Annotated in this window: 51 protein-coding genes, 2 pseudogenes and 1 riboswitch (1 of these 54 running past the window's edge); of the genes and pseudogenes, 27 read left to right on the forward strand and 26 right to left on the reverse strand. The window is 69.0% G+C overall.

Features of this window, described 5'->3' with window-relative positions:
• The 3 genes in view from RZ1_RS12385 to RZ1_RS31665 are tightly spaced (at most 32 nt apart) and all read right to left on the reverse strand, a layout consistent with a single transcriptional unit that may run on beyond the window.
• On the reverse strand, window positions 1-291 hold the beginning of the coding sequence (locus tag RZ1_RS12385) for a magnesium transporter CorA family protein (RefSeq protein WP_072812357.1). It extends 729 nt beyond the left edge of the window; only the first 291 of its 1020 coding nucleotides appear in the window; it begins with the start codon at window positions 289-291; its stop codon lies off the left edge, out of view.
• Window positions 292-323: 32 nt separating this feature from the next.
• Entirely contained in the window at window positions 324-2861 is a 2538-nt protein-coding gene (locus RZ1_RS12390; protein WP_280522822.1) for a winged helix-turn-helix domain-containing protein, read from the reverse strand.
• The gene (locus RZ1_RS31665) at window positions 2747-3853 is read right to left on the reverse strand and encodes a serine/threonine-protein kinase (RefSeq protein WP_280522823.1); all 1107 of its coding nucleotides are present in this window, start codon (window positions 3851-3853) and stop codon (window positions 2747-2749) included. The genes RZ1_RS12390 and RZ1_RS31665 overlap by 115 nt, the downstream gene beginning before the upstream one ends.
• Window positions 3854-3995: 142 nt before the next feature.
• Between RZ1_RS31665 and RZ1_RS31285 the strand changes: the two genes are divergently transcribed.
• The 6 genes from RZ1_RS31285 (at window position 3996) to RZ1_RS12420 (ending at window position 11149) form a co-directional block, all read left to right on the forward strand.
• On the forward strand, window positions 3996-4358 hold the full coding sequence (locus tag RZ1_RS31285; RefSeq protein ID WP_072812246.1) for a hypothetical protein: 363 nt from the start codon (window positions 3996-3998) through the stop codon (window positions 4356-4358).
• A complete protein-coding gene (locus RZ1_RS12400) occupies window positions 4352-5485 on the forward strand; it encodes a class I SAM-dependent methyltransferase (RefSeq protein WP_072812248.1) in 1134 nt (377 codons plus the stop codon). Before RZ1_RS31285 ends, RZ1_RS12400 begins: the two co-directional genes overlap by 7 nt.
• A gap of 108 nt (window positions 5486-5593) precedes the next feature.
• Window positions 5594-6445, forward strand: coding sequence for a Bax inhibitor-1/YccA family protein (locus tag RZ1_RS12405; RefSeq protein ID WP_174565196.1), 852 nt, complete (start codon window positions 5594-5596; stop codon window positions 6443-6445).
• A gap of 151 nt (window positions 6446-6596) precedes the next feature.
• Window positions 6597-7982, forward strand: coding sequence for a cystathionine beta-synthase (locus tag RZ1_RS12410; RefSeq protein WP_072812252.1), 1386 nt, complete (start codon window positions 6597-6599; stop codon window positions 7980-7982).
• A 76-nt stretch (window positions 7983-8058) separates the two neighbouring features.
• Window positions 8059-9210: a cystathionine gamma-synthase gene (locus RZ1_RS12415; protein ID WP_072812254.1), complete on the forward strand. Its 1152-nt coding sequence runs from the start codon at window positions 8059-8061 to the stop codon at window positions 9208-9210.
• Window positions 9211-9274: 64 nt separating this feature from the next.
• Window positions 9275-11149 carry an SEC-C domain-containing protein gene (locus RZ1_RS12420; RefSeq protein ID WP_072812256.1) on the forward strand — a complete coding sequence of 625 codons (1875 nt, stop codon included), beginning with the start codon at window positions 9275-9277 and terminating at the stop codon, window positions 11147-11149.
• Between the two features lie 16 nt (window positions 11150-11165).
• On the opposite strand, the gene RZ1_RS12425 is transcribed toward RZ1_RS12420, so the two are convergent.
• The 4 genes from RZ1_RS12425 to RZ1_RS12440 are packed head-to-tail and all read right to left on the reverse strand — an operon-like array spanning window position 11166 to window position 15050.
• The gene (locus RZ1_RS12425) at window positions 11166-11762 is read right to left on the reverse strand and encodes a DUF305 domain-containing protein (RefSeq protein ID WP_072812258.1); all 597 of its coding nucleotides are present in this window, start codon (window positions 11760-11762) and stop codon (window positions 11166-11168) included.
• Window positions 11759-13291, reverse strand: coding sequence for an LVIVD repeat-containing protein (locus RZ1_RS12430; RefSeq protein WP_072812260.1), 1533 nt, complete (start codon window positions 13289-13291; stop codon window positions 11759-11761). The genes RZ1_RS12425 and RZ1_RS12430 overlap by 4 nt, the downstream gene beginning before the upstream one ends.
• Window positions 13288-14163, reverse strand: a complete 876-nt coding sequence (locus RZ1_RS12435) for an alpha/beta fold hydrolase (protein WP_072812262.1) — start codon at window positions 14161-14163, stop codon at window positions 13288-13290. The genes RZ1_RS12430 and RZ1_RS12435 overlap by 4 nt, the downstream gene beginning before the upstream one ends.
• Window positions 14160-15050 (reverse strand): oxygenase MpaB family protein, encoded by an 891-nt coding sequence (locus RZ1_RS12440; protein ID WP_072812264.1) that lies wholly within the window; start codon window positions 15048-15050, stop codon window positions 14160-14162. Before RZ1_RS12440 ends, RZ1_RS12435 begins: the two co-directional genes overlap by 4 nt.
• 44 nt (window positions 15051-15094) lie before the next feature.
• Here RZ1_RS12440 and RZ1_RS12445 point away from each other — a divergent pair, with 44 nt between their 5' ends.
• Complete coding sequence (locus RZ1_RS12445) at window positions 15095-15733, forward strand: TetR/AcrR family transcriptional regulator (RefSeq protein WP_072812265.1); 639 nt, start codon at window positions 15095-15097, stop codon at window positions 15731-15733.
• Between the two features lie 132 nt (window positions 15734-15865).
• Window positions 15866-16363, forward strand: a complete 498-nt coding sequence (locus RZ1_RS12450) for a GNAT family N-acetyltransferase (RefSeq protein ID WP_072812267.1) — start codon at window positions 15866-15868, stop codon at window positions 16361-16363.
• On the opposite strand, the pseudogene RZ1_RS12455 reads toward RZ1_RS12450, so the two are convergent.
• Window positions 16364-16820: pseudogene (locus tag RZ1_RS12455) on the reverse strand (transposase); the annotation flags it as partial.
• A complete protein-coding gene (locus RZ1_RS29985; RefSeq protein WP_372481624.1) occupies window positions 16762-16929 on the reverse strand; it encodes a hypothetical protein in 168 nt (55 codons plus the stop codon). The gene RZ1_RS29985 and the pseudogene RZ1_RS12455, both read right to left, overlap by 59 nt.
• A 211-nt stretch (window positions 16930-17140) precedes the next feature.
• Window positions 17141-17292: riboswitch (cobalamin riboswitch) on the forward strand.
• A 117-nt stretch (window positions 17293-17409) separates the two neighbouring features.
• On the opposite strand from RZ1_RS29985, the gene RZ1_RS12460 reads away from it, so the two are divergent.
• The 4 genes from RZ1_RS12460 to RZ1_RS12475 all read left to right on the forward strand — a co-directional run bounded on the left by RZ1_RS12460 (window position 17410) and on the right by RZ1_RS12475 (window position 21095).
• Entirely contained in the window at window positions 17410-18423 is a 1014-nt protein-coding gene (locus RZ1_RS12460; RefSeq protein WP_072812268.1) for an ABC transporter substrate-binding protein, read from the forward strand.
• Window positions 18424-18518: 95 nt separating this feature from the next.
• A complete protein-coding gene (locus tag RZ1_RS12465) occupies window positions 18519-19535 on the forward strand; it encodes a FecCD family ABC transporter permease (RefSeq protein ID WP_139281820.1) in 1017 nt (338 codons plus the stop codon).
• Window positions 19532-20311, forward strand: a complete 780-nt coding sequence (locus tag RZ1_RS12470) for an ABC transporter ATP-binding protein (RefSeq protein ID WP_072812359.1) — start codon at window positions 19532-19534, stop codon at window positions 20309-20311. The genes RZ1_RS12465 and RZ1_RS12470 overlap by 4 nt, the downstream gene beginning before the upstream one ends.
• Window positions 20304-21095, forward strand: a complete 792-nt coding sequence (locus tag RZ1_RS12475) for a (2Fe-2S)-binding protein (RefSeq protein WP_072812271.1) — start codon at window positions 20304-20306, stop codon at window positions 21093-21095. Before RZ1_RS12470 ends, RZ1_RS12475 begins: the two co-directional genes overlap by 8 nt.
• Before the next feature lie 132 nt (window positions 21096-21227).
• On the opposite strand, the pseudogene RZ1_RS12480 reads toward RZ1_RS12475, so the two are convergent.
• Window positions 21228-21827 (reverse strand): annotated as a pseudogene (locus RZ1_RS12480) (IS110 family transposase); the annotation flags it as partial.
• 378 nt (window positions 21828-22205) lie between these two features.
• On the opposite strand from RZ1_RS12480, the gene RZ1_RS12485 reads away from it, so the two are divergent.
• Window positions 22206-23564, forward strand: a complete 1359-nt coding sequence (locus RZ1_RS12485) for a C40 family peptidase (RefSeq protein ID WP_072812273.1) — start codon at window positions 22206-22208, stop codon at window positions 23562-23564.
• Between the two features lie 63 nt (window positions 23565-23627).
• On the opposite strand, the gene greA is transcribed toward RZ1_RS12485, so the two are convergent.
• Window positions 23628-24122, reverse strand: coding sequence for a transcription elongation factor GreA (gene greA, locus RZ1_RS12490; protein WP_072812274.1), 495 nt, complete (start codon window positions 24120-24122; stop codon window positions 23628-23630).
• Between the two features lie 222 nt (window positions 24123-24344).
• Window positions 24345-24779 (reverse strand): DUF4307 domain-containing protein, encoded by a 435-nt coding sequence (locus RZ1_RS12495; RefSeq protein WP_072812361.1) that lies wholly within the window; start codon window positions 24777-24779, stop codon window positions 24345-24347.
• 152 nt (window positions 24780-24931) lie between these two features.
• Here RZ1_RS12495 and mca point away from each other — a divergent pair, with 152 nt between their 5' ends.
• From mca to RZ1_RS12510, 3 genes are read left to right on the forward strand one after another with little or no spacing between them, the layout of a single operon-like run.
• Complete coding sequence (mca, locus tag RZ1_RS12500; RefSeq protein WP_174565197.1) at window positions 24932-25810, forward strand: mycothiol conjugate amidase Mca; 879 nt, start codon at window positions 24932-24934, stop codon at window positions 25808-25810.
• The gene (locus tag RZ1_RS12505) at window positions 25807-26115 is read left to right on the forward strand and encodes a hypothetical protein (protein WP_174565198.1); all 309 of its coding nucleotides are present in this window, start codon (window positions 25807-25809) and stop codon (window positions 26113-26115) included. The genes mca and RZ1_RS12505 overlap by 4 nt, the downstream gene beginning before the upstream one ends.
• 49 nt (window positions 26116-26164) lie before the next feature.
• Complete coding sequence (locus tag RZ1_RS12510) at window positions 26165-28162, forward strand: thioredoxin domain-containing protein (protein WP_072812276.1); 1998 nt, start codon at window positions 26165-26167, stop codon at window positions 28160-28162.
• Window positions 28163-28166: 4 nt separating this feature from the next.
• Here RZ1_RS12510 and RZ1_RS12515 read toward each other — a convergent pair whose 3' ends face one another.
• Entirely contained in the window at window positions 28167-28829 is a 663-nt protein-coding gene (locus RZ1_RS12515; RefSeq protein ID WP_072812278.1) for a TetR/AcrR family transcriptional regulator, read from the reverse strand.
• Between the two features lie 195 nt (window positions 28830-29024).
• Here RZ1_RS12515 and RZ1_RS12520 point away from each other — a divergent pair, with 195 nt between their 5' ends.
• A complete protein-coding gene (locus RZ1_RS12520; RefSeq protein ID WP_072812280.1) occupies window positions 29025-31109 on the forward strand; it encodes an ABC transporter permease in 2085 nt (694 codons plus the stop codon).
• Window positions 31110-31207: 98 nt separating this feature from the next.
• Here the strand turns inward: RZ1_RS12520 and trhA are convergent, their stop codons facing one another.
• Window positions 31208-31876 carry a PAQR family membrane homeostasis protein TrhA gene (trhA, locus tag RZ1_RS12525; protein ID WP_072812281.1) on the reverse strand — a complete coding sequence of 223 codons (669 nt, stop codon included), beginning with the start codon at window positions 31874-31876 and terminating at the stop codon, window positions 31208-31210.
• Between the two features lie 164 nt (window positions 31877-32040).
• Here trhA and RZ1_RS12530 point away from each other — a divergent pair, with 164 nt between their 5' ends.
• On the forward strand, window positions 32041-32808 hold the full coding sequence (locus RZ1_RS12530; RefSeq protein WP_072812282.1) for an isoprenyl transferase: 768 nt from the start codon (window positions 32041-32043) through the stop codon (window positions 32806-32808).
• 66 nt (window positions 32809-32874) lie between these two features.
• Here RZ1_RS12530 and coaA read toward each other — a convergent pair whose 3' ends face one another.
• Window positions 32875-33807: a type I pantothenate kinase gene (gene coaA, locus RZ1_RS12535; protein ID WP_072812284.1), complete on the reverse strand. Its 933-nt coding sequence runs from the start codon at window positions 33805-33807 to the stop codon at window positions 32875-32877.
• Between the two features lie 175 nt (window positions 33808-33982).
• Here coaA and RZ1_RS12540 point away from each other — a divergent pair, with 175 nt between their 5' ends.
• The 3 genes from RZ1_RS12540 to phoH2 all read left to right on the forward strand — a co-directional run bounded on the left by RZ1_RS12540 (window position 33983) and on the right by phoH2 (window position 38177).
• Window positions 33983-35173 carry a DUF885 domain-containing protein gene (locus tag RZ1_RS12540; RefSeq protein WP_072812286.1) on the forward strand — a complete coding sequence of 397 codons (1191 nt, stop codon included), beginning with the start codon at window positions 33983-33985 and terminating at the stop codon, window positions 35171-35173.
• A 94-nt stretch (window positions 35174-35267) separates the two neighbouring features.
• Window positions 35268-36563, forward strand: coding sequence for a serine hydroxymethyltransferase (gene glyA / locus RZ1_RS12545; protein ID WP_072812288.1), 1296 nt, complete (start codon window positions 35268-35270; stop codon window positions 36561-36563).
• 246 nt (window positions 36564-36809) lie between these two features.
• Window positions 36810-38177, forward strand: coding sequence for an RNA 5'-3' helicase PhoH2 (gene phoH2, locus RZ1_RS12550; RefSeq protein ID WP_174565199.1), 1368 nt, complete (start codon window positions 36810-36812; stop codon window positions 38175-38177).
• Between the two features lie 75 nt (window positions 38178-38252).
• Here the strand turns inward: phoH2 and RZ1_RS12555 are convergent, their stop codons facing one another.
• From RZ1_RS12555 to RZ1_RS12565, 3 genes are read right to left on the reverse strand one after another with little or no spacing between them, the layout of a single operon-like run.
• Window positions 38253-38651 (reverse strand): carboxymuconolactone decarboxylase family protein, encoded by a 399-nt coding sequence (locus RZ1_RS12555; protein WP_068158571.1) that lies wholly within the window; start codon window positions 38649-38651, stop codon window positions 38253-38255.
• A gap of 49 nt (window positions 38652-38700) precedes the next feature.
• Window positions 38701-39132, reverse strand: coding sequence for a limonene-1,2-epoxide hydrolase family protein (locus RZ1_RS12560; RefSeq protein WP_072812292.1), 432 nt, complete (start codon window positions 39130-39132; stop codon window positions 38701-38703).
• Entirely contained in the window at window positions 39129-40733 is a 1605-nt protein-coding gene (locus RZ1_RS12565) for a serine hydrolase (protein ID WP_072812294.1), read from the reverse strand. The genes RZ1_RS12560 and RZ1_RS12565 overlap by 4 nt, the downstream gene beginning before the upstream one ends.
• 299 nt (window positions 40734-41032) lie before the next feature.
• Here RZ1_RS12565 and RZ1_RS12570 point away from each other — a divergent pair, with 299 nt between their 5' ends.
• On the forward strand, window positions 41033-42685 hold the full coding sequence (locus RZ1_RS12570; RefSeq protein ID WP_238071976.1) for a hypothetical protein: 1653 nt from the start codon (window positions 41033-41035) through the stop codon (window positions 42683-42685).
• A 54-nt stretch (window positions 42686-42739) separates the two neighbouring features.
• The gene (locus tag RZ1_RS12575; RefSeq protein WP_072812298.1) at window positions 42740-42931 is read left to right on the forward strand and encodes a hypothetical protein; all 192 of its coding nucleotides are present in this window, start codon (window positions 42740-42742) and stop codon (window positions 42929-42931) included.
• A gap of 28 nt (window positions 42932-42959) precedes the next feature.
• On the opposite strand, the gene RZ1_RS12580 is transcribed toward RZ1_RS12575, so the two are convergent.
• Complete coding sequence (locus tag RZ1_RS12580) at window positions 42960-44369, reverse strand: class II fumarate hydratase (protein WP_072812300.1); 1410 nt, start codon at window positions 44367-44369, stop codon at window positions 42960-42962.
• A gap of 94 nt (window positions 44370-44463) precedes the next feature.
• On the reverse strand, window positions 44464-45498 hold the full coding sequence (gene glpX / locus RZ1_RS12585) for a class II fructose-bisphosphatase (RefSeq protein ID WP_072812301.1): 1035 nt from the start codon (window positions 45496-45498) through the stop codon (window positions 44464-44466).
• Window positions 45499-45683: 185 nt separating this feature from the next.
• Here glpX and RZ1_RS12590 point away from each other — a divergent pair, with 185 nt between their 5' ends.
• On the forward strand, window positions 45684-46253 hold the full coding sequence (locus tag RZ1_RS12590; protein WP_072812303.1) for a DUF4245 domain-containing protein: 570 nt from the start codon (window positions 45684-45686) through the stop codon (window positions 46251-46253).
• A gap of 19 nt (window positions 46254-46272) precedes the next feature.
• Here RZ1_RS12590 and RZ1_RS12595 read toward each other — a convergent pair whose 3' ends face one another.
• Genes RZ1_RS12595 through RZ1_RS12605 form a run of 3 tightly spaced genes read right to left on the reverse strand, consistent with a single transcriptional unit; the run spans window position 46273 to window position 48411 of the window.
• Window positions 46273-46503 carry an exodeoxyribonuclease VII small subunit gene (locus RZ1_RS12595; RefSeq protein ID WP_072812305.1) on the reverse strand — a complete coding sequence of 77 codons (231 nt, stop codon included), beginning with the start codon at window positions 46501-46503 and terminating at the stop codon, window positions 46273-46275.
• 37 nt (window positions 46504-46540) lie between these two features.
• On the reverse strand, window positions 46541-47788 hold the full coding sequence (gene xseA, locus RZ1_RS12600) for an exodeoxyribonuclease VII large subunit (RefSeq protein ID WP_072812306.1): 1248 nt from the start codon (window positions 47786-47788) through the stop codon (window positions 46541-46543).
• Complete coding sequence (locus RZ1_RS12605; protein ID WP_072812308.1) at window positions 47785-48411, reverse strand: lipid droplet-associated protein; 627 nt, start codon at window positions 48409-48411, stop codon at window positions 47785-47787. The genes xseA and RZ1_RS12605 overlap by 4 nt, the downstream gene beginning before the upstream one ends.
• Before the next feature lie 102 nt (window positions 48412-48513).
• Between RZ1_RS12605 and RZ1_RS12610 the strand changes: the two genes are divergently transcribed.
• A complete protein-coding gene (locus RZ1_RS12610) occupies window positions 48514-49518 on the forward strand; it encodes a 4-hydroxy-3-methylbut-2-enyl diphosphate reductase (RefSeq protein ID WP_072812310.1) in 1005 nt (334 codons plus the stop codon).
• A gap of 8 nt (window positions 49519-49526) precedes the next feature.
• Here the strand turns inward: RZ1_RS12610 and RZ1_RS12615 are convergent, their stop codons facing one another.
• Both RZ1_RS12615 and RZ1_RS12620 read right to left on the reverse strand, forming a co-directional pair.
• Complete coding sequence (locus RZ1_RS12615) at window positions 49527-50462, reverse strand: DUF6542 domain-containing protein (RefSeq protein ID WP_072812311.1); 936 nt, start codon at window positions 50460-50462, stop codon at window positions 49527-49529.
• 22 nt (window positions 50463-50484) lie between these two features.
• On the reverse strand, window positions 50485-51648 hold the full coding sequence (locus RZ1_RS12620) for a DNA recombination protein RmuC (protein ID WP_072812313.1): 1164 nt from the start codon (window positions 51646-51648) through the stop codon (window positions 50485-50487).
• A gap of 88 nt (window positions 51649-51736) precedes the next feature.
• Between RZ1_RS12620 and RZ1_RS12625 the strand changes: the two genes are divergently transcribed.
• Together RZ1_RS12625 and RZ1_RS12630 are read left to right on the forward strand one after the other, a co-directional pair.
• The gene (locus RZ1_RS12625; RefSeq protein ID WP_072812364.1) at window positions 51737-52924 is read left to right on the forward strand and encodes an exonuclease SbcCD subunit D; all 1188 of its coding nucleotides are present in this window, start codon (window positions 51737-51739) and stop codon (window positions 52922-52924) included.
• Entirely contained in the window at window positions 52921-55896 is a 2976-nt protein-coding gene (locus RZ1_RS12630) for an AAA family ATPase (protein WP_072812314.1), read from the forward strand. The genes RZ1_RS12625 and RZ1_RS12630 overlap by 4 nt, the downstream gene beginning before the upstream one ends.
• Window positions 55897-55911: 15 nt before the next feature.
• Here RZ1_RS12630 and RZ1_RS12635 read toward each other — a convergent pair whose 3' ends face one another.
• Window positions 55912-57105 carry an AI-2E family transporter gene (locus tag RZ1_RS12635; RefSeq protein WP_072812315.1) on the reverse strand — a complete coding sequence of 398 codons (1194 nt, stop codon included), beginning with the start codon at window positions 57103-57105 and terminating at the stop codon, window positions 55912-55914.
• Window positions 57106-57169: the final 64 nt, after the last annotated feature.

A 57169-nucleotide genomic window follows, 5' to 3' on the forward strand; every position in this document is an offset into this window, starting at 1 on the left:
GCCGGACTCGAGCCTGGTCGCGTACACCGTGATGAACGTGTGCGTCGCATACCGGGTCGCCTTGGTGCGTTCGCCGTGCGCGACGGAATCCTCGACGGCATGCGGGTCGAGACCCAGTTCCTCGGCGAGTGCCAGCAGCAGCTCGTGGTCGGGTTCCCGCAGGTCGACCCACACCAGCGCGGTGTCGTCCGCGAGATGGTCGGAGACGTCGGCGAGGGGATAGTTCTCGGCGACGAGCCGCCCGCCGCGCCACAACCGCGTGCGGACCCCGTCGATTTGTGCGGATGTCACAGGTCGCAGTGTGCCCGACCCGGACGCCGAACTCACAACGCCGTGTCGGTGATCTCGGAACCCGCGAGCCGCAGCACCTCGTCGACGAACGCTTCGTCGACGGTGGGCCAGTCGGATCGCCACCGATTCTCGCGCAGTCGCGTGTGCAGAAGCCCCAGCACCGCGATCGTGTTCCTTCCGCCGTCGACGAGATAGCGCAACATGCCGCGTTCACCGCAGATGTGAACCATCCCGGCGAGCCGTTGCTCCGCCTCCTCGGTCCGCCCGGCGGCGAACAGGCACCCGACGAGCAGACGGGTGACCATGAGCTCCGCGCGCGGCCGGTTCTGGGTACGGACCCGCCGGTGCCACCGATGCGCCCATTCGCAGGCGCGATCCAGCGACTCGGGATCGCCGCGGTCCGAGAGCAGACGAATGGAGGTGGCGTCCTCGATCTGGGTGGTCACCTCCACGACACCGTTGGGAAAGACGGTGTCGTCGTCCGGCATCGGATGGGAGGGTGGAGCCGGGGTCGGCAGCCCCAGACGCATCCGTTCGTTGTCGATCCGCGCGCGCAGCCGCGGCAGATCGTGATCGGCTGCAGCCTTCGCGCCTTCGTCGAGCAATGCCGTCGCCGCCGCGCGGTCTCCGCGCACCGCCTTCAGTCGGGCCGCGGTGACGAAGCGCGCGATCATGAAATCGGGGGTGCCGCCCTCGGCCCCCAGATGCCGGCTCTCGTCGAGCAGTTCCTCCGCCTCGGCGATCCGGCCCTGCTCGTACAGCAACTCGCCGAGCATCGACGAGGCGAGACGCGCCGAGTGGCAGTGCGGTCCGCCGTCACGGCGAGCGGTGCGCACCGCCGCACGGAAGATGCTTTCGGCGGCGACGAGGTCGAGTTGCTCGCTCGCGGCGATACCGGCCAGGCACCGTCCGTACACCGCGGCGAACGTGCCCTTCGTCAGCTTGTGGAATCGCTCCGCCTCCTCCTGCCGTCGGCGGGCACCGGCGAAATCGAATCGGAACAGATCACAGTAGGTCCCGAAATCCGCTGCGGCCGAGGGCACCCACGGCGGTAGTGCGTCCGGATCGTCCAGGCACTCCCGGATCAATTCCTCGATGCGATCGGGCCGATCCACGTGCATCGCGGTCGCGGCCTCGAGTACATCCGCCTCGATCCGGAAATGTTCGAGGTCGGACTCGGGAAGATTGCTGTGAGTCAAGGCTTTCCGCGCATCATCGAGTGCGCGTTTCGCCTGCGGGAGCCGTTGCAGCGGCACGTTTCCCCACCCCAGGTTCAACTGCAGCCGAGGGCTCTTCGTCACTGCCCGCGGCGGCAGCTTGTCGAGCAGCGCCAGGAGTGTTCTCAGGTGCGAGCGTTCGGCGAGATACAGTCCACCCTCGGTGACCAGATCCACGGCCAGTTGCTCGTCGTCGGCGGCCAGGGCGTGGTCGACGGCCTCGCTGAGCATGCGGTGCCTCGCGAACCACCGTGCGGCCGTGCAGTGCAGATCGGGGATGCGATCGGGATGGTCGCGTTCGAGGCGGCGGCGCAGGAATTCCCGGAACAGATGGTGGTAGCCGAACCAGATCCGCTCGTCGTCGAGGTGCCGCAGGAAAAGGTCGCATTCCTCGGCTTCCTCGAGCATCGCCTGCCCGCGCTTGGTGTCGGCGAGCGCGGAGGCGAGACTGCCGCTGATCCGTTCGGGGATCGAGGTGGCCAGCAGGAATTCGTACATCTCCGGTTCCAGGGTGGCGAGGACGTTGTCGGCGAGGAACTCGCCGATCGCGTGGTGCCTGCCCGACAAGTGCTCGATGAGACCGGCCGGATCGTCGCTGTCGCGCAGCGACAACGACGCCAGCTGCAGCGCGGCCGCCCATCCGTCCGTGGTGCGGGTGAGACCGTCCACGTCGTCGTGGTCGAGACGCAGACCGCTGACGTCCCGGAGGAACGAATCGGATTCGGTGAGGTCGAAACGCAGCTGGTCCGAATCGATCTCGACCAGCTCGTCGCGAACCCGCATGCGACTCAACGGAAGTCCAGTCCTGCTGCGGCTCGTCACCACGATCTGCAGGTGGTGGCATCCACGGTCGAGGAGGAAATCCAGGGCTGCAATCGTTTCCGGCGACGTCACCAGATGCCAGTCGTCGATGACCAAGGCCGTGCGCATGTCCTGCCGGTGCAGCTCGTCGATGAGCGCACTGAGGACATACCGTTCGGGGTCGTCGTCCCCGTGGGTTTCGAGGATCTCCGTCAGCTGCCGGGCCAGCGCGGGACGCACCTGGCGCAGCGCTTCGATGACGTGGGTGAGGAACCACACGAGCTTGTTGTCGTCGTGGTCGACGGCCAGCCACGCGACCGGGACCCCCTCGCCGGTGAGCACGTCACGCCATTGCGCCGCCAGCGTGGACTTCCCGAACCCGGCGGGGGCGTGAATGGCGGTGAGCCGGCGGCGCTCTCCGGCCCGCAGCAGATCGATCAGCCGGGTGCGCGGCACGAGCTGACGAGTGGTCGCCGGGGGACGGAACCGGGTGGCCGGCGTCGTGGACGGTGCCGTGCCCGTTGCGGCGTACCGCTGTGAGCCGGTGGACATCGTTCCGGTGGGAGGCCCCCGGTCGGGTGCGCGGCGGATCCGCTCAGAGGTTGTCTCGCCTCGTCGGGACGGCTCGGCAGCGCCATCTCGTCGACGTCGAGCGAATGTGCCTCCTCGACCTGCCGCAGCAGGTCGCCGAACGCGAACGCGGTCGGCGGCCGCTCGGCCGGATCGGTGGCCATGCCCTGCTCGATCGCCGCGCACACGTCGTCGGGGATGCCCTCACCCCGCAGGTCCGGGATCGGCTCGGTGGTGATGCGCACGAACTGCGCGACCACCCGTTCGCCCTCGCGGCGTTCGAACGCCGCGTGCCCGGTGAGCGCACAGAACAGCGTCGCGGACAGCGCGTACACGTCTGCGGTCGCGGCGGGTGGTTTGCCCTCGATGATCTCCGGTGCGGTGAACGCCGGGGACCCGGTGATCTGCCGTGACGTGGTGCGGAATCCGCCCGCGACCCGCGCGATCCCGAAATCGGTGAGCTGTGGTTCGCCGTACTCGGTGATGAGGATGTTCGCGGGTTTGACGTCGCGGTGCAGAATCCCGGCCCGGTGGGCCGTTTCGAGGGCACCGGCGAGCTTGACGCCGATCCGCAGCACGTCCCGCCACGGCAGGGGCCCGTGCCGGCGGATTCGGGCTTCGAGGGAGTCGTGCGGGTGATAGTGCATCACCAGATAGGGCTGGCCCCCCGGCGACGATCCGGCTTGCAGCACCGTCACGATGTGCGGATGCCCGGACAGGCGGCCCATCGCGCGTTGCTCGCGCAGGAACCGTTCGAGGTTCTCCGGTTCGAGGGTGGAACCGAGGACTTTCACCGCGACCGTGCGGTCGAGTTCCTCCTGCCGGCAGCGGTAGACGACTCCGAAACCACCGCGGCCGATCTCCTCGGGATCTGTGAATCCGGCCGCCTCCAGATCGCGAACGGCAGCGTCCTCGTCGTTGGTGACGTCGAGGATCGGTGCTCGTTGCGTCTCGAGAGGATTCTGTTCCACCATCGGTGCAAACCACCTCGTCGTCCGGTTTCTCCAGGATAGTCGGGTGCGGCACCGCCCGGCGCTGATCGATCGCGCAGATTCGTTTACCGTGTTGCCGCCGGGACTACCGGAAAACGACACTGCGATCAGAAGTGGGACACAGATGAAGAAGACTCTCGCGGCGCTGTTGGGTGCAGGGGCTGTCCTGCTTGCGGCGGCGTGCGGATCCTCCGACGAGGGATCCGACTCGGCCGGCGACGCCACAACGGCCACCAGCGCAGCCGCCTCCGGCGACTCCGCGGCCACCGGCTCCACAGGAGTCGAGCTCGGCCAGAGCTACGACGAGATCTGCAACGCGATGCTCCCGTACTTCGACCAGCTCGAAGGATGGGGCCAGAACCGCGACGAGGCCGCCAAGGCCGTCGCCGATGCCCAGCAGATGCTGCCGGGCTGGGCCGACCTCGACGAGGACCAGAAGGCCGACACGCTCCGCGCCATCGAGAACGCCGGCAAGGGCGAGTGCTGATCGACTGCCAGGAGCTGTTCACCAGGTTGCGGCGCCTCCCCGACGTGGAGGCGCCCAACCTGGTCGCCGTGGATGCCGCCGACCGGCTGCTCCTCGACGAAGCCGACGCCGCACTCGCCGCGGCCCCGGCCGGCACCGTCGTGATCGTCGACGACCAGTACGGTGCCCTCACCCTCGGTGCTGCCGTACGGCACGACAGCACCGGACTGCGGGTCCACCAGGATTCGGTGGTGGGGGAGCGAGCCCTCGCCGGAAACGCCGACCGGGAGGGTCTCACCGACCGCTACACCCGGTACGATCTCGATGCCGCCCTGATGACGGGCGCAAGGGTGGTGCTGCTGCGGCTGCCGCGGTCGCTGAGTGCGCTCGACGAGATCGCCGAGACGATCGCCCGGCACGCCGACCCCGGCGTGGTCGTCTTCGCCGGTGGTCGCGACAAGCACATCTCCCGTGCCATGAACGACGTGCTGGGGCGTTCCTTCGCGGACGTGCACGCCTCCCGGGGCAGGCAGAAGTCGCGGGTGCTCACCGCCCGCAGCCCCATGCCCGGCCCGTCCACCTATCCGGTGACCGACACCCTCCCCGACCTCGGGCTGGCGGTCGTCGCACACGGTGCCGCTTTCGCCGGTCCGCGTCTGGACATCGGCACCCGGTTCCTGCTGGAGTTCCTGCCGCGCACGCGCCGGGACGCGGCGGTGGCGGTCGACCTGGGCTGCGGCACCGGCATCCTCGCGGTGTCCCTGGCCCGGCAGAACCCGGACCTGCGGATCGTCGCGACCGACCAGTCCGCGGCCGCGGTCGCGTCCGCGGCCGCGACCGCCGCCGCGAACGGTGTCGCCGACCGCGTCGAGGTGCTGCGCGACGATGCCGCCTCGACGCTGCCGGACAACTCCGTCGACCTGGTGGTGTGCAATCCGCCGTTCCACATCGGTGCCGCGGTCCACACCGGTGCGGCGGAGAAGATGTTCGACGCGGCCGCTCGGATCCTGCGTGACGGCGGCGAACTGTGGACGGTGTACAACTCGCATCTCAACTACCGCGGAACGTTGAAGCGGGTCGTCGGAAAGACCGACGTCGCGGGACGGAACCCCAAGTTCACGGTGACCAGGTCCGTGCGAACCCGGTAGAGTCCGGTTCGTCCGGTCTCCAAGTGCGCGATGTCGGAGACTGCGGGAACTCCCGCGGCTCGCGGCGCGTTGACCGGACAGAACCGACCACCAGAAGGGATGTGCACGGTGCGCACCACCAGTAACCCGGTGTTCCGCAACCTGCCCAAGCAAGAGGGCGGCGGATACGCCACGTTCGGCTCTGCGACGGCAGGCGCCGCGCAGGTCACCCAGCAATTCGGTCAGCCGCAGTACACGCAGCAGGATCCGTGGGCCCGCCCCGCGACCACCCGCGCGATGACCATCGACGACGTGGTCACCAAGACCGGCATCACGCTCGGTGTGCTCACTGTCTCGGCGCTGATCTCGTACTTCCTCGTCAACTCCAACGTGAGCCTGGCCGCGCCGTTCGTCATCGGTGGCGGTCTGATCGGCCTGGTGCTGGTCCTCGTCGCGACCTTCGGCCGCAAGATGGACAACCCGGCGATCGTCCTCGCCTACGCGGTCGCCGAGGGCTTCTTCCTCGGTGCGCTGTCGTTCATGTTCACCGATATCACCTTCGGTGGCGCCGGCGGCGCCACACTCATCGCGCAGGCAGTGCTCGGCACGTTCGGCGTGTTCTTCGGCATGCTCGTCGTGTACCGGACCGGCGCGATCCGGGTCACCCCGCGCCTGACCCGCATGATCGTCGGCGCGCTCATCGGTGTGCTGGTCCTGGCGCTGGGCAACCTCGTCGCCGGCTTCTTCGTCGACGGCGGCCTGGGCCTGCGCGACGGTGGAACCGTCGCGATCATCTTCAGCCTCGTGTGCATCGGCATCGCCGCGTTCAGCTTCCTGCTGGACTTCGACGCCGCCGACCAGCTGATCCGCGCCCAGGCGCCGGAGAAGGCCGCGTGGGGCGTCGCGTTCGGTCTCACCGTCACCCTGGTGTGGCTGTACGTCGAGATCCTGCGACTGCTCAGCTACTTCCAGAGCGACTAGTCACTGCCCGAACCCCCGACTGCCCGTGCGCGTTTTTGGTAGTTCCCACTACCGAAAACGCGCACGGGCAGCGGTGTTTCTGTCGTGTTTCTGCCGGGCCGGCGAGACGGTCGGCGGGCCGGACCACATCGTGAAATGAGAACATGGACCCATGCGCATCGCGGATACCGTCGTCGACCTGATCGGCAACACCCCCCTCGTCAAACTCAACTCGGTCGTGAAGCCGGGTTCGGCGCTCGTCGCGGCGAAAGTCGAGTACCTCAACCCGGGCGGTAGCTCGAAGGACCGCATCGCGGTCAAGATGATCGACGCCGCCGAGGCGTCCGGCGCGCTCGAGCCCGGAGGCACCATCGTCGAGCCGACCTCCGGAAACACCGGCATCGGCCTGGCCCTCGTCGCGCAGCAGCGCGGCTACAAGTGTGTGTTCGTCTGCCCCGACAAGGTGAGCGAGGACAAGCGCAACACCCTCAAGGCGTACGGCGCCGAGGTCGTCGTGTGCCCCACGGCGGTTCCGCCGGAGCACCCCGACAGCTACTACAGCGTCTCCGACCGCCTCGCCCGTGAACTGCCCGGCGGCTGGAAGCCCGACCAGTACTCCAACCCCGGCGGCCCGGAGAGCCACTACGAAACCACCGGCCCCGAGATCTGGCGCGACACCGACGGCAAGGTCACGCACTTCGTCGCCGGCGTCGGCACCGGTGGCACCATCACCGGCACCGGCCGCTACCTCAAGGAGGTGTCCGGCGGGAAGGTCAAGGTCATCGGCGCCGACCCCGAGGGCTCGGTGTACTCGGGCGGTACCGGCCGCCCCTACCTCGTCGAAGGAGTCGGCGAGGACTTCTGGCCCAGCGCGTACGACCCGTCGATCCCCGACGAGATCATCGCCGTGTCCGACGCCGACTCGTTCGAGATGACCCGGCGCCTCGCCCGCGAGGAAGGCCTGCTCGTCGGCGGCTCGTGCGGCATGGCGGTCGTCGCCGCCCTCGAGGTCGCCGAGCGGGAAGGCCCCGACGCGGTCGTCGTGGTGCTGCTCCCGGACGGTGGCCGCGGCTACCTGTCGAAGATCTTCAACGACAAGTGGATGGCGTCCTACGGCTTCCTGCGTTCGCCGCTCGACGGCAAGCCCGACGACTCCACCGTCGGGGACGTTCTGCGCGGCAAGTCCGGCGACCTGCCCGACCTTGTGCACACCCACCCGTCGGAAACCGTGCGCGACGCCATCGAGATCCTCCGCGAGTACGGGGTGTCGCAGATGCCCGTCGTCGGCGCGGAGCCGCCGATCACCGCCGGTGAGGTCGCCGGGTCGGTCAGCGAACGCGAACTGCTCAGCGCCGTGTTCGAAGGTCGTGCACAGCTCGCCGACCCGGTCGCCGAGCACATGAGCCCGGCGCTGCCGCTGATCGGCGTCGGCGAGTCGATCGGCGCCGCAACCAAGGCGTTCGGAGACACCGACGCCCTCATGGTCGTCGACGACGGAAAGCCCGTCGGCGTGATCACCCGTCACGACCTGCTCGGATTCATCAGCGCAGGCTCCTGACCAACCGACCCCCGGTCCGGTGACGTGCTCGACGTCACCGGACCGCGGCGTATCCGGTGCCGATAGGCTGGACCGCATGAGTGAGCAGCACAGCCACGGATTCTCCACCCGAGCCGTCCACGCCGGATACGAGCCCGACCCGCAGACCGGCGCGGTCAACGTGCCGATCTACGCGAGCTCGACGTTCGCGCAGGACGGCGTCGGCAACATGCGCAACGGATTCGAGTACGCCCGCACCGGCAACCCGACGCGACGGCCGCTCGAAGCGAACCTCGCAGCGCTCGAAAACGGAACCTACGGGCGCGCGTTCGGTTCCGGCATGGCCGCGACCGACTGTGTCCTGCGGTCGGTGCTGCGCCCCGGCGACCATCTGGTGATCCCGAACGACGCGTACGGCGGCACGTTCCGCCTCATCGACAAGGTCTTCACCCAGTGGGGCATCGAGTACACGCCGGTCGCGGTCAACGACGTCGACGAGGTGCGCGCGGCGATCCGTCCGGAAACCAAGCTCGTGTGGATCGAGACGCCGACGAACCCGCTGCTCAACATCGGCGACATCGCCGCGATCGCCGAGGTCGCGCATGCCGGTGACGCAAAGCTGGTGGTGGACAACACGTTCGCTTCGCCCTACCTGCAGCAGCCGCTGACGCTCGGCGCCGACATCGTGCTGCACTCGACGACGAAATACATCGGCGGCCACTCCGATGTGGTCGGTGGCGCGCTGGTGACGAACGACGAGGAACTCGACACCGCGTTCGCGTTCCTGCAGAACGGTGCCGGTGCCGTCCCCGGACCGTTCGACGCGTACCTGACGCTGCGCGGGATCAAGACGCTCGCGCTGCGCATGGAACGGCACAGCGACAATGCCGAGCAGATCGTCGACCTGCTGTCCGGGCACAAGGCAGTGAGCCGGGTGCTCTACCCGGGGCTCGAATCGCACCCCGGTCACGCGTTCGCAGCCAAGCAGATGCGCCGGTTCGGCGGCATGATCTCGCTGCGTCTGGCCGGTGGCCGCGAGGCTGCGCTGGACTTCTGCAAGCGCACCGAGATCTTCACGCTCGCCGAGTCCCTCGGCGGTGTCGAATCGCTCATCGAGCATCCGGGTGCGATGACGCACGCCTCGACCGCCGGCTCGGCGCTCGAGGTTCCGGACGACCTGGTCCGCCTGTCGGTGGGCATCGAGGACGCCGCCGACCTGCTCGCCGACATCGAGCAGGCGCTGGGATAGACGGCATGCTCCGCCGGTCGGTTGCGTCCTGCACCCGGCCGGCGGACCCGTACGATCGACAGCTGTGAGCACAGACTTCGACGCCCTCGCCGATGCCGCCCTCGACGTGCTCCACCGGCACGGTCCGCTGACCGACGACGACCTCGCCGCGCATCTCGCCGACGCGGGATTCGGCGACGTAGACGAACTGGTGGACACGATCGTCGACCTCGACCACCCGTACCTCGACCTGCTTCCGGACGGGCGCAACGTCGCCGTCGACACGATGCTCGAGGGACGGGTGTTCACCCATCGGCTCTCGGCTGCGGAGATCGCGGCGGACGCGGTCGGGGTCGACGAGATCGCCCCCGCGCTGATCCCGGCATCCGGCGATCCGGAGCACGACGGATTCGAGATCGTCGGCAACGACCCGGAAGACGAGCTGCTCGCCGAGCGGGGCCTGTCCGACGGCGAGCTTCCCGACTTCGAGATCGTGCTGTTGCCGCCCGGATCGCTCGCCGGCTGGTCGGCCGGTGACGTGGTGGCGTTCGGCGTCACCGAGGGCCGGGTGCGATGGCACCGCGTCGACGGGGAGCTTGCCGCCGGGCCGGACCTGGCCGCCCTCGTTGCCTCCGACGCCGAGTTTCCGATCGTGCTCGAGGATTTGATCCTGAACCTCGCGGCGGACGACCCGGCGGCATTCGCCGAACCGGTCGTTCCGCTGAACGAGTGGATCACCGCCGCCGGCTTCGAGCGGTGGCGGGACGTCATCGCACCGGGTGGCTTCGATTTCGCCGAGTACTCGCGCGACCGCAGGTTCGCCGCCTACGCAGACGAGCTCGAACTCGACCGGGAATCCGTTCCGGATGTCCTGACGTTCGTCGCGCTCGTCGAATCCTTCGAGGACGGTGTCGAACTCGACGCGCGGTTCGTCGACTACGGTGCCGCTCTGTATCAGGGGCTGTCCGATCCGTATGTCGCGTCCGTCGCGATGGGGGAGATCCTTCGACGCGAGCTCGCGCCGTCGTCGCTCGCTCAGGCAGCAGAGGTGTTGCTGTCCTTCGGATCCCGCCGTATCGCTGCGCCCGCGCACTGGTTCGCGGGGCGGGCCGCCGAGTTCGACGGCCGGATCCAGGACGCCGAGCGCCGGTACGAGCAGGCTGTGGCCGTGGACACCGAATTCGCACCCGCACTCGTCACCCTCGCGCGCTACGCGTCCGACCGCGGTGACGCCGTGCGCGGCCTCACCCTCCTCGACCGTGTCGAGGGTGGGGACGAGGAACCCCTGTACGAGGTGCTCCAGTTCTTCCGGCCTGTCGATCGCCCCGACCTCGGACGCAACGACCGCTGCTGGTGCGGTTCGGGACGGAAGTACAAGGTGTGCCACCTCGGCAAGGCGGACCACCCGCTGACCGAACGCGCCGCGTGGCTGTATCAGAAGGCCGCGATGCACACCGATCTTCCCGAATGGTCCGCGCTGCTGTTCGTGCTCGCCGATGTTCGCACCGCACACGGCGACACCGGCGACGCGGCGTTCTACGAGGCGCTCACCGATCCGCTGGTCACCGATACCGCGCTGTTCGAGTTCGGGGCGTTCGCCCAGTTCGTCGAGCAACGCGGGTATCTGCTGCCCGAGGACGAACTCGACCTGGCCAGGCAGTGGCTGACGGTGAAGCGCTCGCTGTTCGAGATCGAGCAGGTGCAGCCTGGGGAGTCGGTGACCGTGCGGGACCTGCGCACCGGCGAGTCCTACGAGATCCGAGACCGGTCAGCGAGTCGCCGCGTGCGGACCGGCGCCCTGCTGTGCACCCGCGTCGTCCCGGTCGAAGACACCTGGCAGATCGTCGGTGGCGCCGAACCGGTCGCCGAGTCGCAGCGGTCCGCGCTGCTCGAACTGCTCGACGATCCGGACCTCGATCCGAGGGTCCTCCTGGACCGGTTGTCGGGTGGGAGCGACTGACACCGGTACGGCAGAGTCACGGATAGGGCAGGACGGAGGCGCCCCGCGCGTCCAGCGACACGGCCATCAGCGAAATCTCCTGTCGCTGTTCGTCGACGATCGCGGTCGCGCGGGCACGTACGGCCGGTACCGCGGTCGTGTGCGCCGCATCCGCCGCCATGTCTATCCCGCCCTGATGATGGCGAATCATCAACTGCAGGAACAGGATTTCGCGCTCGGTGCCGACGGCGTCGTGGAGGCGCGTCAGTTCCTCGTTCGTCGCGATGCCCGGCATGCCGAGATGGTCGTGCCCGGGCGGCTGGGCGGGTGCGCCCGCGAGTTCCAGCCAGCCGGTGAGGATTCCGATCTCCTGCCACTGCGACGCACGGATCTGCGCGGCGAGTGCCCGTACATCCGGCGCGGCGTCCCGGCCGAGCATGTCGGTCATGGTGATCGCCTGTTGATGGTGCATCGACACTTCCTGCGCGAACGCGATGTCGCTGTCGGCGAGTGCCCCCGTCGTGGCCGCGGTGCCGGTGTCGTGGTCGGACGAGATCCGTCCGACCACGACACCGAGCGTCAGGCACAGCGCGGCCACGACGAGCACCAGCGTGGTGCGAGGTGTGGTGCTCATCGCGGCGGATACACCGCGGGATCGAGCTGCAGCGCCATGAATCCGTTGTCCATGCACGTGACGTACAGCTTGTCGCCGTGGAACTCCGGCGGTGACAGACACCAGTCGGCGGACAGGTCGCCGCCGACGAGCCGGCTGCGGTCGTTGACGATTCCGCCGGTTCCGGTCTCGCCCTGCAGGATCGCGCGGGCAACGGCCAGCGTGCCGATGATCGGGGGTGCCGCGATCGATCCGAGCGTTGCGTGCAGCGAATTGGGCAGCTTCAGGTTCTTCCCGGTCTGTGCTGGTGGGTTGAAGTACGCGATCTCCCGGAACCGGTCGGGGTCGGTCACGTCGAACACGCGGATGCCGGACTGGATCCAGCCGCACGCCATCGCGCGCGGATTCTCGGGACGGTCGACGGTGCAGTAGTGCGCGTCGTAACCGAACGCGCCGTTCGCTGCGCTGCTCGCCGCCCACCGGTCCATGTTCTCCGGCAGGTTGATCGCGAGTTTCGCGCTGGTGCGCCAGCGCGGGGTGGCCGGTTCGGTGACATCGAACAGTTTCACGCCGCCAGAGCCGCCCTCGTCGACGGTGAAGATATGCGGCACACCGTCGTAGGTGACGTATACGCTGTGCTGGCTGAGCAGGCCGTCGGTCCAGATCTTCGACCCCAGGTGCGGCAGCGGGTGACCGATCACGGTGCGCGGCGGCCGATTCTGCACCGCCGAGATGTCGAGGATCGTCATCCCGGCCAGGTTCGACAGGAACATGGTGTTGCCGTCCGGTGTGAATCCCATGCCGTGCGCGGCGACGCCGGTGAGGCCGCCCCACACGACCATCGGCTGCGTGGGATCGGTGAGATCGACCGCGCTGACCCAGCCCGGTGCGATCCCGGACGCCCAGTAGGTGTTGCCGTCGGGGGAGAAGGCGCCCTCGTGGGTGGTGATGGGCACCGGCATGTTCGGCAGCGAACCGGTGGTCGTGTTCAGCAACCGCGGATGCGCGCAGTCCTCGGAGATGTCGTACACCGAGATGTAGCCGGCGCTTTCGATCAGCCCGACCCCGGTGCCGACGAGCAGTCCGCGCCCCTCGTGCACCTTCAGCGATTCCCAGGTGCCTCCCACCATCGCAGGTTCGGTGAGCACCGCCGTGCGCACCGGATGCGCCGGGTCGCTGACGTCGAGGACCTGCACGCCGGCGTCCTCGCCGAGCAGGTTGGTGGGGAATGTCGACGCGAGGTACGCGCAGTCGCCGTAGGTGGGGCTGATCGGCCCGGCACCCTGACCCTGGTACTGCCCGATCAAGTCGATGTTGCAGGTGTAGCCGTCGGTGCTGCGACCGGAGGTACGGTCCGCGAGCGGGACCTCGCCCTGGATCCCTGTTTCCACCAGGTCGCCGGGCCGGCAGGACGCCGGGTCGACGGCGGTGGGCCATATCCCGGTGAACTCGTCGAATCCCGCCGGTGGTGCCGCCGAGGCCACGGCGGATCCGGCGAGGAGGACGGCCGTGGTGGAGAACGTGATCGCCACCCTGGCTGCGCGGGTCATCGGTTCTCCTCCAGCAGGTTCCGGAGCACCGCGGTGACCTCGTCGGGTCGTTCGAGCGGTCCGCAGTGGCCCGAGTCGAGTTCGTGCAGCCCCAGCGGGTGCTGCAGTCGTGCGGCGATCGCCTGCGATCGCGCCGGTGGGGCGATCCGGTCGTGGCGGCCCGCGATCACCACGGCTGGAACCGGGACGTGGGCCGGGTCGATGTCGGCCCGCATGTTCACCAGCAGTGCTCCGTAGCCGCCGCGCCCGCGTGCCGAGGTCGCCGCGAGGATCGCGTCGACCTCGTGTCCGATCGACGGGTCCGCGGCCGCGCCGACCGCGACGTGGGCGAGCAGTTGGCGGCGCAGCGGCAGACGCCGCGGCAGCGGGACACGTGCTGCGGGCACGACCAACTGGGCCAGCCGGCGGCGCAGCGCGAGCGTGCGCTCGGGACCGCGGAGAAACCGCACGTGGTCGAGGATGTCGCCGGGGGTCGTGTTCACGAGCGCGACCGCCGACACACGGGTGGTCGTGTCTGCCCGGTACTTCTGCGCCCAGCTCATCACCGCGATGCCGCCCATCGAATGCCCGGCGACGACGGCCCGCTGCCCGTCCGGGGCGGTCGCGGCCAGCACCGCTTGCAGGTCGTCGGCGAGGTGGTCGAGTTCGTAACTGCCGGCCCGTGGGGCGGCGCTGCGGCCGTGTCCGCGATGGTCGTAGGCGACGACCCGGAAATCCTCGCTCAGGTCACGAATTTGGTTGCGCCAGAACAGAGTCGAGCAGAGGATTCCGTGGGCCAGCACGATCGTCGGGGCGTCGTCCGGCCCGTGGATCTCGGTGTGCAGGCGGGTGCCGTCGACGCTCCGCACGCCGACGATCCGTGCGCCGGTCACGGCTGCGACCGGGTGTTGCGTTCTGCGCGGCGCAGTGCCAGGCGTGCCTGCGGGATCATCCGTACCGATCGGGGCAGCCGCGGCAGGACGGTGCGTGATGTCGCGGCGAGCGCATCGAAGGCGAGTTGGTGGCTCCGGGTCCAGCGGACGCCGAGCATCGCGCGCAGCGCGGGCGGCAGCAGGCCGCCTGTGATCAGGGTGAGTGCCCGTCCGGCAACCGGTCGCGCGGTGTAGTTCCACAGGAACTCGTTGCGCAGCAACGGAACAGGAGGCGGTTGGGGTGATCCGACGACCGCGAGGACGCGGTCGGTGACGTCTGACCGTGTCAGCTTGGTCGCGGACATCTCGTCGAACCACGAACAGAACTCGGCCCAGTCGGCCGGCATGTCCTGTTCCCGGACGCCGTAGAGACGACCCACCTGCCGCATCTCCAGGTAGAACTGTTCGGCCTCGCCCGGCCGCCAGCCGCGACCGAGCAGTTTCTGCTGGGTGTACACGCCGTGCACGAGGCTCGCGTGGACCCAGTGGAACGCTTCGGGATTCAGTGAACTCCATCGCGATCCGTCGGGGTTCGTGCCCTTGATCGTGCGGTGCAGATCCCGGAGGCGGCGGGCCGTGGCGAGTGCCTCCTCCTGGCCGTAGACGACGCCCATGATCATGTCGAGCGTGCGTTCGGCGCGTCCGTACGGGTCGGATTCGAAGACCGAGAATTCGCGCACCCCGGTCGCGACGATCGGATGCGCGACGTCGATCAGCAGACGCCGCGACGCCCCCAGGACGAACGTCAGGTCGCCGAAGACGGACCACGCGACCGAGTCCGGACCCAGCGGGGGCGGATCGATATGGGTGTTGTCCGGCTCGGGTTCTGTCCCCACCGCGTGCGTCATGAGATTATTGGTAGCAGAATAGTCTCAAATGCGATAGTGGACCGATGACCCGCCCCGGTGCACCGCTGACCAGTCTCTTCGGCCGTGCGATCGAGCAGGTGTCGTCGGCTCCGGAGGTGGACGACGGGGTGTTCGACGCCGCGCTCGCGGTGCTGGCCGAGCGTGGCACCCGGGCGGCGACGATGGACGACGTGGCCGCGCGCTCGGGGATCAGTCGCGCGACCCTCTTCCGCCGGTTCGGTGGCAAGGACGCGCTGTTCGAGGCGGCGCTGGCGCGTGCGCTGCGAGGGTTCCTCACCGAGATCGGCACGACCTTTCTCACCGTCACCGATCCGGTCGAGCGCATCGAGGCGGCCTTCGTCGCGTGCCTGCGGTTCCGTCGGCGGTTCGTCGCGGGAAAGTCGGATCCGGCGCACGGTGCCGCGCTGGTGGCGATGCTCTCGGCGGGCGACCCGTCGCCGCTCGAACTGGGCCGGAGGTTCGTCGCCGCGCGCATCGAGGCGGGGCAGTCGGAGGGTGTGCTGCCCCCGGCGGACGCGGACATTCAGGCCGACGCGATCATCAGGCTGACGCTCAGCTACCTCGTGCTGCCGAGCCCCGTGTACGACCTGGACGACGTCGAGGTGGCTCGCGCGGTTGCCCGCCGGGCGATAGCGCCGCTGGTCACCGGCATTCCGAACTGAGTTTCGGGGCCGCTTGCGGGCCGTCGCGCTCTCCCGAGGGCCCCGGTACCGGGGGAAGTCGCTGTGTTGATGTCAACCGCTCGGGATGTCACTGGAGTGCGGTCCGGTAGGGGGCTGGAATAGTCGACATGCATGGAATCCGTTGTGACACTGTCGGGTGGGGACGCGGGTGAGCTGCTGACGTTGCAGCGGGCTGCGTATGTGACTGAGGCGCAGGCCCACGACGACGTGAACCTTCCTCCGTTGACGCAGTCCCTCGACGAGTTGGTGAGTGAGCTGACGCGGCCCGACGTGCTCGCGTTCGGGTTGCGCGATGACGCCCGGCGTCTCGTCGCCGCCGTGCGCGTGTATCTCTCTCCGACGGAGCCTCACACCGCCGAGGTGGGAAGGCTGGTCGTGGCCCCGGACATGCAGGGCCGGGGCCGGGGCAGTCGACTGCTCGAACTGGTGGAAGAGCGACTACCTGAGCGGATCACTGGTCTGCAGTTGTTCACGGGTGAGCGCAGCCTCGGCAACCTGCGGCTCTACTCTCGGTTCGGGTATCAGGAAACGCACCGAACTCCGACTCCGGGCGGCTATGCGCTGGTCCATCTGGCGAAGCGAGTGCGTTGGCGCGCCTGCCGGTCGTGATCATGCCGCTTCTGCGGTTGGTCGCCGGTAGAAGGTCTTGTTCTCGAGCATGGCGTGGAGGACGTCGCAGCGGCGTCGGGCGAGGAAGGTCAGGGCGGCGTTGTGTTTCTTGCCTTCGGCGCGTTTGCGGTCGTAGTAGGCGCGGCTGGTCGGGTCGTGCAGGGCGGCGAAGGCAGATAGGAACAGGGCGCGTTCGAGTTTCCGGTTGCCCGAGCGTGCCGGGTGCTCGCCGTGGATCGAGGGGCCGGAGCGGTGGGTGACCGGGGCGATAGCGGCGTGGGCGGTCAGGTGGCCTGCCGAGGCGACGCCCGAGCCGTCGCCGATCTCGATGAGGATGCGTGCTGCGGTCCTGACGCCGATGCCTGGCGTCGAGGTCGGGACCCGGGAAAGGAGGGTGCTCATCGAGCATCCTCTCGACGTCGGTGGAAGTGCTTCTGTGTTGCTGCAGAACCTCTTTCGATCAGGGTCTGCAGGCCTGTGCGGATCAGTTCGGCGAACACGCTGGCGCTGTCGGCGCCGGTGAGTGCGTCGAGTTGGGCGAGCAGTGCAGAATGGCCGTGGGTCATCGCGTGGATGCTTTCTGTGAGTCACTTTGGTCGGTAGCTCATTGATCACTACGCGATGGCCCACTCTCTTCGGGGAGCGACACGCCGCGGACCTGGCCCGATGCCCTCAGCCGATTCCCACCACTCCCCGGGACTTACCCCGACTATGTAAGAGCGCTCCGGACCAGCAAGGTCGGGTGCGTGCGTTGCCGGCACCGGGATGGCACCGGTTGTGTCCTCTCGAGTCGACGGTGTGCATAATGACGCGAACGTTGCTGACACCCAACGCAGGGGAAGTCCGGTCGAAATCCGGCGCTGACCCGCAACGGTAGACCGCCGATCTCGGTGGTGAGCCCGAATACCTGCCTGGGGGTCCGCGACTCCGATACATCGCCGTGGTCTGCGAGACGGAGTCCAGCAGGGCAGTTCGGGCACCCGATTTCGGTGTCTGCTGTCGTGGTGGGCTCAGCTCCGGGTCACCTGAGCAGAGCGCGAGGTCCTATGCTCGTCCCCACCCGTTCGACCCGTCGCCGCATCAGCGTGCTCACCTCCGTCGCAACCGCAGTACTGCTGGTGGCCGGGTGTTCCCGCGGTACCACCCCAGCGGAGGTCGAGGCCGCCGAATCGTTCACCGAGCCGGTGACCATCACCAACTGCGATCGCACCGCCACCTTCGACGCTCCACCGCAGCGCATCGTCTCGATGAACGACCACGTCACCGAGACGCTGATTCAGATGGGGGTGGGCGAGCGCATCGTCGGCATGGGCTACGGCGAAAAACCAGATCCCCTGCCCGAGACCGCGGAGCAGTTCCGCGCCATCCCGTCGCTCGCGAAGGAATATCCGACCTCCGAGCAGGTTCTCGATCTCGAGCCCGATCTGGTCGTCGGGGGCATGCGCAGCGCGTTCGACGACAAGAACGGTTTCGGCCGTGACAGCCTCGAAGCCGCCGGTATCGCCACCTTCCTGTTCTCCGAGTACTGCGGGCAGGGTTTCCCCGACATCGGTCTGCTCGAGAACGACTTCGCCCAGCTCGGCGCCATTCTCGGCGTCGAGGAGTCGGCAACCGAGCTCACCGAGCGGATCGTCTCGGGCCTCGATTCGGTCGGTGCCCGCCTCGGCGCCGCCGGTGTGCAGCCGATCCGAACGTTCTTCTACGACTCGGGAGAAGCCGAACCCCTCTCCGTCGGCGGGGTCGGCATCGGCAACCTCATCGGGGAATACGCGGGCGTGGACAACATCACCGCCGAAGGCCCCAAACCTTACTTCGCAACCAGCTGGGAAGTGGTCGGCGAACGCCAACCCGAAGCGATCGTCGTCCTCGACTACGGGTCCACCAGTGCCGCCGACAAGATCGCTTTCCTCAAGAACCACTCTGTCATGGTGACGACCCCGGCGGTGCGCAACGATCGTTTCGTCGTCGTCCCGCTGGACGACTTCTTCGAAAGCTCCCGCATGGTCACCTCCGCCGACACCATCGCCCGAGCACTGCATCCGGAAGCATTCGTCGAGTGAGCACGATCGCCGAGAAACCCTCTCCCGCATCGCCACTCATAGACAGTGCCACGAGAGGAGGCGATCGCCGCCGACCCTTGGGGGTGATACTGACGATGCTCACGGCAGCTCTCGTTCTCGCGGTTGCCGCGGCGGTGTCGCTGGGCACGATCACCATCCCCCTCGGTGACGTGTGGGCCATCGTGGCCTACCGGATCTCTCCCTTTCCACTCGACGCGTTGTGGGGTGATCGGTGGTGGACCGCGACCCGCGAGGCGATCGTGTTCGAATCCCGACTGCCCCGCGCCTTGACTGCCGCGGTCGTGGGCGCCGCACTCGCCGTTGCCGGTGCCGTCGCGCAGGCAGTGACCCGCAATCCTCTCGCCGACCCGTATCTTCTCGGGGTGTCCTCGGGCGCCGGGTTCGGTGTCGCCACCGTGACGGTCCTCGGGTTCGGCGCCGGCGTCCTCGGGATCTTCACCTTGCCGTTCGCCGCGTTCCTCGGCGCCCTGCTCCCTCTCGCCGCGACGATCGTGGTGAGCCTGCGCGCACAGTCTGTGACCGCGATCGTCCTCGTCGGGGTCGCGTTGTCGATGGTGTTCTCGTCGTTGGTGACCTTCGTGCTGCTGGTCCTCGGTGACGTGCATCAACTCGGCACCGTGATGCAATGGCTCGCCGGTGGTTTCGGTGACGCGAACTGGACGTCGCTGATCGCGCCCGCCCTGGTCCTGTTTGTGGTCGGAACCGCGGTCGTGCTGTGCAGCCGGCAACTGAACCTGCTGCTCACCGGGGACGACGGGGCCACCGCACTCGGGATGAACGTTCCACGGTTCCGGATCCTGATCCTGCTGGCCGTCTCGCTGCTGGCGGCCGTAGCTGTTGCAGTGTCGGGCACGATCGGATTCGTCGGCCTGCTCGTGCCGCATCTGGCCGCCTATCTCGTCGGCCGCAATGCCGCACGTCTGGTCCCGACCGCCGCTCTTCTGGGGGCGGTCGCTCTCGTACTCGCCGATATTCTGGCCCGGTCGTTGAGCGACACCACCGAACTGCCGATCGGGGTGATCACCGGGCTTGTGGGAGGACCGATCTTCATTGCCATGTTGTGGCGGCGCTACCGGCAGGGCAGTCGATGACCCGGCTGCACGCCTGCGGGGTGCAGGCCCGACTCGGGGACCGCACCGTCCTTCGCGGGGCTGATCTCGAGGTCGCCCCTGGCGAAGTGCTCGCCCTGGTCGGCCCGAACGGCAGTGGCAAAACCACGCTGCTGCGAACCTGTTACCGCGCGCTGGCGGTGACCGGCGGCGCGATCCTGCTCGACGGCGAGAACATCCACACGCTGCGCCGCCGTCAGGTTGCCCGCACGATCGGAGTGAGCACACAGGAGCCCGCCGCCTTCGGCGGTGCGACTGTCCGGGAATCGGTTCGGCTGGGCCGGTCCGCCCGGCGTGGCTTGCTCGAACCCTTCCGCAAGGAGGACGACGACGCGGTAACCCGGGTACTCGACCAGGTCTCCCTCACCTCGCATGCCGACCGCGACGTCACCGCACTGTCCGGCGGTGAACGCCAGCGCGTCTCGATTGCCCGTGCGCTCGCGCAGGAACCGCAGATTCTGCTGCTCGACGAACCGACCAATCATCTCGACCTGCGTCACCAACTCGGCGTGCTCGAACTTCTGCGCACCCTCGCCGCTCGCGGTCTCGCTGTGCTCGTCACCTTGCACGACCTGCGTCTCGCGGCCGAGTACTGTGACCGGATCGCCGTCCTCGACGCCGGACAGGTAGTCGACGTCGGTACACCCGAGCACGTTCTGACGCCCGAACTGCTCGCCACCGTCTTCGGTGTGCGCGGACGTATACGGACCGTCGAAGACCGGCGGGTCCTCGATCTGCACGGACTCGTCGATGACTGACATCATCGACGACCCCGACGCGCAGGCACTGGGTGACGCGTACCGTCGGGTCGGAGCTGTTCTCGGCGACTTCGCCCATACCATCGATCTGATCGGTGAGACGTTCTCCGGGGAGCGTATGACCGATCACGACTGGCTCGCCGAACGTATCGTCGACACCGGTGCCCGTTGGGGGTGTGACGACCCGCGGGTGAACGGCACGCTGTGGTGGTATTCGGCGAGTTCGACTTTGGTGGCCGCGCCTGTGGCCCTGCTGTTCACCGAGGGCCTCGTCCCGGATCCGCAGCTACCGCACGTCGAGTGCACCCTGCGAGACAACGGGTATCTCGGTGCCGTTCGGGCCCGGCGGATCCTGCCCGACACTGCTGCCTGTGCCGAGGCTCTGAGCGCCTCGTACGGGTTGGTGATCGACGCTCTCGCCGCGGTTTCCGGCGCGGCGCCTCGGGCTTTGTGGGCGATCGCCACCGACTCCGTCGCCAACCGCGCGCTTGCCGTGGGCCATACCGTGGGCAGAGTCGACGAAGCATGCACGCTCGCCACCGCACTCTCGGCGCCGCCGATGCTCACGCCGCGATTCGTCGACATCGACGGCGCTTTCGGCACAAGGAGATTCGTCAGACGCGGATCGTGCTGCCTGATCTACCTCACCGGCAGTGACAAATGCACGAGCTGCCCCCGACGCAACCCGGCTGATCGCCACCTGCGGCTTCTTCGGCACATCGAGGATGCGGGACTCTCCGGTTCGTCCAATGCGGCGTGGAGAAGGCGATCCCCGTGGCGATAGAAACGCCGCCCGCCAAGTTGCCCAGGAAATTACTGTGGCACAACACCTCCCAGGTCGTCCCCGCGGCATGCCCCCCCGCGAGACACGACGCGACCTGCACCGATTGTGGCGGGAAGGCCACGTCCGCGAAGTGGTGATCCGACGCTTGCCGGCGTGCCGGATCCCGGCCGGCCACCGAAACGGGGCAGGATTGTCCAGGACAGCCGGATGCGCTACTCGGGGACCGAGTGCCCGTTCGAGCGTGGGGTGGATCCCGGTGGGCAGGCCGCGGATGCGGTTGCTGATCCGGGTGGCCTCGCCGGCAAGGTCGTCGTCGAATCCGACGAGCCCCCCGAGTTCGGTGAGGGTCTCGTCGCCGACGTCGACCCGGCGCAACGTGTGCGGCATGGTGCGGGCGGTATCCGCGATGATGAGTGCATCGCGGGCATCGGTTTTCGCCTGGCCGGGATATAGGTCGGTGACCCGCCGCATCGACAGCCCCGGCAGGTAGGCGACGTCGTGACCGCAGGCGTGGGCGACGGTGACCGGCAGCGCGTCGATGGTGTTCGGTTGATCGGCGACCATCAGGATCGGTTCGTGCGCGGCCAGATCCGCGAACACGGCCCGCGGTGGTGCCGCGTCGTTCGGCAACGCCTTGTCGAACACGCGGCCTGCGGCGGCGTCCCACCCGACCGCGTGATGATCGCCCTTGCCCACGTCGATGCCGCAGAACACGGCGTAACTCGTGTCCATGAAACGGTCTTTCGTCCGGTCCAACCCGGTCGCCGATCCAGTATCGATACCCGGCACCCACGTTACGAACAGACCTACCTCGAACCCGGCGGCCCGGTCCCTGTCAGCGGTCCATCGAGGCCACCAAGCTCGGCGGAACCACCCCCGGATCATTCGAGGGACAGGGGAAGAACGCCATACCGAAACTGGCGGCCGTGGCCCCGCGGTGCGGGACTACGAAAAAGGTAACGGGGGGGTGACGCCGCAATCGCAGGACATGAGTCGACTTATTGGAACACGTTCCTACATATATGTGATATGAACGTGAGGAAACGGCACCGGTGATCGACATCACAACGTACGGTGAAGGCGTTCCGGATATGGATGGGGAGTTCGCGTATGTCAGTTGACGCGTCGGCCGTGATCGTTGCGGTGGCTACGGCCGCAAGCGCACTGGTGCAGGGGGCCGCTGTTCCGACGGAAATCAAGGATCAGGTCGCGCACGTCCTGGAATCGTTCGAGGCATCCGCGCCCGGCGTCGAGCAGCAGGTGGCGGGCATGATCGCGGCCCTGCCCGAATCGGTGCAGCCGGCCGCACAGCAGGCGGTGGTGGATGCCACGAACTCGGTGGCAACCGCGATCGAACCGCACTTGCCGCCCGAGGCGGCAGCGGCCCTCGTGGCGCCGCCGGAAGGCGAGGGGCCACCGCCCGGGCTGGCTCCGGCCGCTCCGGCGCCGCGACCCAACCCCTTTGCGGTGACACCACCGCCCGCGGTGGCGACCGGACCGGTCGGGCAGGCCCCGGCAGGGATCGCCATCGGTGGTATCACGCTGCCGTCGATTCCGGCGATCCTGCCCGGCACCAGCCTGGCCCCGATCGGGGCGGTCGCGGTCTTCGCGCCGTGGCTCAAGAAGGCCGGGTCGCTGTGTGACGGGATCACCGCACCGGTGCTCGCCGCGCTGTACTCGGCCGAGAACGGATTCCGATACGGGCCCGCCGCACCCGTGTCGTCGACCGGCGCGAAGGGCCCGGGCCAGTTCATGCCCGGCACGTGGGACGCGTACGGCAAGGACGCCGACGGCGACGGCATCGCCGACGTCCTCGGCATCGCCGATCCGGTGATGGCGTCCGGTGCGCTGCTCTGCGACAACTACAAGCTCATCGACGACTGGAAGAAGCGCGGCCTGGTACAGGGCGACACGCTGGATCTGACGCTGGCCGCGTACAACGCCGGTGTGGGCGCGGTGCGTCGCTCGGGCGGCATGCCGTCGGGCTCGCCCGACTACGAGAACCAGACCAAACCGTACGTGGCGAAGATCCGGGCCACCGAGGCAGCGTTCTCGCGGCTGTTGTCGCCGTTCCTGGGCCTGGGTCTGCCCGGTGTCACGAAAACCGGCAACAAGGTCGTCGACCTCGCGTTCCGATTCCTGGGCCTGCCTTACGTGTGGGGTGGCGGCAACATCAACGGCCCGTCCGCCGGCGGCTTCGACTGCTCCGGACTCACCTCGTACGCGGTGTACGCGGCGACGGGCATCGCACTGCCGCGCACGTCGGAGACCCAGTGGCACATCGGCACGGAGGTTCCGATGGATCAAGCCCGGCCCGGCGACCTGCTGTTCGGTAACTGGCAGGCCGGGGGGCCGGGACACGTCGCCATCTACATCGGCGGCGGACAGATGGTGCACGCCCCCACCACCGGCGACGTCGTCCGGGTCGGCGCGGTGTTCCCCGACATGAAGGCCCGACGGATCTTCTGAGACGCGAGACGAGGAAGGCCCCGACCATCCGGTCGGGGCCTTCCTCGTAGTCGATGTCGTCGATCAGGCGTGGTACGGCTCTGCGCTGACGAGTGTCACCTTCATGGTGCCGCCGTTGGGCAGGACGTACTCGCGGGTTTCGCCGACCTTCGCCTCGAGCAGCGCACCGCCGAGCGGGGAGTTGGGCGAGTAGATCTCGATCTCGTTGCTCCGCGCACCCTCTTCGCGGGTCGCGATCAGGAACGTTTCCTTGTCGCTTTCGTCGCCGTCGTAGTACACCGTGACGACCGATCCGGGCAGCGCGACACCGGACCGAGTGGGCGCAACGCCGACCTTCGCGGCACTGAGCAGCTCCTGGAGCTGGCGAATCCGGGCCTCCTGCTGACCCTGCTCCTCACGGGCGGCGTGGTATCCGCCGTTCTCCTTGAGGTCTCCCTCTTCGCGGCGCTCGTTGATCTCGGCCGCGATAACCGGACGATTCGCGATGAGCTGGTCGAGTTCTGCCTTGAGTCGGTCGTACGACTCCTGTGTCAGCCAGGTGCCCTGGGTCTCGGTCATCCTCGATCACTTCCTTCGGGTTGGAGCCCCCGGCTCCGTCGACAGGCCGCGCACATGCAGCGACCACGACAGCATGGACTCCAGATCGTTACCCCCACTGGGTGTGGTGAACGGAGCCGTACTGCCTACTATGCAGCAATACACGGCCCCAAAGGGTGGAACCGTGTATCCGACTATTCTAGCACCAAAGCGGATCCGGGCGCGGAAAGCCGCTGCGTACCGTCAGCGTGCGTGCAGATATTCGGGGACGACGAAGCTGCAGCCGTAGAGGTCGCCCGTGCCGGGACGCTGCGAGGTCTTCACCGTCGAATTGAGGACGACGGTCCCGGCATCGGACGGCGGGATCAGCACCTCGCGCCGGCCCGTCTCCTGCCCGTCCTTCGAGCGCGCCCGGATCACACACACCGCCTCCCGCGACGGATCCTGGCGGGTCACCGTGAACTGCAGATCGACGGTCGAATCGTCGATGACCTCGAAGGTGATGATCTCCGACTCGATCTCCGGCGGACCGAACTGCAGGTACAGCACGAACGCCAGGATCGCGCCGACAGCGACGCTGAGCGCGGCGAGCAGCCACCGACGGACGCGGCGGGACGAACCGCCGGTCGTCGGGTAGCGGTCGGTCGGATACCTGTCGTTCACGGTGGTGTCGCTCATCACTTTTGCTTTCGTGCCCGCTGCACAGGGCCGGGGCCACGGCTGACGGAGGAGTTGTCAGGTGGAACTATAGGGGAAGGACCGATGCGCCCCGCCTGCGGTGCCGGGCGCGCGGTCGGACGAAGCACACGACGGTGAGGTGGAGGAAACACGTGAGCGGACTACGGCTCATGGCCGTGCATGCCCATCCCGATGACGAGTCGAGCAAGGGTGCCGCCACAACGGCCCGCTATGCGGCCGAGGGGAACGAGGTCCTGATCGTCACCCTGACCGGTGGCGAACGCGGCGACATCCTCAACCCGGCCATGGACGTCCCCGGAATCCGGGACCGCATGGTCGAGGTGCGCCGTGAGGAGATGGCCGAGGCGGCCCGGATCCTCGGTGTGCAGCAACGCTGGCTCGGATTCGTCGACTCCGGGCTCCCCGAGGGCGACCCCAAGCCGCCACTGCCGGAAGGCTGCTTCGCGCTCGTCCCGCTCGAAGAACCCACCCGCAAGCTCGTCCAGGTCATCCGCGAGTTCCGCCCGCACGTGATGACCACCTACGACGAGAACGGCGGCTACCCGCACCCGGACCACATCCGCTGCCACGAGGTGTCGATGGCCGCCTACGACGCGGCCGCCGATCCCGATTACTTCCCGGAAGACGGCGAGCCGTGGAAGGTCCGCAAGCTGTACTACTCGCACGGCTTCATCCGACGGCGCATCGAACTGTTCCGCGACGAGTACCAGCGACGCGGTGAACGCTTCCCGATGGACGAGTGGCTCAGCCGGTGGCGGACCGAACAGGGTGACCTCATGGCCCGGGTGACCACCCAGATCACCTGCGGCGACTACTTTCCGCAACGTGACGATGCGCTCCGCGCGCACGCGACGCAGATCGACCCCAACGGGTCGTTCTTCGCGATTCCCCTGGACATTCAGCAGAAGGTGTGGCCGACCGAAGAATTCGAGTTGGCCAAGACCCGCGTGCACACGGTGATCCCCGAGTCGGATCTGTTCGCGGGCATCGAGGACGGACGAGTGCGATGACGATTGGCATGCTGGCGGCGGATGTTCTGGCGCAGGAACCCGCGGGCCCCGAGTTCGGTAAGGCGTCCCCGGTCGGGTTGGCGCTGATCGTCGTCCTGCTCGTCGCGACGGTGCTGCTCATCCGGAACATGAACAAGCAGATCGGCAAGCTGCCGGAGACGTTCGAGCCCGAGCATCCCGAGGCCGATCAGGCCGCCGACGAGGGTACCGACCGGGGCGCAACGCCCACACCGGGCACCGAGACCGATGCGTCCGAGGCCGAAAGTTCCGAGAGTTCCGAGCACAGGGGATCCGAGACCAAATAGGTCTCACAGTCACGACCCGGCACCGCACGGGCATGGCAGGCTCGGAACCATGGCCACCAACCGCCTCCGCCACAGCACCTCGCCCTACCTGCGGCAGCATGCCGACAACCCGGTGCACTGGCACGAGTGGAACGACGCGGCCCTCACCGAGGCGCGGGACCGGGACGTGCCGATCCTGCTGTCCGTCGGCTACGCGGCGTGCCACTGGTGTCACGTGATGGCGCACGAGTCGTTCGAGGACGACGCGACTGCGGCCGTCATGAACGAGAATTTCGTGTGCATCAAGGTCGATCGGGAGGAACGCCCCGACCTGGACGCGGTGTACATGAACGCCACCGTGGCCGCCACCGGCCAGGGCGGCTGGCCGATGACGTGCTTCCTCACCGCCGACGGCGCCCCCTTCTACTGCGGCACCTACTACCCGAAGGTCGCGCGCGGGGGCATGCCGTCGTTCACGGACCTGCTGAACGCCATCACCGAGACGTGGCGGACCCGCCGTGACGACGTGGCCCGAGCCGCCGGGGCGGTCGTCGAGGAGCTGCAGCGCAGCAGCGGCGGGCTGCCGCCGGGCACCCGATCCGTCGACGCCCCGCTGCTCGACCTCGCCGCCGCCGCGGTCGCTGCCGACGAGGATCGTGCCCACGGCGGGTTCGGTGGTGCGCCGAAGTTCCCGCCGTCCGCGCTCCTCGAAGGGTTGCTGCGCAGCCACGAACGCAGCGGATCGGCGGACACGCTCGCGGTCGTCGAACGCACCGCCGACGCGATGGCGCGCGGCGGCATCCACGACCGGCTCGCGGGTGGTTTCGCCCGGTACAGCGTCGACGCGGCGTGGGTGGTGCCGCACTTCGAGAAGATGCTCTACGACAACGCACTGCTGCTGCGGGTGTACGCGCACCTCGCGCGCATCACCGGGCGGGGTGCGTCCAGGCGCGTCGCCGAGGACACCGCCGGGTTCCTGCTGCGGGACCTGGGTACCGCCGAGGGCTGCTTCGCCTCCGCGCTGGACGCCGACACCGCAGGCGTCGAAGGCCTGACCTATGTGTGGACGCCGGCGCAACTGAACGAGGTCCTCGGCCCGGACGACGGCGCGTGGGCGGCGCGGCTCTACGAGGTCACCGACGCCGGCACGTTCGAGGACGGCGCGTCGGTGCTGCAACTGCGGTCCGACCCCGACCACGCGGAACGCGCCGAGCGGGTCCGCGCCCGGCTGTACGAAGCCCGGCGATCCCGGCCGCAACCGGGGCGGGACGGCAAGGCCGTCACGGTCTGGAACGCGTTCGCCGTCACCGCGCTCGCCGAGGCCGGCGCCGCGTTCGGGCGTATGGACTGGATCGAGGCCGCCGCGACCTGCGCCCGCCGCCTGCTGGACACACACATCGTCGACGGCCGGCTGCGACGCGCGTCGCTCGGCGGAGTCGTCGGCGTCCCCGTGGGCGTGCTCGAGGACCACGGTGCGCTGGTCACCGCGCTGCTCGCGCTGTACCAGGCGACCGGCGACGCGACGTGGATCGATCCGGCCCGCGCCCTGGCCGACATCGCGCTCGATCGGTTCGCCGATCCGCAGCGTCCGGGAAGCTGGTTCGACACGGCCGACGACGCGGAGACACTCGTCGCCCGGCCCCGCGACCCGATCGACGGTGCCACCCCGTCCGGTGCTGCGCTCATCACCGAGGCGCTGCTGACGCTGTCCGCGGTCGTCGAGGACGGCGGTCGCTACCGGGACGCCGCCGACGCAGCGCTCGCCACGGCCGCGGTGCTGCTCGAACGCGCCCCCCGCTCCGCCGGGCACTGGCTCGCGGTCGCCGAGGCCGCGGTGCGCGGGCCGATCCAGGTGGCGGTCGTGGGCGGGGGAGAGCTGCTCGAGGTCGCGCGGCGCGAAGCTCCGGGCGGGTCGCTCGTGGTGGGCGGTGAACCGGGATCGTCGCCCCTGTTCGCGGATCGGCCCCTCGTCGACGGGGCGCCGGCCGCCTACGTGTGCCGGGGGTTCGTGTGTGATCGGCCGGTGACGTCGGCGGCCGATCTGCTCGAGGCGCTGGCCGTGTCCTGATCGGTCATGCCCACACGGAGGCACCGCGGGCGCTGAGGAAGTCACCTTCGCTGGTCACCGGTGCCTCGAGCATGCCGGCGCACGCATCGATGAGAAAGTTGGCGAATCCGGTCCAGTCCGGCTCCAGATCCTCTCGTGCGAGGCGTGCCTCGTAGTCGGCGCAGGCGTCGATGACCAGCCGTCCCAGCAGCCACGAACGCCCGGTGTACACCGAGTCCGGAAGGTCGGATACGTGCGCCCGGACCCGCTGGATGAGGTCGTCGACGACGGGGTCCGAGATGGCGTTGGCGGCGACGGTCGCGACCATCGACGGCACCGTCCTCAACTGCTGGATGAATCGCGCCCTCCAGCTCGGGACGGACATCGATGCGAGCTGGTCGGTGAACGGAACGACCAAGCAGCTCAACAGGTCCCGTAGGCCGGGTTCGGGTCCCAGCATCCCGACCAGCTCTCGACGCCGGGCTCCGGCGTCCTCGGTGTACCGCAGCAGTGTGGCGCGCACGAGGTCTTCCCGGCTGCCGAAGTGGTAGCTGACGGCGGAGTGGTTCGAGTTGCCCGCATGCTCGGCGATGCGCCGGTTCGACACTGCATCGACCCCGAAGGTGACGAACAGTTCTTCTGCGGAATCGAGCAGTGCTTGTCGTACTTGGTCGCCGTAAGTGCCCACGGTTGGTCCCGTCTTTCTCTCACTCGGGTCACCAGTGTGCCCCGACGCCGGGTGGGACGAACGTCACCACCACTCGGCTTGATCACTTTAAGACACTCGGCGTAATTTTTTAAGTCACATAGCGTATTTTCCCGCGTCGGCACCGGCATGGGAAGCGATCGGTCAGCGCCCCCAGGGCTATTGAGGAGTTTCGAAGTGACAGACACCATTGCGCCCGAGAAAAACAGCCCACCAGGCGGGGAACCCACCGAGGCCGAGCTCGCCCGCGCGCGCAAAGAGCACATCGGCCGCTACGTGGCGATGATCCTGCTGCCGTTCGTGATGGTCTCGATGATGATCACCGGGTACCTGGCCGCGATGCACTCGCCGGCCCCGAACAACATGCCGATCGCCGTCGCCGGTTCGATGCAGCAGGCGGGCGAGTTCGCCCGCGCAATCGAGGACGCCGATCCCGACGCGGTGGATGTCCGGGTCGTCGCGACAGATGCCGAAGCGCGCGACCTGGTGCTTGCCCGCGAGGTGGCGGGTGCGGTCTCGCTCTCCGATGGCAACGCGGCCACGGTGTACACCGCAGGCGCTGCCGGAGCCTCGCAGTCGTCGATGGTCAGCGGCATGCTCGCCCCGCAGGTGCTCGGGCAGGGACTCGCTCTCACGGTCGATGATCTGGCTCCGCTCCCGGAGAACGACACCGCCGGGTTGGCGGCGATGTTCATGGCCACCGCGCTGATGCTCGCGGGCTACATGCCGTTGAGCATCATGCTGTCCAACTCCCCGGAACTGCTGCGGGTGCGTCGCGTAGTCCCGCTGCTGGCAGGCTGGTCCGCCCTGATCGCGGCACTCGTGTGGTTCGTCGCAGGTCCGATTCTCGGTGCGATCGAGGGCAACACCGCGACCGTGCTGGGAATCTGCTGGCTCTCGGTCTTCGCGGTCGGTTCGGTGCAGTTGTTCCTCACCCGGATCCTGGGACCGATGGCGGTCCTGGTGGGCATGCTCTTCCTGATGGTGCTCGGCGTGCCGGCGTCCAACATGGGCATGTCGGTGCACGCCCTGCCGTCGCTCTACGCGACCCTGCACGGCTTCCTGCCGACGGCGGCCGCGGGCGAGTCGCTGCGGTCGGTGCTGTACTTCGGCGGCGACGGCCTCGGCGGTCACCTCCTGGTCCTCGTCGTCGGAGCCGTGCTCGCCCTCGCTGCGACCGTGGGCGTCGACGCACTCAAGCGTCGTCGCAACCCCGACGCCGGCGATCCCGAGGTGACGCTGCCGTCGCTGACCGCGGGGCCGCGTCCCACGAGCGACCGGGTCCGGTACGTCACGCTGGCGTTCTTCCCGCTGGGCATGGTCGTGATGATGCTGTCGGTCATGCTCGGCGCGATGTACCAGCCGACCCCGCGGGACATGCCGGTCACGGTCGTCGCCGCGACGACCGAACAGGCCGAGCAGGTGGTCGCCGGGCTCGAGCAGAACATGAGCGGCTTGTTCGAGCTGCGCGCGTCGGACTCGATCGACGACGCTCGTGCCGACGTCCAGGACCGCACGGTCGTTGCCGCGTACGTCCTGCCGTCCGCGACGTCGCCGACCGCGACCCTGATCACCAACGAGGCGGCAGGCATGAGCCAGCAGCAGGTGGTGACGACGATCTTCGGTCAGGTCGCCGCCGGTTCGCAGATGCCGTTCACCACCGAGAACCTCGCCCCGCTGCCGGGCTCGGACTCCATGGGTACCGTCACGCTCTACGTCGCGATGGGCTGGATCATGTCCGGCTTCATGCTGGTCGTCGTGGCAGGCAGCGCCCAGCCCGCGGCCATGCGCCTGCGTCGCCTGCTGCCGATCGCCGCAGGCTGGGCGGTGTTCATGTCGGCCGTGATCTGGGTGATCGCCGATCCGATCGTCGGTGCCGTCGACGGTCACTTCCTGCCGCTGTTCGGCACGGGGATCGTCGCGATCTTCGCGACCTCGATGTTCACCGCGGTGCCGGCGCGGCTGTTCGGGCTCCTCGCGGTGCTCCCCGCTGTGGGCATCCTGATGTTCCTCGGTGTCCCGGCGTCGAACGGCGCCATGTCGATGTACATGACGCCGGAGATCTTCAAGTTCCTGCACGGAGTGCTGCCGATGCCGGCGGCGGTGGAGTCGGTCCGATCGATCCTGTACTTCGGCGGAGACGCGGTCGGCGGGCATCTGCTCACCCTCGCGATCTGGGGAGCGGTGTCGCTGTTGTGCGTCGTCGCGATCGATGCGGTACGGGCACGGAAGGAGCCCGCGAAGCAGGAGATCGACGCCTGAGCGGACCCGCTCGATCCGAACGTCACCCCGGCCGGCGCATCTCGCCGGCCGGGGTGACGTTCGTAGAGCCCACGGCCTCCCGTGGCCGGTCGAGTGATTCAGGAGAACACGACGAGCCACACGGCGATCGCGTGGCACAGCGCGGCGAGGACGGTCGCGGCATGGAAGAACTCGTGGTGACCGAATGTGTGGGGCCACGGGTCCGGCCATTTTGTCGCGTACAGCACCGCGCCGACGCTGTAGAGGATGCCGCCGATCAGCAGGAGCAGCATCGGGACGAGCCCGGCCTCGTCGACCACCGTGCCCGCGACGGGGACGATGGCCCAGCCGAGGAGCAGATACAGGGGTACCCCGACCCAGCGAGGCGCGGTCGGCCACAACATCTTCAGCGCGACACCGGCCAGGGCGCCCGACCACACGACGATCAGCAGGGTGCGGCCCGTGGCCGGCGGGAGCGCGAGGGTGGCGAACGGCGTGTAGCTGCCCGCGATGAACAGGAAGATCATCGAATGGTCGGCGCGCTTCATCCACATGCGCGCCCGGGGATCGCGCCAGTGCACCCGGTGATAGAGCGCGCTGACCCCGAACACCCCGCACACCGTGAGGCTGTAGATCGCGGTGACGGTGCCCGCGGGCGGTTCGGCGATCGTCGTAGCCAGGGTGACCAGCACGATGCCGGCGATCACCGAGACCGCGAACGCCCACAGATGGATCCACCCCCGCATGCGCGGCTTGACCGGCAGTTCGTCGATCCCGAACACCGCCATGAGCCCGGACTCCCTTCGTACCGTTCGGTAACCTACGCAACCGTAGGTTTACGGTTCGATCGCCACGTTACCCTTGTGTCGCCCGGGGCACGTGGGGGTGTGACCACCGTCGCGGCCGGGGAGTGGAAGGGCGCGCGTAATGTGGCCCTCGTGGTGATTTCGGGGTGAATGTGCGCGGGGTGTTGTACGAGCTGTACGAACGGCGTCTGCTGCGCCAACTCGACGGTGCACAGCACCCTCGGCACGTCGCCGTCATGTGCGACGGCAACCGGCGCTGGGCTCGGGAGAACGGTTTCACCGACGTCAGTCACGGCCACCGCGCCGGTGCCCGCAAGATCGCCGAACTGCTGCACTGGTGCGACGCGGCCGGCATCGAGACCGCGACTATCTACCTGCTGTCCACCGAGAACCTGCGCCGCGAACCCGAGGAACTCGACGTCCTGCTCGAGATCATCACCGACGTCGTCGAGGAGATCTCCGGGCCGGAGCAGAACTGGAGCGTCAAGATCGTCGGGACGCTGGAGTTGCTGCCCGACGATCAGGCGCGCCGGCTCAGTGAAGCCGCCTGTCGCACCGCCGGGCGCACCGGTACCCATGTCAACGTCGCCGTCGGCTACGGCGGGCGGCAGGAGATCGTCGACGCGGTGCAGTCGCTGCTGCGGGAGCGGCAGGCGGCCGGACTGTCCGGCGAGGACCTGGTCGAGGCCGTCACCGTCGACGCCGTCGACGGGCACCTCTACACCTCGGGTCAACCCGACCCCGATCTCGTCATCCGAACCTCCGGGGAGCAGCGGCTGTCCGGGTTCCTGCTGTGGCAGAGCGCGTACTCGGAGATCTGGTTCACCGAGGCGTACTGGCCGGAGTTCCGCCGCGTCGACTTCCTGCGCGCCCTACGGGATTTCGCCGCCCGGCACCGTCGCTTCGGGATGTAGCCGCACCCGTGCCCGTGCGCGTTTTCGGTAGCAGCCGCTACCGAAAACGCGCACAAGGGCCGGGGGTCAGAGCTTGCGGAGACGCAACCGGTTGATCGTGTGATCGGTGTCCTTGCGCAGCACCAGGGTGGCGCGCGGACGGGTCGGCAGGATGTTCTCGACCAGGTTCGGCAGGTTGATGGAGTGCCAGATCTCCTCGGCCGCGTTCACTGCATCGCGATCGGACAGGCTCGCATAGTGGTGGAAGTGCGCGTCCGGATTCGCGAACGACGTGTTACGCAGCGCGAGAAACCGGTCCACATACCACTTCTCGATGTCCTCGATGCGGGCGTCGACGTAGATCGAGAAGTCGAACAGGTCCGAGACCATCAGGCGGGGACCGGTCTGAAGGACGTTGAGGCCCTCGATGATGAGGATGTCCGGCTGCCGAACCACGTGGTACTGGCCGGGGATCACGTCGTACGAGATGTGCGAGTACACCGGTGCCGCGACCTCCGCGGCCCCCGACTTGACCTCGGTCACGAAACGCAGCAGCTTCCGCCGGTCGTAGCTCTCAGGAAAACCCTTGCGGTGCATGATATTCCGGCGGATCAGCTCCTTGGTCGGATACAGGAAACCGTCGGTGGTCACCAGGTCGACGCGCGGATGATGATCCCACCGCGCCAGCAGTGCCTGCAGCACACGGGCGGTCGTGGACTTGCCGACGGCGACCGATCCGGCGACACCGATCACGAACGGCACCTGATGGTCCGGGTGCTTCTCCCCGAGGAACGTCGCGGTCGCGGCGAACAATCGCTGCCGGGCCGCGACCTGGAGGTGGATCAACCGCGACAGCGGCAGGTACACCTCGGCGACCTCCGCGAGATCGATCTGCTCGCCGAGGCCGCGCAGGCCGATCAGTTCGTCTTCCGTGAGCACCAGTGGCGTCGCCTTGCGCAGCGTCCGCCACTGCTTGCGGTCGAACTCGACGTACGGGCTCGGCTCGCTCAGACGTGCCATCGGCACGACCCTTCCGCGGCGAGCGAACCGGCGGCACAGCCCGGGAGCGGCTTGCGACGTAGGAAGTCCATGCACCGAATTGTGCGCGTTGCCACAGGGGCGTGTCCGCCCGGGGTCCCGGATCGAAGTGTCCGGCCACGTCGCGTCGCCGCGTGAGCGGCTAGTGTTCCGAAACATGGGATCGGACGCTTTCGTGCGGGAATATCTGCTGCTCGGGCTCGCTTTCGACCGGCTGGAGGAGGGCTTCGTCGACGCCTACACCGGCGACGCGTCGCTGCGTCGCCGGGTCGAGAACGCGCCGAAACCGGACCCTCGTGATCTATCCCACACCGCGAAGCGGCTCCGCGCGGATCTCGCGAGCGCCGGACTGTCCGACGAGCGCACCCGGTTCCTCGACGTGCACCTGCGCGCAATGGACTGCTCCGCGCGCAAATTCGCAGGTGAGGACATCGCCTTCGTCGACGAGGTCGAGGCGTACTTCGACGTGCGCATCGCGCCCGGCGACGAGGACGACTACCGCGATGCGCACCGCCGCCTCGACGCACTGCTCCCCGGGCCGGGACCGCTCGCCGAACGCCTGCAGGCCCACCGCAAGAGTGAGATCGTGCCCGCCGACCGGCTCGCCGAGTGCGTCGAGGCGTTCTCGAGCGCATTGCGCGACAAGGTACGCGCGGTGTACCCGCTGCCGGAGACCGAGCGGATCGAATACGAGGTGGTCGGCGACAAACCGTGGTCGGGTTTCAACTACTACCTGGGTGACTACCGCTCTCGCGTCGCCATCAATTCCGACCTCGAGCAGCACATGTCGCACTTGCCGCGCCTGATCGCTCACGAGGCGTACCCGGGGCATCACACCGAACACTGCCGGAAGGAAGCGGGTCTGGTGGCCGGTGGACAGGCCGAGCAGACGCTGTTCCTGGTCAACACCCCGCAGTGCCTCATGGCGGAGGGCCTGGCCGACCTCGCGCTCGAGGCGATCGTCGGCCCGGGATGGGGACGGTGGGCGCAGGAGATCTATGCCGACCTCGGCCTGCGTTTCGACGGCGAGCTGGCCGAGAAACTGCACGAGGCGTCCGCCGGCCTGCTGTCGGTGCGCCAGGACGCCGCGCTGCTGCTACACGACCGCGGTCGCAGCCACGACGATGTCGCCGCATTCCTGCAGCGCTGGTCGCTGTCGACTCCGGAGCGGGCACGGCAGTCGTTGCGGTTCCTGTCGTCGCCGCTGTGGCGCGCATACATCAGCACGTACGTGGAGGGATACCGGTTGCTCGGCGGCTGGCTCGCGCAGGTCCCGGCCGGTGCGGAGCGCGCCGAACGGTTCGGCCGGCTGCTCGACGAGCCGTTGGTGCCGAGTTCCCTGCGGTGACCTCGGTCACGGCAGGGTCCCGGGTTCCTGAATTCGGGATGCGCTTCGTAGACTGGACGTCGTATCCTGCCGCCCCCAGCTTGGAGAATCCTCGATGACCACCGTGCCTGGCACCGACGTCAACACCGCCGCGCTCGCCGATCTCGACCCGGAAGTCGCGCAGGCGATGGCCGGTGAGTTGTCCCGGCAGCGCGACACCCTCGAGATGATCGCGTCGGAGAACTTCGTGCCGCGCGCTGTGCTGCAGGCGCAGGGCAGCGTGCTGACCAACAAGTACGCCGAGGGTTACCCGGGTCGCCGCTACTACGGCGGCTGCGAGAACGTCGACATCATCGAGGATCTGGCCCGCACCCGCGCCAAGGAACTGTTCGGTGCGGACTTCGCGAACGTGCAGCCGCATTCGGGCGCCCAGGCGAACGCCGCGGTGCTCATGGCGCTGATGACGCCGGGAGAGAAGCTCCTCGGCCTCGACCTCGCGCACGGTGGTCACCTCACGCACGGCATGAAGCTGAACTTCTCCGGCAAGCTGTACGACGTCGCGTCCTACGGGGTCAGCAAGGAAGACCACCGCATCGACATGGACGAGGTCCGCGACATCGCGCTGCGGGAGAAGCCGAAGGTCATCGTCGCAGGCTGGTCGGCGTACCCGCGTCACGAGGACTTCGCCGCCTTCCGCTCGATCGCGGACGAGGTCGGCGCCTACCTGTGGGTCGACATGGCGCACTTCGCGGGCCTGGTCGCCGCGGGCCTGCACCCGTCGCCGGTGCCCTACGCCGACGTCGTGTCCACCACCGTGCACAAGACCCTCGGCGGCCCCCGCTCGGGTCTGATCCTGGCCAAGCAGGAGTGGGCGAAGAAGCTGAACTCGGCGGTGTTCCCGGGGCAGCAGGGCGGACCGCTCATGCACGCGATCGCCGCAAAGGCCGTCGCCCTGAAGATCGCCGCAGGCGAGGAGTTCAAGGACCGTCAGCAGCGCACCCTCTCGGGCGCGAAGATTCTCGCCGAGCGCCTGTCGCAGGCCGATGTCGCCGGCAAGGGCATCTCCGTGCTCACCGGCGGCACCGACGTGCACCTGGTGCTCGTGGACCTGCGCAACTCGCAGCTCGACGGTCAGCAGGGTGAGGACGCGCTGCACGAGGTCGGCATCACCGTCAACCGCAACGCCGTGCCGTTCGATCCGCGTCCGCCGATGGTCACCTCCGGTCTGCGCATCGGCACCCCCGCGCTCGCGACCCGCGGTTTCGGAGACGAGCAGTTCACCGAGGTCGCGGAGATCATCGCCCAGACCCTCATCGGGGGCGCCGATGCCGACGCCCTGCGCGCTCGCGTGAGCAAGCTGGCTCAGGACGTGCCGCTGTACGAGGGCCTCGAGAACTGGTCGCTCATCTAGCGGTCCGCCCGCGTTAACGCATTCTTCACCGACACGCCCTGCGCTCATCGAGCGTTCAGGGCGTGTCGGCGTTAGCGTCGAGGTGTGGTCGACACAGTTGCCGGCTACGCGGGAGGTCCTGGTCGTGGCTGAGCCATTCAGTGCGAGGGGCCGGCACCCGGCCCTCGTGTCCGTCACGGACACCCGGGACGACCGGCCCACCGAGAATGACACCTGCGTGGTGCCGCGCAGGTCTAGGAGCCTCACGTGACCGCAACACGCTCCGTCCCCGCTCGCACCGGACGTCGCTCCGCGACGAAGTCCGGGGTGAAGAAATCGTCCGTACGCACGTACGTTCTGGACACCTCGGTGTTGCTCTCCGATCCGTGGGCGGTGACCCGCTTCGCGGAACACGCGGTGGTCCTGCCGCTGGTGGTGATCGGTGAACTCGAGGGCAAACGGCATCATCACGAACTCGGCTGGTTCGCACGCGAATCGCTTCGTCTGCTCGACGATCTGCGGCTGCAGCACGGTCGTCTCGATCGGCCGATCCCGATCGGTGATGCCGGCGGAACCCTCCACGTGGAGCTGAACCACACCGATCCGTCGGTGCTGCCCGCCGGGTTCCGGACCGACGACAACGATTCTCGGATACTGGCGTGCGCGCTCAATCTCGCGGCCGACGGGCGGGACGTGGTGCTGGTCAGCAAGGACATTCCGTTGCGGGTGAAGGCGGGCGCGGCGGGCCTGCCCGCCGACGAGTACCACGCGCAGGACGTGGTGATCTCCGGCTGGACGGGTATGGCCGAGCTCGAGGTCGACCGTGCCGTGATCGACACCCTGTTCTCCGAGGGGGTCGTCGACCTGGATGAGGCGCGGGATCTTCCGTGCCACACCGGGATCCGAATGCTCGGTGGGGCATCGAGCGCGCTGGGCCGGGTCACCGCGGACAAGCGGGTGCAGTTGGTGCGCGGGGACCGGGAGGCGTTCGGGCTGCACGGGCGTTCCGCGGAGCAGCGTGTGGCGCTGGACTTGTTGCTCGACGATTCGGTCGGCATCGTCTCCCTCGGTGGGAAGGCCGGCACCGGCAAGTCGGCGCTCGCGTTGACCGCCGGCCTGGAAGCGGTGCTCGAGCGGCGCACCCAGCGCAAGGTCGTGGTGTTCCGCCCGCTGTACGCGGTCGGCGGCCAGGAACTCGGCTATCTCCCGGGCAGTGAGAGCGAGAAGATGGGACCCTGGGCGCAGGCGGTGTTCGACACCCTCGACGGGCTCGCCAGCCCCGCGGTGATGGAGGAGGTGATCAGCCGCGGGATGCTGGAGGTGTTGCCGCTCACGCACATTCGTGGCCGGTCGCTGCACGATTCGTTCGTGATCGTCGACGAGGCGCAGTCGCTCGAACGCAACGTGCTGCTCACCGTGCTGTCCCGGCTGGGGTCCGGTTCCCGGGTGGTACTCACACATGATGTCGCGCAACGCGACAACCTGCGGGTGGGCCGTCACGACGGTGTCGCCGCGGTCATCGAGAAGCTCAAGGGGCACCCGCTGTTCGCGCACGTGACCCTCACCCGCAGCGAGCGGTCGCCGATCGCCGCACTGGTCACCGAGATGCTCGAGGAATTCGCCCCCGGAGCCTGAATCTCGTTGGGTGATGGGAACCTTCAGTCGGTACGACCGGCTGAAGGTTCCCATCGCCCCCAGGGCGCCGGTGGATCAGGCGGGGCCGAGTTCGGCCTCGAGGACCTCCTGGGTGACGCGCATCGCGGCGAGGGCGGCGGGGGAGCCGCAGTAGGCGGCCGAATGGATGACCGCTTCGGTGATCTCCGTGCGGGTCAGGCCGTTTCGGAGTGCGCCGCGGATGTGGCCGCGCAGTTCGTTCTCGGCGCGCAGGGCGATGAGCATGCCGATGTTCAGCAGGCTGCGGCTGCGGCGATCGAGGCCGGGGCGGGACCACACCGCACCCCAGGCGTGCTCGGTCACGAACTCCTGCAAGGCTTCCGAATCGGTACCGCGGGCACGGTCGAAGGCGCGCTCGACGAAGTCGTCGCCCATCACCTCCCGGCGGATCTCGAGTCCGGCCTCGAAACCGGGGGTGTGCTCGGCGTCGCTCATCCTATTGCTCCCTGTTCACGCCGCCGAACGGTTCGGCGGCGTGAGAATTCTACGACCGGCGCAGCACCGCCCGTACGAGACCGGTCGCGGTGGCCCCCAGGAACGTGGCCATGTCGTAGTGGTCGCGCCACACCAGGATCCGGCCGTCCCGCACCTCGAACGTGCCGCACACCCAGAACCGGGCCGACACGCGGCCCACCCGCAGCACGTCGGTGCGCTCGGTCAGTACCGCACCGCTCCCGTCATCCGCGATGTGATGTATCACCACATCGAAACCGACCGAGGGACGGGACATTCCGTCGAGTATGCGGCGCACCCTCGGGAGTCCGCGCACCGTCGGCAGTCCCGTGTTGTGCCAGGTGATGTCGGGATCGAGCAGGGCCGCCGCGGCGGCGACGTCCGATGCTGACAGTGCGTCGAAGAAGTTGCGCACCACCGCGATGGTGGACTCGGGGGTGGTGGTCGTGTCGGGTGTGGTCATGATGTTCCCTCTCTGGTGAAGGTTCCCAGGCCGTCGGTGTCCCAGTACTCGAATGTCACCGTGTCGGGCGTGAACGTCGCTGTCGAGATCGTCCCGTCCGGGGCGTTCTCGCCGGTGACCTCGAACGTGAACACGTCGCCGTCCCGATGGGTCAGTGGGTAGGTCTGTTCTCTCGGCCCGATCGTGAGAAGCAGACCGCCGTCCCGCTCGTCGATGCGTGCCGGCCCGAAGTACGGATTGCCGTAGGTTCCGGTGTAGTCGCCGAGAGGCTTCGCCCGCGCCGGATCCGCGGGCGGCGCCTGGCCGACGAGCGCACCCTTCGGGTCGGCATAGCCCGAGTACGCCTGCTTGTACAGCCCGGCCCAGTCCTCGCGGATCTCCCCGAACTGAACCAGGTCGACGAACTCGGCGTTGAGGGTGTCGGGGACCCCGATCGGGGCGGCGTTGGTGAGCGTGACGATCGCGACGTCGGCCGACGGGACCGCGGTGAACGCCGTCGCCGCACCGAGCGCGAACGCCCCGGCGTGGCCTACCGAGGTCCGTCCCGACGCGAGCGTTCCGACGTTGAATCCGTAGCCGTAGAAGCCGGCCCGGGCGTCCGGTGTCCCCGGGGCATGCGACACCACCTGCGGGGACAGTGCGGGCTGCAGCGCTTTCGCGTCGACGACCGTGCGGCCTCCGAACTGCCCGTCGGCGAGCAGCATGGTGAGCCATTTCGCCATGTCGTTCACCGACGAGGAGACCCCGCCGGCCGGTGACTGCGCATCCGGATCGCGGACCTCCCGGGCGACGTACTGCCCGTCGACCAGGATGTGCCCCGGTGCCCGGTTGTCCCGTTCGGTGAAGTCCTGGAATCGGGAACTGGTCGAGCTCATGCCGAGAGGCTCGTACAGCACCCGTCGGGACAGGTCTGCCCAGTCCGCACCCGCCGCGTCCGCGACCGACTGCGCCGCCGCGGTCACACCGAAATTCGTGTAGTCGTAGGTGATCCGGAACGGTGACAGGGGAAGCAGACGCAGTCGTTCGAGGACCTGCGTGCGGTCGTAGCCGAGATCCTCGAGCTCGTCTCCCGCGTGGTCGGGTAGCCCCGACCGATGCGCGTACAGGTCGCCGACGGTGACCTGTTCGGTTACATACGGATCGGCGAGCGCGAACGCAGGCAGGTGCTCGATCACGGGAGTGTCCCAGCCGACCGTGCCGTCACCGACCTGCTGGGCGACGACGGTCGCGCCGACCGGTTTCGACATCGACGCGAGCTGGAATACCGTGTCCACATCGACCGGATCGTCGGAACCGGCCGCGCGGACGCCGAAACCCTTCGCGTACACGGTTTCCCCTCCGTGCACGACCGCGACCGCCATGCCGGGGATCCCGGTACGATCCAGCAGTTGCTGCGCGAGGTCGTCGAGTTGTGCGACCGCGTCGTCGATCTGCCCGTCCGGAATGGGTACTCCCGCAACCCGGTCGGGGGTCAGGTCCGATGTCTGCGCCGGTTGCGACGGGGGTCTGTCCCGCTCGCTCGTGTCGATCGAGACACACGCTGTCGTCGAGGCCGTGAGAGCGAGCACGGCACCGAGCGTGAAGCGATGGAATGCACGCATGTGCAGCCTTTCCGTCCGTCGCATGATAGTCCCGACCGACACTGCCTGTCGGCGAAACCGTACCCCGCGGCGGTGGAACTGCGACGATCCGGACGAGTCGGTGCGACTCGCGACGAGACGCGACCGGGTGGCCCTGCGCGAAGGGACGCACGTGGTCGCGGCCGGCGCCTCGGTTCCGTGATTCCGGCGGAACCGACCGCTCTGCCCGGGTTCAATACACCGGGGACGGGTGGGAGCGGAAGGGGTGGACGTTGGCGGGAATCGTCGCACGAATCGGGGGTGCCACGGTGGCGGTGGCCGTGAGCTGGGCACTTGCACCGGCGGTCGTGAGTGCCGGACCCGCCGGCCGGATCGAGACGCCCTACGTCTCCTCGGCGCCGCTGGCCGAGCGGGTGGTCGGATCGGTTGTGTCGGTTCCCGTCCCGCTGCCCGCCGACGCGGGGCCTCGGCCCGCGGCGTGCGACCGCCTCTCGTACCTGCGCTGGCGTTCGGCCGACGGCCCGGAGAACTCGGCAGATTCCGACCGGATCCTTGTGGCGCAACCGGGAATCTTCGAAGGCGCGGGCGCCTTCGAGAGTGTCGCCCGGAACACGGTCGTCGCTGCCGCGGAGCGGGGCGCGCACATCGAGTTCTGGGCGCTCGACCGGCGATCGAACTGCCTCGAAGACCACACCGGCGCCAGCGAGGCGCTGCGCACCGGGCTCCTCGACACCGCAACGGACTACTACTTCCACGGCGCCGAGATCGACGGGCGCCGATTCGCCGGTTACGCCGACGGAGCAGATGCCGCGTGGCTGTCGCACGTCGGACTCGAGCAGACCCTCCACGACGAATACGACCTGCTGCGCCACGAGCTTCCGGACCCGCAGGTGCGCCGGGAGAAGGTGCTGTGCGGTGGGCATTCGCTCGGCGGATTCATCACCGGGTACTTCGCTGAATGGGACTTCGACGGCGACCCGAACACCACCGGGGACGCCGGATACAACCAGTGCAGAGGGTATTTCGCGCTCGACACGGTTATCCGTGCCGGGATGCCGCTCCGGGAAGCCGATGTGCTGGTGTCCGGTCTTCCGGAACCGGTCTCCGCGGCGCTGACCGCGCTGAACGGAGCGGTATCCACTGCATCTCCCGTGCTGGCGCTTCCGGCAGTGATCAATCCGGCCACGACGAACCTATTGGCGCTCACCGGACTTGCCGCACGTCTCGACCCCGAGGGTGTGGACGGCATCATCCGCCGGATGCCGCGCGATGCGAACGTCGACTGGACACTGCGGTCGCTGCTGGCGAAGGACTACGGCGTGTTCGTCACCGGGATGCCGGATGTGCGGACGCTGACCGCGACGAACGAGGCCGTCCTCGGCGCGATCCTCGACGACAACTCGCAACCGTTCGGGTTCCTGCAGTCCAGCGTCGGGTTCACCACCGGAGCATCCCTGGAGGACAAGACCTTTCCGCTTCCCAGTACACCGGAGATCGCGGCGACCGGTATGTTCGGTGACGCACCGAAGGTGGCGCCGGCCGTGTACGGCGATCCCGGCGCCGTGTACCGGTGGCTCGACTACGACGAGGCCGGCACCGCGACATCGCTGCCGGACGAGGCACGACACACGAATCCTGCCAGCGAGGTCACGTCGATGTCCGAACTGGCTCGGAACCTTTCGGAACCGCCCCTGGACTTCACCGAATGGTACTTCCCGACGAAGCTGCCGCTCGACCTCTCGTCGGATTCCGGTCGTGCCGGGCACCTCCATCGGGACGGGGTGTCACGGAACCCGGTCCTGACGTTGCGGGCCGGCGGGGGACTGCACCTGCCCGAGACGCACCATCCGGACGAACAGCTGGTGGACCTGCCGGGATACAACCACATCGACGTGCTCACCGCCGCGGCCGACCAGAACGACGGGCGGCCCGAACGGGTCTCGCAGGCACTGGCCGAGTTCGCGACGGCCTGAACCGCTCTGCCCGCCGGAACGTTTGGAGGACTACGTCGCCGGGAAGCCGTCGTCATGGCTACATATCGAGTGATCAACCCGGAGGGCGAGGTCGTGGACACCCGCGACATCGACAGCGCGGAGGACGCGCACGCCTGGTTCGTCGACCGGCGCGCCGACAACAGCGAGCTCGGCTGGCGGATGGAGGCCCGGCACGAGGACGGCACCTGGCACTTCTTCGACGACACCGAGGGTGCGGCGCAGTGATGACCCCAGCTCCGCGCCCCGCCGCTGTCTAGGATTCGCCCTGGACCTTCGTCATCGCGAGCACGTCGAGCCGCCGGTCCAGTTCCTCCTCGGTCAGGCCGTCGCCGATCAGACCCCGGTCGATCACGGTTTGCCGGATCGTCTTCTTCTCCCTCAACGCCTGCTTGGCGACCGCGGCGGCCTCCTCGTATCCGATCGACGAGTTCAGCGGCGTCACGATCGACGGCGAAGATTCCGCCAGCGTCCGCAGATGTTCGACGTTCGCCTCCAACCCGGTGATGCATCGGTCCGCGAACAGTCGGGAGACATTCGCGAGCAGCCGCAGCGACTCGAGCAGATTCCGGGCCATCACCGGGATGTACACGTTCAGTTCGAACGCGCCGGCCGCGCCACCCCACGCGACCGTCGCGTCGTTCCCGACGACCTGTGCCGCGACCTGCGTGACCGCCTCGGGGAGAACAGGATTGACCTTGCCCGGCATGATGGAGCTGCCCGGCTGCAGGTCGGGTAACCGGATTTCTCCGAGTCCGGTCAGGGGACCGGATCCCATCCACCGGATGTCGTTGGCGATCTTCGTCAGCGACACCGCGATCGTGCGCAGCGCACCCGATGCTTCGACGAGCCCGTCACGCGCGGCCTGTGCTTCGAAGCTGTCGCGGGCCGGCCGCAGGTCGCCGAGACCGGTGGATTTCACCAGTTCCGCGACGACCAGCGGCCCGAACCCGTCGGGAGCATTGAGCCCGGTGCCGACGGCGGTGCCGCCGATGGGCAGCTCACCGAGCCGCGGCAGGCCGGCCCGCACCCGTTCGATCCCGGCCTCGATCTGCCGGGCGTATCCGCCGAACTCCTGCCCGAGCGTCACCGGCACCGCGTCCATCAGATGCGTGCGCCCAGACTTGACGACGGTCCGCCACTCGGCGGCCTTCTCGACGAGCGCCGCGTGCAGGTGCTCGAGGGCGGGAATCAGATCGCGCACGGCAGCTTCGGTGGCGGCGACGTGCGTCGAGGTGGGGAATGTGTCGTTCGACGACTGCGACATGTTGACGTGGTCGTTGGGATGCACCGTCACCCCGTTCCGGGCGGCGATCGACGCGATGACCTCGTTGGCGTTCATGTTCGAACTGGTGCCGGACCCGGTCTGGAAGACGTCGATGGGGAACTGATCGTCGTGCTCCCCGGCGGCGATCTCACCGGCCGCCGCGATGATCGCGTCGGCCTTGTCTGCGTCGAGCAGACCCAGATCCTTGTTGACCTGCGCGCACGCCGCCTTGAGCAGGCCGAGCGCCCGGATCTGGGCGCGCTCGAGGCCGCGGCCCGAGATGGGGAAGTTCTCCACGGCGCGCTGCGTCTGCGCGCGCCACAGGGCGTCGACCGGAACCCGGACCTCGCCCATCGTGTCGTGTTCGATGCGGAACTGCGGTTCGCTGTTCTCAGTCATGAACCTCAGCTTGCCACCGTCCCGGCTGCGCCGCCGGTGTGTCATTCTGGCGCCCTCTGGCCGCCAGAATGACACACCGGCGCGAAGCGCACTGTCAGGGCAGCGGCGGCTGCGCTCCGGCGACCCCGGTGAAGTTGATCGACGAGAACTCGTTCAGCTTCTCGAGGCGGTGGTAGGCCTCGATCATGCGGACCGTGCCGGACTTGCTGCGCATGACGATCGACTGGGTGGTCGCGCCGCCGCCGTAGTACCGCACGCCCTTGAGCAGGTCGCCGTCGGTGACGCCGGTAGCGCAGAAGAAGATGTTCTCGCCGGTGACGAGTTCCTCGGTGGTCAGCACCCGGTCCAGGTCGTGGCCGGCGTCGAGGGCCTTCTGCCGTTCGGCGTCGTCCTTCGGGGCGAGCTTGCCCTGCAGCGCGCCACCCATGCAGCGCAGCGCGGCCGCGGCGATGATGCCCTCCGGGGTACCGCCGATGCCGAGGAGTATGTCGACGCCGGAGTCGGGGCGGGCGGTCGCGATCGCACCGGCGACGTCGCCGTCGGAGATCAGGCGGATCCGCGCACCGGTCTCGCGGGTCTCACGGATGATCTCGGCGTGACGCGGACGGTCGAGGATCGTGACGGTCGTGTCGGAGACCGCGCGGTTTTTGGCCTTCGCGACGCGGCGGATGTTCTCGGCGACACCGGCGGAGAGGTCGATGACGTCGGCGGCCTCGGGACCCACGGCGATCTTGTCCATGTAGAACACGGCCGACGGATCGAACATGGCGCCGCGTTCGGCGACCGCGAGGACCGCGATCGATCCGGGTGCACCCTTCGACATCAGCGTGGTGCCGTCGATCGGGTCGACGGCGACGTCACACAGCGGGCCGTCGCCGTTGCCGACCTCCTCGCCGTTGTACAGCATCGGGGCTTCGTCCTTCTCGCCCTCGCCGATCACCACGATGCCCTGCATCGACACCGAGCTGACCATGTGACGCATCGCGTCGACGGCGGCACCGTCGCCGCCTTCCTTGTCGCCGCGGCCGACCCAGCGGCCTGCTGCCATCGCCGCGGCCTCGGTGACACGGACCAACTCGAGGGCGAGGTTGCGGTCCGGAGCTTCGCGGCGCGATGGGGTGGCCGTCATGGGCTACTGCCTCCTGATGCTGTTCGGTCGACGCCGTGCGTCGACGCGAGGGACGGCCGCCGGGTCGCGGGCCGTCGAATCCGATGGTGGTTCAGGTTGCAATTGTCTCATCAGCGCCGGGCCGGTGGAGGCTCGGACCCGGACCGGCCGCTGCCGGTGCCGGCGGAGGCTGTCAGACTGGGCGGGTGGCTTCCGAGAAACCCCGCATCCTGAACGACTCCCGTGATATGGCCTGGTCGCTGATTCCGCTCGTCCTGGCCTGCCTCGTCATCGCGGCGATCGCAAGCCAGTGTTCGTTCAGCCCGGGCGGCCCCACGGCCGGTCCGGTGCCGAGTTTCGACATCGATGCCGGTCTCCGGTACGACGCGAAGGAGCTGGGATTCCCGATCCGGCATCCGGAGGTCCCCGAGGACTGGCAGGCCAACTCGGGTAGCCGCAGCATCATCACCGGCCAGCAGGGCGGCGACTCGAGCACTGTCGGGTTCATCACCCCGGCCGGTCGCTACGTGCGCCTCACCCAGTCCGACGCCGGCACCGACGAGCTCGTGCGGTTCGTCGCAGGTTCGAGCCGGTTCGTCACCGGGACCGAAAGCATCGACGGCCGCGACTGGACGGTGTACGCCGAGGAGGGTGCCGAGCCGCTGTGGGTCTCGGACTTCGGTGACGTGCGCATCCTGATCGGTGGATCCGGCGACGAAGCCGAGTTCGCCACGATCGCCGCGGCGACGAACGCAGCGCAACCGCTCACCCCGTGAGCCGTGCGACCGGGCCGGTCTAGCTGGCCCGGTTGTCGTCCTCGCCGTGGGACAGGGCGTTCTCGACGCGTTGCCGAGCGCCGGCCAGGTGCTCCTCACACCGCTTGGCCAGTGCTTCGCCACGCTCCCACAGTGCCAGCGACTCGTCCAGGTCCAGACCGCCCTGCTCGAGCATCTTCACCACGTTGACCAGCTCGTCGCGGGCCCGTTCGTAGCCGAGCTCCGCCACATCCGCGTTCGTGTCACTCACAACGTCATCCTCGCCGTCACTGCTCTCGACCTGGTCGTCACTGCTCTCGTCCCATCACCGCGGCTCGTGCGGCTCCGTCGCCGACCCGGACCCGCAACTGGGTTCCCGGGGGCATTTCGTCGATCGACCGGACGACCTCCGGGTCCCCGTCCGGCAGTATCCGCTGCACAACCGCGTAGCCGCGCGCGAGGGTCGCCGCCGGACCCAGCGTCGCCAACCGGGCCCGCAGATGCTCGATCGTGGTGGTCTGTGCCGCCAGCACCCGATCGATGTCGCGTCGACCTGCCTGCCGCAGCCGCTCGACCTCCTCGCCCCGCTGGCCGACGGCGCGCAACGGATCGGCCAGCACCGGCCGGCTCCGCAACTGGGCCACCACGTGCTCCTCGCGGCGCACCCAGTTGCGCAGCGCCGATGCGGCCCGCGCCCGCAGATCGTCGACGAGCCCCTGCTCGGCCACGGCGTCCGGCACGACCCGCTTGGCCGCATCGGTCGGGGTCGCGGCCCGCAGATCGGCCACGTGATCGCACAGCGGACTGTCCGGTTCGTGGCCGATCGCGCTGACCACCGGTGTCGTGCACGCGACGATCGCCCGGCACAACGTCTCGTCGGAGAACGGCAGCAGATCCTCGACGCTGCCACCGCCGCGGGCCAGGACGATGACGTCCACCGCAGGGTCGGCGTCGAGTTCGGCGAGCGCGTCGAGGATCTGCGGCACCGCGGTCGGACCCTGCACCGCGGTGTTGCGGATCTCGAACCGCACCGCGGGCCACCGTCGCTGCGCCACCGACACCACGTCGTGCTCGGCGGCGCCGCCGCGCCCGGTGATCAGCCCGATACGGCCGGGCAGGAACGGCAGCGGACGCTTGAGCCGCGGATCGAACAGGCCTTCCGCGGCGAGCAGCGCGCGCAGTCGTTCGATGCGGGCGAGCAGCTCACCGATACCGACCGCGCGGATCTCGGTGACACGCAGCGAGACGCTGCCGCGCGTCGGCCAGAACGACAGCTTCCCGAACATCACGACCCGCGCGCCCTCGGTCAGCGTCACCGGCGAGTTGTGGATCAGCTGCGGTGAGCACGTCACCGACAGCGACATGTCCACCGACGGATCACGCAACGTCAGATACGCCGTGCGGGTGCCGGGACGCACATTCATCTGGGTGATCTGGCCCTCGACCCAGATCGTGCCGAGCCGGTCGATCCAGCCCGCGACCTTCTGCGACACGGTGCGCACCGGCCACGGATTGTCCGCGGAGTTCGGTTGGGTGGTGGGATGTGCCGAGGTCACTTCGCGGTGCTGGTCGTGATCCGGTTGGACAGCATCGTCACGAACGGCGCCCGAGCCCTGGTGGCGTTCTCGTAGTCGAGCAGCGCCGTCAGATCCTCCACCGACAGGGTGCGCAGCCGCGCGCGCAGCTGCGCGAGGGTCAGCGAACTGTAGTCGAGGTACTCGGCGATCTCGGGTATTCCGGCCGCCGGTGCGGTCTCCGGCGCGGAATCGGCCGGCTTCGTGCTCTCCGCCGCCTTCGGCGCGGCGGGCTTCTGCACCGATGCCGGTTCGGCAGCATCGGCGTCGACAGCCGGCGGCATCGAATACAGGGCGAACCGGCCCGGCGCCTCGGACTGTTCCGCACCGTTGTTCGCGGCCCGGGCGTCCGGCCCCGGCGCGTCCTCGTCGAACACCGCCCACTCCGGGGTTTCCTCGGCCCGGGCGCCCAGCGCCTCGAACAGGCGATCCCCCTTGATCGCGAGCGCGGTCATCGACTGCTGGACCCGCATCGTCGTCTGCAGGACCTGACTGACCGTCGTCATCGGCAGCGCGAGCGCCGTCGACGGCAGCTTGAGGGTCTCTTCGTAGGCGGTGACGGCGACCCCGGCCGCCACCCGAGCCATGAACGGTGGACGGATCATGCCCCCAAGACTGCCTCACGAACCCCGTGATTGGTAGCCGAGACGGGGCGCCGCCGGTAGCCGGGACGGGCTCTGTCCCGTGACGGCCCGTACGCTGGAGGCATGTCTGTGCCTGTTCCACTCGAAGTCGGTATCACACGGTCGGCGGGGACCGCGGCGGCAGGGAAGCGGGTGCTGCTCGCCGAGCCCCGCGGATACTGCGCCGGAGTCGACCGCGCGGTCGAGACCGTGGAGAAGGCCCTCGAGAAGCACGGAGCGCCGATCTACGTGCGCAAGGAGATCGTCCACAACCGGCACGTGGTGGACACGCTCGCCGAGCGCGGGGTCGTGTTCGTCGACGAAACGGACGAGGTGCCCGCCGGATCGGTGCTGGTCTTCTCCGCGCACGGGGTGTCCCCGGCGGTCCACGCGGCGGCCGCCGCCCGCGACCTGCACACCATCGACGCGACCTGCCCGCTCGTGACCAAGGTTCATCAGGAAGCGAAGCGCTTCGCCCGCGACGACTACGACATTCTGCTCATCGGGCACGAAGGCCACGAGGAGGTCGAAGGTACCGCCGGCGAGGCCCCGGACCACGTGCAACTGGTCGACGGCCCCGGCGCCGTCGACGCCATCCGGGTCCGCGACGAGGCGAAGGTGATCTGGCTGTCGCAGACCACGCTGAGCGTCGACGAGACCATGGAGACCGTCAAACGGCTGCGCGAGAAGTTCCCGCTGCTGCAGGACCCGCCGAGCGACGACATCTGCTACGCCACCCAGAACCGGCAGGTCGCGGTCAAGGCGATGGCGCCCGAGTGCGACCTGGTGATCGTCGTCGGATCACGCAACTCGTCGAACTCGGTGCGACTGGTCGAGGTCGCCCTCGGTGCCGGCGCGAAGGCCGCGCACCTGGTCGACTACGCGCGTGAGGTCGATCCCGCGTGGCTCGACGGCGTCCAGACCGTCGGCATCACCTCGGGTGCGTCGGTGCCCGAGATCCTCGTGCGCGGTGTACTCGATCTGCTTTCCGAACACGGCTACCGCGACGTGCAGACCGTCACCACGGCCAACGAGACCCTGGTGTTCGCCCTGCCGCGCGAGCTGCGCGCAGCCCGGCAAGGCGGCTGAGCCGCACCTCAGTCCTCGTAGCGGTCGCGGTAACGCACCGCGGGCGGCGGATACGCCGGGGTGCTCACCTGCGGCCGGGGTGTCGCGCGGAGGGGGGCCTGCCGCTCGGGTTGTACCTCGCGGCGTGTCGGGTCCGGTTCGCGGCGCGACACCGGTTCGGCCCGTCGAGGGCGACCGTCGTCCACCGGCCGGCGCTGAACGGCCGGGTTGTCGCGGGTGTCGGCGACCTGCCGCACGGACGCCTTCTTCGGGGCGGACGGCTCGCGTTCCCGACGGGGACGGGCGGGCTTCTGCGGGGCAGGGTCCGGGCTCGGCCGCGAGCGAGCCGGTGCCGTCGCTGCCCGCGGCCGTGCAACGGGTTCGTCGACGGTGTCCCGACGGGGAGCGGTCGCGCGTTCGGGGGTCTTCTGACTCGCCGGACGCGACCGCTTGGCGGCAGCGGTCCTCGTTGCCGAGCCCTTCGATGCCGAGTTCCGGGATCTCGTCGCCGCCGCGGGACGACCCGTCCCGTCCTGCTGGGCCAGATAGATGCGGACACCCCCGATGACCAGTACCGCTGCGGTCGCGACGAGCATCGCCGGGAACCGGTTCACCAGCGGATACGCGACATTCAGGGCGAGGTCCCGCAGGCCCGAGCCGCTCGATTCGAACAGCAACTCCTGGGCGAGTGGAATCGCCGTCACCAGCAGCAGCGGCGGCTGCGCCATCGCGGTGAACACACCGCGATGCTGCACTGCGACGACCGCGGCGATGCACCCGAGCACGTAGAACACGGAGAAGACCGTCGTCAGCTCGTCACCGCGGAACGCGTCGAGCACAGCGCCGAGCAGCGTCGCCCCGGCGGCGATGACGATGGCACCCCACCAGGGCACTCCGGGCATGGTCGGAGCCAGCGAGCGCATGTCGAGCGGCACCGCCGAGCGAGCACGTTGGGATGCAGACACACATAAACAGTAGACGGTCGAATCAGATTGCTTCGTCGACCGGACCGGCCGAATCCGGCGTTTCGGTGGGTGTGGTGCGTCGCGGCCACGCATCGACCCGGTGCACCTCGGGCACGTCGCCGTCGAAGATCTCCAGTTCACTGAGCTTGCGGGCGGTCACCCCGACGCGGGTCTCCATCGACGACACCGTCAGGTTGAACGAATCGACCGCCTTGCCGAGCTGCGCGCCGAGCCGGTCGAGGTGGGTGCCGACGGTGCCGAGCCGCTGATACAGCTCGCGGCCGAGCCGGTGGATCTGCGCGGCGTCCCGCGACAACGCCTCCTGCCGCCACGTGTGCGCGATGGTCCGCAGCAACGCCACCAGCGTCGTGGGTGTCGCGAGGATCACGTTCCGGCCGAACGCGTACTCCAGCAGACCCCCGTCCGCGGTGAGCGCAGCATCCAGGAACGGATCGCCCGGCACGAACAGCACCACGAATTCGGGGGTCGGATCGAACGACTCCCAGTACGCCTTCGCGGACAGCTGATCGATGTGGGTGCGCAGTTGCCGGGCGTGTCGCGCCAGATGCCGATCGCGTTCGGCGATGTCCTCTTCCTGCGCCGCGTCGAGATATGCGGCGAACGGGACTTTCGCGTCCACGACGATCTGCTTGCCGCCCGCGAGATACACGAGCAGGTCCGGACGCACTCCCTCGGCGGCGACCTGCGTGTCGAAATCGCAGTGCCGGACCATCCCGGCGAGTTCGACGACCCGCTCGAGCTGGATCTCACCCCACCGGCCCCGCACCTGCGGTGCCCGCAACGCCGTCACGAGCTGCTGGGTCTGCTGAGACAGCGACTGCGACGCGCGGTGCATGCCCTCCACCTGCTCGGTCAGCCCCGCATACGCGTGCACCCGGTTTCGCTCGACATGCTCGACCTGACGGGCCAGCGCGCCCACCGCGTCCTGCAGCGGTCCCACCAGCCGCGACACCTGCTCGCCGATCGCGCCGGACTGGCGGCGTGCCGCGTCTTCGCTGACCGCGCCGAGCGACTGCCGCAACTGCGTCTCGTTGTCGCGCAGCGCCGCGAGCTGCGCCTCCGCGCGCGCGGCCCGGTCGCCGGTCCGCGACGCTTGCGCCAGCCACCCCAGACCGAACCCGAGAACGAGCGCCACGATCAGCCCGAGTGCCGTGAGAGCAGTCATGAGGCGGATGATGCCGCACCGGACCGACATCCTGTGGGCGACTCACCCCGAACCGGACGTGTCGGTGCGGTCCTCTACGGTCGTCGCCATGCGGATCCTGCACACCTCCGACTGGCACATCGGCCGCACCTTCCACGGTGTGGACCTGCTGGGAGACCAGGCACGCGCACTGACCGCGATCGCCGAGCTGGTCGCGGCGCGCGCCGTCGACGTCGTTGTCGTGCCCGGCGACGTGTACGACCGGTCGATTCCCAGCTCGGACGCCGTCGCGGTGTGCAACGCCGGTCTCGAAGCGATCCGCGACGCCGGCGCGATCATCGTCGCGACGTCCGGCAACCACGACTCACCGGTGCGGCTCGGCGCCGGCGCGGCGTTCGCCGCCAAGGGTGGTCTGCACCTGATCACGAAGGTGTCCGAGCTGGACCGGCCGGTGATCCTCGACGACGACCACGGCCCGGTCGCGTTCTACGGCATCCCCTACCTCGAACCGGAGATCACCCGGGCCGAACTGGGCGTGCCGAAGGCCCGCTCGCATCAGGAGATCCTCGACGCCGCGATGAGCCGGGTTCGCGCCGACGCCGAGGCGCGCGGCGGCCGGACGGTGCTGCTCGCGCACGCGTTCGTCGTCGGGGGAGAGGCCACCGGATCGGAACGGTCCATCTCGGTCGGCGGTGTCGAAACCGTGTCGGCATCCGCGTTCGACGGCGTGGACTACGTCGCGCTCGGGCACCTGCACTCTCCGCAGACGGTCGCCGAGCACGTTCGCTATTCGGGGTCGCCGCTGCCGTACTCGTTCGGCGAGCGCAGCCACCGCAAGGCGGTGTGGCTCGTCGACCTCGGCGAGACCGGCCGGACGTCGGTCGAGCGGGTCGACCTTCCGGTCGTGCGAGGTCTGAGCCAGCTGTCCGGAACACTCGAGGATCTGCTCGCCGATCCCGCGCACACCGGTGCGGAGGATCATTACGTGGCGGCCGAGCTGTCCGATGCGGTCCGCCCGCTCGATGCGATGCGGCGGCTGCAGAAGCGGTTCCCCCACGCGGTGCACGTCGTCTGGCAACGCCCCGACCCGATGCCGGGAACCACCTACCGGGAGAAGGTGCACGGACGCAGTGACGTCGAAGTCGCGTGCGCGTTCCTGTCGGATGTGCGGTCGGAGCCGTCGCGGCGAGAAGCCCGCTGGATCGAACAGGCATTGCGAGAAGCGGACCGGGCCGGCGGCGACCGCGCCCCCGCCGCCGCCGGCGCCGAGATCGGCGCGGCGGAGGTGCCGGCGTGAGGCTGCATGCACTCGAGGTCACGGCGTTCGGGCCGTTCGCCGACACGGTCCGGGTCGACTTCGACGAACTCGGCGCCGACGGGCTGTTCCTGCTGCACGGCCGCACCGGGGCGGGCAAGACCTCGATCCTCGATGCGGTGGCGTTCGCTCTCTACGGAACCGTGCCCGGGGCGAGGGCCGAGGGGCGGCGGCTGGTGTCCGATCACGCTGCCGCCGGTGCCGTCCCGCAGGTGATGCTCGAGGCGACGATCGCCGGCCGGCATCTGCGCATCCTCCGCAGCCCCGAGTACGAACGTGCGAAGCTGCGCGGTACGGGCACGACCAAGGAGAAGGCGAAGGCGACGCTGATCTGGCTCGACGGGTCGGGGGAGAACCTCTCGCGGCACGAGGACATCGGTGAGGTCGTCGGCGCGCTGCTCGGCATGAGCGCAGCGCAGTTCTTCCAGGTCGTGCTGTTACCGCAGGGAGAGTTCGCGAAGTTCCTCCGGGCCGACAGCAAGGAACGCGGCGCGCTGCTCGAGCGGCTGTTCGACACGACGGTCTTCGGCGACGTCGAGAAGTGGTTCCGCGATCGCGCGGCGGCGGGCGCCAAGAAGCTCGCCGAGCAGCAGAAGAAGGTGGACGTCCTCAGCGCGAAGGTCGACGCGTCGGCCGGGATCGAGGCCGGCGCCGACGCCGACCCCGTCGGGTGGGCACGCAAGCTGCGGGAGGACGCGGCCGACACCCGGGACAGCACGGTCGCCCGGCTCGGTGCCGCCCGCGAGGCGGACCACACCGCCCGCGCCGCGCTCGAGGATGCGGTCGCGCTGGCGCGTCGACTGGAGCGCCGAGCCGCCGCGCACGCCGATCTCGCGGAACTCGATGCCGCTGCGGACGAGCGGGCTGCGCTCACCGCCGAGCGGGCGGCTGCGTTGCGGGCTGCGCCGGTCGCGGTGACCGGCGCGGAGTCGCGCCGGGCCGCGGCCGCCGCCGCGTCGGCGCTGCAGGCGGCGGCCGATGCTGCCGCCGCACTGGCCGACGACGAGGCCCGTGTGCTGATCGACGATCTGCCCGAGCAGCCGCAGGACAGCGACCGCGATCGGATCCGGCCACACGAACAGCGGTGGTCCGCGGAGGTTGTGCGGCTCGATGACCTGCTCGCGCAGCAGCGTCGCGTCGCGACCCTCGACGACGAGCGGTCGCGGCTGGACGAGCGTCGCCGCACGCTCGCCGCCGAGCTCGCACAACTCACCGCGCAGCGGGACACGCTGCCCGCGCGCCGCACCGAGGCCGCCGACGCCGTCCGCGCCGCGGAACAGGCCGCCGCGGGGCTGCCCGGTCTCGCCGCGACACGCGATCGCACAGCCGATGCGGTCGCTGCGGCGAACGAACTTGCCTCGCGCAGTGTCGAACTCGGAAAGCGAGAGCAGCGCGTCGTGGAGTTGCGCACTGCGCATCTCGATGCCCGCGCCGCGCTGCTCGACGTCCGCGAGCGGCGGATCGCCGGTATGGCAGCCGAATTGGCGGCCGAGCTGGTCGACGGGCGGGAGTGTGCGGTCTGCGGATCCACGGACCATCCCGCGCCGGCGCGGCCCGCGCCGGGCACCGTCACCAAGGCCGACGAGGACGTGGCTCGTGAGGCCGAGCAGCGTGCCGACGCGGCGCTCACCGACGCAACGGCTGCGGTCGCGGAGACCGCGAATGTCATTGCGGCCCTGCGGCAACGGTGTGGCGACCGCCCGGTCGACGATCTGGCCGCCGAACGCGACGCCGCCGGGGCGGCGCACGACGCGGCCGCCGCGGAGGCAGGGGAACTCGATCGACGCCGCGCGCAGGTCGCCACGCTCGAACGGCTCGACGCCGACCTGCAGGAGCGGCTGCGCACCACACAGACCGAGGTCGCGGAGGTTGCGCAGGCCGACGCGGTCGCTGCCGCCGAAGCGGACGAGATCCGGGCGCGCATCCACGCGGCGGTCGGCGACGGGGGTTCGCTCGTCGACCGCCGCGCGCAGTTGGCGGCGCTCGCGGCCGCCGCGACCGAGCTGCTCGACAGGAGGATCGCCGCGGCCCGGGCCCGGACCTTCGCCGGCGAGCGGGCCCGCGACGCCGAGCGGGCCGCCACCGACGCCGGATTCGACGACCTGGAGGCCGCGCTGGCCGCCGTGCGACCCGCGGCGCGGCTGGGCGAGATCGACGCGCTCGTCCGCACCGCCGAGGAGGCGCGCGCGGTCGCGGCGGCCACCCTCGCCGATCCCGAGATCGCGACGCTCACCGGAGACGAGGCGGTCGACGTCGCGGCACGACAGGACGCCGCGACCGCCGCCGCCGCCGAGCTGCACGCGGCGCTCGCCGCCGCCTCGGAGGCCGATCGGCGTCTCGCGGACATCGACAAGTACACGATGCGGCTCGAGCAGGAAGACGCGAAGCTCGCGCCGCTGCGCGCCGAGCAGAACGAACTGGCCGGGCTGGCGGACGTGATCGCCGGTGGCGGGCAGAATTCCCGGAAGATGTCGCTGCGGTCCTATGTGCTCGCGGCGCGGCTCGAGGAGGTCGCGGAGGCGGCGTCGGAGCGGTTGCGTCGCATGTCGGGCGGACGCTACGAGTTCGTGCACTCGGATGCCGCGGGCAGCCACGGCAGACGCGGTGGGCTGGGCCTCGACATCCACGACGAATACACCGGGATGGTGCGGTCGACGAAGACGCTGTCGGGTGGTGAGTCGTTCCAGGCGTCGCTCGCGTTGGCGCTCGGGCTCGCCGACGTCGTCGCCGCCGAATCCGGGGGACTCGTTCTCGACACGATGTTCATCGACGAGGGCTTCGGCACGCTCGACGCCGACGCTCTCGACTCGGTGATGGGGGTGCTCGACGAACTGCGCGCCGGTGGTCGTGTCGTCGGGGTGGTGAGCCACGTGGACGAGATGCGTCAGCGCATCCCGAGCCGGCTGCACGTGGTCCGCGGCCGGGCAGGCTCGACCGTCGAGATCGCGAGCTGAGCCCGGCCAGGTCGGTCAGGTCGGCTCGGGTGCCGAGCCTGCCCCCGGTGCGGGCAGGGCGAGGGATGCGTCCGGCTCGTCCGTCCCGGCAGCTTTCTCGTTGGCTGCTTCGACGCGTTCGTCGATCTGTTCGCCGACGTAGCGGATCGCCACGGCAGCGACCGCGGCAACCGGCACCGCGAGGAACGCCCCGACGATGCCGAACAGGGACGACCCGGCCGTCACCGCGAGCAGCACGATGACCGCGTGCAGGTGCATGCTCCGCGACTGCAGCACCGGCTGCAGCACGTTTCCTTCGAGCTGCTGCACCGCGATGATGATGCCCAGCACGATGATCGCGGTGGTCAGGCCGTTCGCCACGAGCGCGACGAGGACCGCCAGGGCCCCGGCGACGAACGCGCCGACGATCGGGATGAACCCGCCGATGAATGTGATGATCGCGAGTACCGGCGCGAGCGGAACACCGAGGATGACCAGCCCGAGACCGATGAAGAACGCATCGATGAGACTCACCAGCGCCTGGGTTCGGATGAACCCGCCGAGCGTGTCCCACATACGGATCAGCACCGCCTCGAGGTGCCGGCCGGCGCGGCCGCCGCCGACAGCATGCAGCCACGGCACGAACCGCGGGCCGTCCTTGATGAAGAAGAACGCCAGGACCAGCACCAGACCGAGCGTGACCAGCAGCGAGCCGGCGGTGCTGACCCCCGAGAACACGCCGCTGGCAATGGTCGCGGCGCTGCCCTGGACCTTCTCCACCACCGCCTGAACAGCCTTCTCGAGCTGCTCGTCGCGGAGGTTGAACGGCGGTCCCTGAATCCAGTCCTCCACCGTGTGGATGCCCTCGGTGGCCTTGTTGGCCAGCTCCGGGGCCTGCGACACCACCGACGGGACGATGCCGGCGATGATGCCGGCGACGATCGCGAAGAACACCAGCAAGGTGATCGAGGCGGCCGCCGCGGGTGGGATACGGCGTTTCATCATGCCGCGGGTCGGCGGCCACAGGATCGTCGAGACCACGATTGCGAGGGCGACCGGCAGCACGACCACCCACATCTTCTCGATGATCCAGCCGATGACGAGCGCGCCCGCCGCGATCAGGACGACGCATGCGGAGACCTTGGCGAGCCAGATGCCGCCGGCGCCGATGACCGCACCCCGGTCTACGGGACGAGCGGATGCTTCGGGCGTGGACTTCGTTTCGCTCAACGGGGATCCTTCCGACGGCCTGGTTCCGACAATCTAACCGAGCGCACGCCGTGTTTCTTGCTGC

This window comes from Rhodococcus zopfii NBRC 100606 = JCM 9919 (genome assembly GCF_001895025.1).
In the GTDB taxonomy this organism is placed as follows: Bacteria; Actinomycetota; Actinomycetes; order Mycobacteriales; family Mycobacteriaceae; genus Rhodococcus; species Rhodococcus zopfii.

What these genes read in the sequence shown, in the direction of transcription:
- RZ1_RS12575 (WP_072812298.1), top strand. Translation starts at nt 42,740, where the DNA reads ATGGCTACATATCGAGTGATCAACCCGGAGGGCGAGGTCGTGGACACC.
- RZ1_RS12625 (WP_072812364.1), top strand. Translation starts at nt 51,737, where the DNA reads ATGCGGATCCTGCACACCTCCGACTGGCACATCGGCCGCACCTTCCAC.
- glpX (WP_072812301.1), bottom strand. Translation starts at nt 45,498, where the DNA reads ATGACGGCCACCCCATCGCGCCGCGAAGCTCCGGACCGCAACCTCGCC.
- RZ1_RS12445 (WP_072812265.1), top strand. Translation starts at nt 15,095, where the DNA reads ATGACCCGCCCCGGTGCACCGCTGACCAGTCTCTTCGGCCGTGCGATC.
- RZ1_RS12560 (WP_072812292.1), bottom strand. Translation starts at nt 39,132, where the DNA reads ATGACCACACCCGACACGACCACCACCCCCGAGTCCACCATCGCGGTG.
- RZ1_RS12605 (WP_072812308.1), bottom strand. Translation starts at nt 48,411, where the DNA reads ATGATCCGTCCACCGTTCATGGCTCGGGTGGCGGCCGGGGTCGCCGTC.
- RZ1_RS29985 (WP_372481624.1), bottom strand. Translation starts at nt 16,929, where the DNA reads ATGACCCACGGCCATTCTGCACTGCTCGCCCAACTCGACGCACTCACC.
- RZ1_RS12465 (WP_139281820.1), top strand. Translation starts at nt 18,519, where the DNA reads ATGCTCACGGCAGCTCTCGTTCTCGCGGTTGCCGCGGCGGTGTCGCTG.
- RZ1_RS12485 (WP_072812273.1), top strand. Translation starts at nt 22,206, where the DNA reads ATGTCAGTTGACGCGTCGGCCGTGATCGTTGCGGTGGCTACGGCCGCA.
- RZ1_RS12620 (WP_072812313.1), bottom strand. Translation starts at nt 51,648, where the DNA reads ATGACTGCTCTCACGGCACTCGGGCTGATCGTGGCGCTCGTTCTCGGG.
- RZ1_RS12540 (WP_072812286.1), top strand. Translation starts at nt 33,983, where the DNA reads ATGGGATCGGACGCTTTCGTGCGGGAATATCTGCTGCTCGGGCTCGCT.
- RZ1_RS31285 (WP_072812246.1), top strand. Translation starts at nt 3,996, where the DNA reads ATGAAGAAGACTCTCGCGGCGCTGTTGGGTGCAGGGGCTGTCCTGCTT.
- RZ1_RS12555 (WP_068158571.1), bottom strand. Translation starts at nt 38,651, where the DNA reads ATGAGCGACGCCGAGCACACCCCCGGTTTCGAGGCCGGACTCGAGATC.
- RZ1_RS12580 (WP_072812300.1), bottom strand. Translation starts at nt 44,369, where the DNA reads ATGACTGAGAACAGCGAACCGCAGTTCCGCATCGAACACGACACGATG.
- RZ1_RS12460 (WP_072812268.1), top strand. Translation starts at nt 17,410, where the DNA reads ATGCTCGTCCCCACCCGTTCGACCCGTCGCCGCATCAGCGTGCTCACC.
- RZ1_RS12475 (WP_072812271.1), top strand. Translation starts at nt 20,304, where the DNA reads ATGACTGACATCATCGACGACCCCGACGCGCAGGCACTGGGTGACGCG.
- greA (WP_072812274.1), bottom strand. Translation starts at nt 24,122, where the DNA reads ATGACCGAGACCCAGGGCACCTGGCTGACACAGGAGTCGTACGACCGA.
- RZ1_RS12505 (WP_174565198.1), top strand. Translation starts at nt 25,807, where the DNA reads ATGACGATTGGCATGCTGGCGGCGGATGTTCTGGCGCAGGAACCCGCG.
- RZ1_RS12415 (WP_072812254.1), top strand. Translation starts at nt 8,059, where the DNA reads ATGAGTGAGCAGCACAGCCACGGATTCTCCACCCGAGCCGTCCACGCC.
- RZ1_RS12430 (WP_072812260.1), bottom strand. Translation starts at nt 13,291, where the DNA reads ATGACCCGCGCAGCCAGGGTGGCGATCACGTTCTCCACCACGGCCGTC.
- RZ1_RS12565 (WP_072812294.1), bottom strand. Translation starts at nt 40,733, where the DNA reads ATGCGTGCATTCCATCGCTTCACGCTCGGTGCCGTGCTCGCTCTCACG.
- RZ1_RS12440 (WP_072812264.1), bottom strand. Translation starts at nt 15,050, where the DNA reads ATGACGCACGCGGTGGGGACAGAACCCGAGCCGGACAACACCCATATC.
- RZ1_RS12495 (WP_072812361.1), bottom strand. Translation starts at nt 24,779, where the DNA reads ATGAGCGACACCACCGTGAACGACAGGTATCCGACCGACCGCTACCCG.
- RZ1_RS12510 (WP_072812276.1), top strand. Translation starts at nt 26,165, where the DNA reads ATGGCCACCAACCGCCTCCGCCACAGCACCTCGCCCTACCTGCGGCAG.
- RZ1_RS12390 (WP_280522822.1), bottom strand. Translation starts at nt 2,861, where the DNA reads ATGTCCACCGGCTCACAGCGGTACGCCGCAACGGGCACGGCACCGTCC.
- RZ1_RS12410 (WP_072812252.1), top strand. Translation starts at nt 6,597, where the DNA reads ATGCGCATCGCGGATACCGTCGTCGACCTGATCGGCAACACCCCCCTC.
- RZ1_RS12450 (WP_072812267.1), top strand. Translation starts at nt 15,866, where the DNA reads ATGGAATCCGTTGTGACACTGTCGGGTGGGGACGCGGGTGAGCTGCTG.
- RZ1_RS12470 (WP_072812359.1), top strand. Translation starts at nt 19,532, where the DNA reads ATGACCCGGCTGCACGCCTGCGGGGTGCAGGCCCGACTCGGGGACCGC.
- trhA (WP_072812281.1), bottom strand. Translation starts at nt 31,876, where the DNA reads ATGGCGGTGTTCGGGATCGACGAACTGCCGGTCAAGCCGCGCATGCGG.
- glyA (WP_072812288.1), top strand. Translation starts at nt 35,268, where the DNA reads ATGACCACCGTGCCTGGCACCGACGTCAACACCGCCGCGCTCGCCGAT.
- RZ1_RS12610 (WP_072812310.1), top strand. Translation starts at nt 48,514, where the DNA reads ATGTCTGTGCCTGTTCCACTCGAAGTCGGTATCACACGGTCGGCGGGG.
- RZ1_RS31665 (WP_280522823.1), bottom strand. Translation starts at nt 3,853, where the DNA reads ATGGTGGAACAGAATCCTCTCGAGACGCAACGAGCACCGATCCTCGAC.
- coaA (WP_072812284.1), bottom strand. Translation starts at nt 33,807, where the DNA reads ATGGCACGTCTGAGCGAGCCGAGCCCGTACGTCGAGTTCGACCGCAAG.
- RZ1_RS12425 (WP_072812258.1), bottom strand. Translation starts at nt 11,762, where the DNA reads ATGAGCACCACACCTCGCACCACGCTGGTGCTCGTCGTGGCCGCGCTG.